The 57,289-nt window shown below is 65.9% G+C and carries 55 protein-coding genes, 4 tRNA genes and 2 pseudogenes (2 of these 61 only partly in view); 24 read left to right on the top strand and 37 right to left on the bottom strand.

Going from position 1 to position 57,289, the window contains the following annotated elements:
• The 9 genes from FND50_RS28000 to rplJ all read right to left on the bottom strand — a co-directional run.
• Positions 1–279: the 5' end (the start) of an MCE family protein gene (locus FND50_RS28000; RefSeq protein ID WP_144287871.1), read on the bottom strand. The gene continues 978 nt to the left of window position 1, outside the view; the window shows 279 of its 1,257 coding nt (coding positions 1–279); the start codon lies at positions 277–279; its stop codon lies beyond the left edge, outside the window.
• On the bottom strand, positions 279–1,274 hold the full coding sequence (locus tag FND50_RS28005; protein WP_144287872.1) for an MCE family protein: 996 nt from the start codon (positions 1,272–1,274) through the stop codon (positions 279–281). Before FND50_RS28005 ends, FND50_RS28000 begins: the two co-directional genes overlap by 1 nt.
• Positions 1,271–2,350, bottom strand: a complete 1,080-nt coding sequence (locus tag FND50_RS28010; protein ID WP_005258253.1) for an MCE family protein — start codon at positions 2,348–2,350, stop codon at positions 1,271–1,273. Before FND50_RS28010 ends, FND50_RS28005 begins: the two co-directional genes overlap by 4 nt.
• Positions 2,347–3,705: an MCE family protein gene (locus FND50_RS28015; RefSeq protein ID WP_037204233.1), complete on the bottom strand. Its 1,359-nt coding sequence runs from the start codon at positions 3,703–3,705 to the stop codon at positions 2,347–2,349. Before FND50_RS28015 ends, FND50_RS28010 begins: the two co-directional genes overlap by 4 nt.
• The gene (locus FND50_RS28020; protein WP_005258256.1) at positions 3,702–4,562 is read right to left on the bottom strand and encodes an ABC transporter permease; all 861 of its coding nucleotides are present in this window, start codon (positions 4,560–4,562) and stop codon (positions 3,702–3,704) included. Before FND50_RS28020 ends, FND50_RS28015 begins: the two co-directional genes overlap by 4 nt.
• A gap of 4 nt (positions 4,563–4,566) precedes the next feature.
• Complete coding sequence (locus FND50_RS28025; protein ID WP_005252107.1) at positions 4,567–5,361, bottom strand: ABC transporter permease; 795 nt, start codon at positions 5,359–5,361, stop codon at positions 4,567–4,569.
• 9 nt (positions 5,362–5,370) lie between these two features.
• Positions 5,371–6,465 (bottom strand): ABC transporter ATP-binding protein, encoded by a 1,095-nt coding sequence (locus FND50_RS28030; RefSeq protein ID WP_005258257.1) that lies wholly within the window; start codon positions 6,463–6,465, stop codon positions 5,371–5,373.
• A 303-nt stretch (positions 6,466–6,768) separates the two neighbouring features.
• Positions 6,769–7,155, bottom strand: coding sequence for a 50S ribosomal protein L7/L12 (rplL, locus tag FND50_RS28035; RefSeq protein ID WP_005252104.1), 387 nt, complete (start codon positions 7,153–7,155; stop codon positions 6,769–6,771).
• Between the two features lie 78 nt (positions 7,156–7,233).
• A complete protein-coding gene (gene rplJ, locus FND50_RS28040) occupies positions 7,234–7,794 on the bottom strand; it encodes a 50S ribosomal protein L10 (RefSeq protein ID WP_005252102.1) in 561 nt (186 codons plus the stop codon).
• Between the two features lie 461 nt (positions 7,795–8,255).
• On the opposite strand from rplJ, the gene FND50_RS28045 reads away from it, so the two are divergent.
• Positions 8,256–9,875 carry an MFS transporter gene (locus tag FND50_RS28045; protein ID WP_144287873.1) on the top strand — a complete coding sequence of 540 codons (1,620 nt, stop codon included), beginning with the start codon at positions 8,256–8,258 and terminating at the stop codon, positions 9,873–9,875.
• Positions 9,876–9,940: 65 nt separating this feature from the next.
• Here the strand turns inward: FND50_RS28045 and rplA are convergent, their stop codons facing one another.
• The 11 genes from rplA to FND50_RS28100 all read right to left on the bottom strand — a co-directional run bounded on the left by rplA (position 9,941) and on the right by FND50_RS28100 (position 14,889).
• Positions 9,941–10,657 (bottom strand): 50S ribosomal protein L1, encoded by a 717-nt coding sequence (gene rplA / locus FND50_RS28050; protein WP_005252097.1) that lies wholly within the window; start codon positions 10,655–10,657, stop codon positions 9,941–9,943.
• 157 nt (positions 10,658–10,814) lie between these two features.
• Positions 10,815–11,249, bottom strand: coding sequence for a 50S ribosomal protein L11 (rplK, locus tag FND50_RS28055; RefSeq protein ID WP_005252095.1), 435 nt, complete (start codon positions 11,247–11,249; stop codon positions 10,815–10,817).
• Positions 11,250–11,308: 59 nt separating this feature from the next.
• Entirely contained in the window at positions 11,309–12,175 is an 867-nt protein-coding gene (gene nusG, locus FND50_RS28060) for a transcription termination/antitermination protein NusG (protein ID WP_144287874.1), read from the bottom strand.
• A 58-nt stretch (positions 12,176–12,233) separates the two neighbouring features.
• Positions 12,234–12,686, bottom strand: a complete 453-nt coding sequence (gene secE / locus FND50_RS28065; protein WP_005258268.1) for a preprotein translocase subunit SecE — start codon at positions 12,684–12,686, stop codon at positions 12,234–12,236.
• 31 nt (positions 12,687–12,717) lie between these two features.
• A tRNA-Trp gene (locus FND50_RS28070) sits at positions 12,718–12,790 on the bottom strand.
• A gap of 184 nt (positions 12,791–12,974) precedes the next feature.
• Positions 12,975–13,400: a (3R)-hydroxyacyl-ACP dehydratase subunit HadB gene (gene hadB, locus FND50_RS28075; RefSeq protein ID WP_005252091.1), complete on the bottom strand. Its 426-nt coding sequence runs from the start codon at positions 13,398–13,400 to the stop codon at positions 12,975–12,977.
• On the bottom strand, positions 13,387–13,950 hold the full coding sequence (hadA, locus tag FND50_RS28080; RefSeq protein WP_005252090.1) for a (3R)-hydroxyacyl-ACP dehydratase subunit HadA: 564 nt from the start codon (positions 13,948–13,950) through the stop codon (positions 13,387–13,389). Before hadA ends, hadB begins: the two co-directional genes overlap by 14 nt.
• Positions 13,951–14,039: 89 nt before the next feature.
• Positions 14,040–14,207: a 50S ribosomal protein L33 gene (gene rpmG / locus FND50_RS28085; protein WP_005252089.1), complete on the bottom strand. Its 168-nt coding sequence runs from the start codon at positions 14,205–14,207 to the stop codon at positions 14,040–14,042.
• A 61-nt stretch (positions 14,208–14,268) separates the two neighbouring features.
• A tRNA-Met gene (locus tag FND50_RS28090) sits at positions 14,269–14,341 on the bottom strand.
• A gap of 45 nt (positions 14,342–14,386) precedes the next feature.
• Positions 14,387–14,459 (bottom strand) — tRNA-Thr (locus tag FND50_RS28095).
• A gap of 347 nt (positions 14,460–14,806) precedes the next feature.
• Positions 14,807–14,889, bottom strand: a tRNA-Tyr gene (locus FND50_RS28100).
• 198 nt (positions 14,890–15,087) lie between these two features.
• On the opposite strand from FND50_RS28100, the gene FND50_RS28105 reads away from it, so the two are divergent.
• Complete coding sequence (locus FND50_RS28105; protein ID WP_005252088.1) at positions 15,088–15,579, top strand: YajQ family cyclic di-GMP-binding protein; 492 nt, start codon at positions 15,088–15,090, stop codon at positions 15,577–15,579.
• Positions 15,580–15,647: 68 nt separating this feature from the next.
• On the opposite strand, the gene htpX is transcribed toward FND50_RS28105, so the two are convergent.
• Together htpX and FND50_RS28115 are read right to left on the bottom strand one after the other, a co-directional pair.
• Positions 15,648–16,463 carry a zinc metalloprotease HtpX gene (htpX, locus tag FND50_RS28110; RefSeq protein ID WP_237737232.1) on the bottom strand — a complete coding sequence of 272 codons (816 nt, stop codon included), beginning with the start codon at positions 16,461–16,463 and terminating at the stop codon, positions 15,648–15,650.
• Between the two features lie 189 nt (positions 16,464–16,652).
• Entirely contained in the window at positions 16,653–17,708 is a 1,056-nt protein-coding gene (locus tag FND50_RS28115; protein WP_016882791.1) for a polyprenyl synthetase family protein, read from the bottom strand.
• Positions 17,709–17,837: 129 nt separating this feature from the next.
• Between FND50_RS28115 and FND50_RS28120 the strand changes: the two genes are divergently transcribed.
• Entirely contained in the window at positions 17,838–19,100 is a 1,263-nt protein-coding gene (locus tag FND50_RS28120; protein WP_144287876.1) for a geranylgeranyl reductase family protein, read from the top strand.
• A 3-nt stretch (positions 19,101–19,103) separates the two neighbouring features.
• Here FND50_RS28120 and FND50_RS28125 read toward each other — a convergent pair whose 3' ends face one another.
• The 5 genes from FND50_RS28125 to menD form a co-directional block, all read right to left on the bottom strand.
• Positions 19,104–19,802 carry a demethylmenaquinone methyltransferase gene (locus FND50_RS28125; protein WP_065492033.1) on the bottom strand — a complete coding sequence of 233 codons (699 nt, stop codon included), beginning with the start codon at positions 19,800–19,802 and terminating at the stop codon, positions 19,104–19,106.
• A 62-nt stretch (positions 19,803–19,864) separates the two neighbouring features.
• Positions 19,865–21,241 carry an NAD-dependent succinate-semialdehyde dehydrogenase gene (locus FND50_RS28130; protein WP_144287877.1) on the bottom strand — a complete coding sequence of 459 codons (1,377 nt, stop codon included), beginning with the start codon at positions 21,239–21,241 and terminating at the stop codon, positions 19,865–19,867.
• Between the two features lie 56 nt (positions 21,242–21,297).
• Positions 21,298–22,443: a glycosyltransferase family 1 protein gene (locus FND50_RS28135; RefSeq protein ID WP_144287878.1), complete on the bottom strand. Its 1,146-nt coding sequence runs from the start codon at positions 22,441–22,443 to the stop codon at positions 21,298–21,300.
• 72 nt (positions 22,444–22,515) lie between these two features.
• Positions 22,516–22,956, bottom strand: coding sequence for a DUF3592 domain-containing protein (locus FND50_RS28140; protein ID WP_144287879.1), 441 nt, complete (start codon positions 22,954–22,956; stop codon positions 22,516–22,518).
• The gene (menD, locus tag FND50_RS28145; RefSeq protein ID WP_144287880.1) at positions 22,953–24,578 is read right to left on the bottom strand and encodes a 2-succinyl-5-enolpyruvyl-6-hydroxy-3-cyclohexene-1-carboxylic-acid synthase; all 1,626 of its coding nucleotides are present in this window, start codon (positions 24,576–24,578) and stop codon (positions 22,953–22,955) included. The genes FND50_RS28140 and menD overlap by 4 nt, the downstream gene beginning before the upstream one ends.
• Before the next feature lie 93 nt (positions 24,579–24,671).
• On the opposite strand from menD, the gene FND50_RS28150 reads away from it, so the two are divergent.
• Both FND50_RS28150 and FND50_RS28155 read left to right on the top strand, forming a co-directional pair.
• Positions 24,672–25,268: a flavin reductase family protein gene (locus FND50_RS28150; RefSeq protein ID WP_144287881.1), complete on the top strand. Its 597-nt coding sequence runs from the start codon at positions 24,672–24,674 to the stop codon at positions 25,266–25,268.
• Positions 25,269–25,330: 62 nt separating this feature from the next.
• A complete protein-coding gene (locus FND50_RS28155) occupies positions 25,331–26,158 on the top strand; it encodes a siderophore-interacting protein (protein WP_144287882.1) in 828 nt (275 codons plus the stop codon).
• Between the two features lie 54 nt (positions 26,159–26,212).
• Here the strand turns inward: FND50_RS28155 and FND50_RS28160 are convergent, their stop codons facing one another.
• From FND50_RS28160 to FND50_RS28170, 3 genes are read right to left on the bottom strand one after another with little or no spacing between them, the layout of a single operon-like run.
• Positions 26,213–26,659, bottom strand: coding sequence for a DUF6918 family protein (locus FND50_RS28160; RefSeq protein ID WP_005258295.1), 447 nt, complete (start codon positions 26,657–26,659; stop codon positions 26,213–26,215).
• A gap of 44 nt (positions 26,660–26,703) precedes the next feature.
• Positions 26,704–27,705: an o-succinylbenzoate synthase gene (locus tag FND50_RS28165; protein WP_144287883.1), complete on the bottom strand. Its 1,002-nt coding sequence runs from the start codon at positions 27,703–27,705 to the stop codon at positions 26,704–26,706.
• Between the two features lie 4 nt (positions 27,706–27,709).
• Positions 27,710–28,363 (bottom strand): PaaI family thioesterase, encoded by a 654-nt coding sequence (locus tag FND50_RS28170; protein ID WP_005258299.1) that lies wholly within the window; start codon positions 28,361–28,363, stop codon positions 27,710–27,712.
• Between the two features lie 73 nt (positions 28,364–28,436).
• Here FND50_RS28170 and FND50_RS28175 point away from each other — a divergent pair, with 73 nt between their 5' ends.
• On the top strand, positions 28,437–29,330 hold the full coding sequence (locus FND50_RS28175) for a 1,4-dihydroxy-2-naphthoyl-CoA synthase (RefSeq protein ID WP_005252069.1): 894 nt from the start codon (positions 28,437–28,439) through the stop codon (positions 29,328–29,330).
• A gap of 6 nt (positions 29,331–29,336) precedes the next feature.
• Here FND50_RS28175 and FND50_RS28180 read toward each other — a convergent pair whose 3' ends face one another.
• Positions 29,337–31,664: an arylsulfatase gene (locus tag FND50_RS28180; RefSeq protein ID WP_144287884.1), complete on the bottom strand. Its 2,328-nt coding sequence runs from the start codon at positions 31,662–31,664 to the stop codon at positions 29,337–29,339.
• Between the two features lie 153 nt (positions 31,665–31,817).
• On the opposite strand from FND50_RS28180, the gene FND50_RS28185 reads away from it, so the two are divergent.
• The 10 genes from FND50_RS28185 (at position 31,818) to FND50_RS28230 (ending at position 39,121) form a co-directional block, all read left to right on the top strand.
• Complete coding sequence (locus FND50_RS28185; protein ID WP_144287885.1) at positions 31,818–32,267, top strand: hypothetical protein; 450 nt, start codon at positions 31,818–31,820, stop codon at positions 32,265–32,267.
• A gap of 3 nt (positions 32,268–32,270) precedes the next feature.
• Positions 32,271–32,666, top strand: a complete 396-nt coding sequence (locus FND50_RS28190) for a VOC family protein (protein ID WP_005258305.1) — start codon at positions 32,271–32,273, stop codon at positions 32,664–32,666.
• 79 nt (positions 32,667–32,745) lie between these two features.
• Positions 32,746–33,954, top strand: a complete 1,209-nt coding sequence (locus tag FND50_RS28195) for an inorganic phosphate transporter (RefSeq protein WP_005564456.1) — start codon at positions 32,746–32,748, stop codon at positions 33,952–33,954.
• Positions 33,955–33,964: 10 nt separating this feature from the next.
• Entirely contained in the window at positions 33,965–34,231 is a 267-nt protein-coding gene (locus FND50_RS28200; RefSeq protein WP_144287886.1) for a hypothetical protein, read from the top strand.
• 45 nt (positions 34,232–34,276) lie between these two features.
• Entirely contained in the window at positions 34,277–34,630 is a 354-nt protein-coding gene (locus tag FND50_RS28205) for a DUF3349 domain-containing protein (RefSeq protein ID WP_005258309.1), read from the top strand.
• A 2-nt stretch (positions 34,631–34,632) separates the two neighbouring features.
• On the top strand, positions 34,633–34,932 hold the full coding sequence (locus FND50_RS28210) for a DUF3349 domain-containing protein (RefSeq protein WP_005252058.1): 300 nt from the start codon (positions 34,633–34,635) through the stop codon (positions 34,930–34,932).
• Entirely contained in the window at positions 34,929–36,074 is a 1,146-nt protein-coding gene (gene menE, locus FND50_RS28215; protein ID WP_144287887.1) for an o-succinylbenzoate--CoA ligase, read from the top strand. The genes FND50_RS28210 and menE overlap by 4 nt, the downstream gene beginning before the upstream one ends.
• 170 nt (positions 36,075–36,244) lie before the next feature.
• Positions 36,245–37,159: a hypothetical protein gene (locus FND50_RS28220; protein WP_144287888.1), complete on the top strand. Its 915-nt coding sequence runs from the start codon at positions 36,245–36,247 to the stop codon at positions 37,157–37,159.
• 148 nt (positions 37,160–37,307) lie between these two features.
• On the top strand, positions 37,308–38,294 hold the full coding sequence (locus FND50_RS28225) for an ATP-binding cassette domain-containing protein (RefSeq protein WP_144287889.1): 987 nt from the start codon (positions 37,308–37,310) through the stop codon (positions 38,292–38,294).
• Positions 38,291–39,121: an ABC transporter permease gene (locus tag FND50_RS28230; RefSeq protein ID WP_005252052.1), complete on the top strand. Its 831-nt coding sequence runs from the start codon at positions 38,291–38,293 to the stop codon at positions 39,119–39,121. Before FND50_RS28225 ends, FND50_RS28230 begins: the two co-directional genes overlap by 4 nt.
• 53 nt (positions 39,122–39,174) lie before the next feature.
• Here FND50_RS28230 and tatA read toward each other — a convergent pair whose 3' ends face one another.
• Genes tatA through FND50_RS28245 form a run of 3 tightly spaced genes read right to left on the bottom strand, consistent with a single transcriptional unit; the run spans position 39,175 to position 41,626 of the window.
• Positions 39,175–39,342: a Sec-independent protein translocase subunit TatA gene (gene tatA, locus FND50_RS28235; RefSeq protein WP_005252050.1), complete on the bottom strand. Its 168-nt coding sequence runs from the start codon at positions 39,340–39,342 to the stop codon at positions 39,175–39,177.
• A complete protein-coding gene (locus FND50_RS28240) occupies positions 39,342–40,016 on the bottom strand; it encodes a Rid family hydrolase (RefSeq protein WP_144287890.1) in 675 nt (224 codons plus the stop codon). The genes tatA and FND50_RS28240 overlap by 1 nt, the downstream gene beginning before the upstream one ends.
• A 29-nt stretch (positions 40,017–40,045) precedes the next feature.
• Positions 40,046–41,626: an FAD-dependent oxidoreductase gene (locus FND50_RS28245; protein ID WP_144287891.1), complete on the bottom strand. Its 1,581-nt coding sequence runs from the start codon at positions 41,624–41,626 to the stop codon at positions 40,046–40,048.
• A gap of 226 nt (positions 41,627–41,852) precedes the next feature.
• On the opposite strand from FND50_RS28245, the gene FND50_RS28250 reads away from it, so the two are divergent.
• Together FND50_RS28250 and FND50_RS28255 are read left to right on the top strand one after the other, a co-directional pair.
• Complete coding sequence (locus FND50_RS28250) at positions 41,853–43,367, top strand: APC family permease (RefSeq protein ID WP_144287892.1); 1,515 nt, start codon at positions 41,853–41,855, stop codon at positions 43,365–43,367.
• Entirely contained in the window at positions 43,367–44,110 is a 744-nt protein-coding gene (locus FND50_RS28255) for an IclR family transcriptional regulator (protein ID WP_144287893.1), read from the top strand. The genes FND50_RS28250 and FND50_RS28255 overlap by 1 nt, the downstream gene beginning before the upstream one ends.
• 9 nt (positions 44,111–44,119) lie before the next feature.
• Here FND50_RS28255 and FND50_RS37895 read toward each other — a convergent pair.
• Positions 44,120–46,926: pseudogene (locus FND50_RS37895) on the bottom strand (ATP-binding protein); the annotation flags it as partial.
• A 501-nt stretch (positions 46,927–47,427) separates the two neighbouring features.
• Positions 47,428–48,101, bottom strand: a pseudogene (locus FND50_RS28265) (acetyl-coenzyme A synthetase); the annotation flags it as partial.
• A 211-nt stretch (positions 48,102–48,312) separates the two neighbouring features.
• On the opposite strand from FND50_RS28265, the gene FND50_RS28270 reads away from it, so the two are divergent.
• Positions 48,313–49,341, top strand: a complete 1,029-nt coding sequence (locus tag FND50_RS28270; RefSeq protein WP_144289180.1) for an ABC transporter substrate-binding protein — start codon at positions 48,313–48,315, stop codon at positions 49,339–49,341.
• 1,330 nt (positions 49,342–50,671) lie between these two features.
• On the opposite strand, the gene FND50_RS28280 is transcribed toward FND50_RS28270, so the two are convergent.
• A complete protein-coding gene (locus FND50_RS28280) occupies positions 50,672–51,811 on the bottom strand; it encodes a DUF1214 domain-containing protein (RefSeq protein ID WP_186301165.1) in 1,140 nt (379 codons plus the stop codon).
• A 258-nt stretch (positions 51,812–52,069) separates the two neighbouring features.
• Here FND50_RS28280 and FND50_RS28285 point away from each other — a divergent pair, with 258 nt between their 5' ends.
• The 5 genes from FND50_RS28285 to FND50_RS28305 form a co-directional block, all read left to right on the top strand.
• Positions 52,070–53,485 (top strand): DUF1254 domain-containing protein, encoded by a 1,416-nt coding sequence (locus tag FND50_RS28285; protein ID WP_144287896.1) that lies wholly within the window; start codon positions 52,070–52,072, stop codon positions 53,483–53,485.
• Positions 53,482–53,841, top strand: a complete 360-nt coding sequence (locus tag FND50_RS28290; protein ID WP_144287897.1) for a YidH family protein — start codon at positions 53,482–53,484, stop codon at positions 53,839–53,841. The genes FND50_RS28285 and FND50_RS28290 overlap by 4 nt, the downstream gene beginning before the upstream one ends.
• On the top strand, positions 53,838–54,230 hold the full coding sequence (locus FND50_RS28295; protein WP_144287898.1) for a DUF202 domain-containing protein: 393 nt from the start codon (positions 53,838–53,840) through the stop codon (positions 54,228–54,230). Before FND50_RS28290 ends, FND50_RS28295 begins: the two co-directional genes overlap by 4 nt.
• 760 nt (positions 54,231–54,990) lie before the next feature.
• Entirely contained in the window at positions 54,991–56,160 is a 1,170-nt protein-coding gene (locus tag FND50_RS28300) for an ABC transporter ATP-binding protein (protein ID WP_144287899.1), read from the top strand.
• A protein-coding gene (locus FND50_RS28305; protein WP_144289181.1) for an iron ABC transporter permease crosses the window boundary here: on the top strand, positions 56,160–57,289 show its 5' portion. 571 nt of this gene lie beyond the right edge of the window; only the first 1,130 of its 1,701 coding nucleotides appear in the window; the start codon lies at positions 56,160–56,162; its stop codon lies beyond the right edge, outside the window. Before FND50_RS28300 ends, FND50_RS28305 begins: the two co-directional genes overlap by 1 nt.

The following is a 57,289-nucleotide window of genomic DNA, read 5'->3' on the forward strand; positions in this document are numbered from 1 at the left end:
GATGTCGACGCCACGATCGACGCGCATGTCGACCTTCACCTGGTCGCCCTGCGGTTCGACACCGTCGACGGATCCGACCTTCACACCGAGGATCCGCACATCGGAACCCTCGTAGATGCCCACCGACTTGTCGAAGTACGCGGTGATTTTCGTGGTGCCTGCGCGGGTGAACACCCACCACAGGGCGCCGGCGATCACCAGCGCGACGATGACGATTCCCGCGATGAGGGCGATCGTGCCGCGTCCTCCGCGCTCGGCTCCATTATCGACGTCTGCCATCAGTTACCCCCCAACGTGCGGACGGGATCGCGCGGACCGGGAATGTCGGGCAGACCCGGCGGCAGGAGGTTCACCACGACCTGGTCGAACCAGCGACCGTTACCGACCACGTTCGTGTACAGGCGGACGAACGGCTCGTACAGTTTCATCGCCTTGTCCAGGTTCTCGTTATTGGCCTCGAGGATCTCGACGACACCGTCGAGTTGTTCGAGCGCGGGACCGATGGCGGCCTCGTTGTCGCGCACGAGTCCGGTCAACTGCTGCGACAGCCGCTGAGTTCCGGTGAGCAGCTGGGAAATCGACTGCTGACGGCTGTTGAGCTCACCGAGCAGCAGACCGGCGTCGCTGATCAACCGGTTGAATTCGGCGTTGCGGTCGGCGAGGACCTTGGTGGTCTTGCCCGTAGCGTCGAACAACTTCTGCAACTCCTGATCGCGGCTGGCGATGGTCTGAGACAGCCTGCTGACACCGTCGAGGGAGGCACGGATCTCCGTGGGAGTTCCCTCGAACGCCTGCGACAGCGTGACCATGCTCTGCGCGAGCTGATCGGAGTCGATGTCACCCACCGTCTGTGCGGCGGCCGAGAACGCCTCGATCACGTCGTACGGAGACGTGGTGCGGTCCAACGGGATCACGTCGCTCGGATTCAACGTGTCCGAGCCGCGGGGGTCGAGGGCCAGGTACTTCTGGCCCAGGATCGTCTTGATCTGGATGGACGCCGACGTCTCGTTGCCGACCCACGCGTCCGACACCTTGAAGGCGACGTCCACATGGTCCCCGTCGAGTTCGACGGACGTGACCTTGCCGACCTTCACGCCGGCGATCCGGACCTCGTTGGAGGGCTTGAGCCCTGCCGCCTCGGAGAATTCGGCGTGATAGGTCGATCCGGCGCCGATGAACGGCAGCGAATCGAGGAAGAAAGCCGACAGGGTGGCCAACAGCACCACGAGGATGCCGAGGGCACCAGCCACTGCCGGGCTGCGACGTCTGCTCATCGTGTCTGCAACTCCTGTAGGCCGTCCTGCGTGCACCGTTTCGCCGAGTTCGTATAGAGCGGCTGGTTGACGGTGGGCAAGCCCGTGGGCAGGTTCAGTTGGGGCGCGGTACCTGGTCCTGCAACGATGTCGACTCCACAGAGGTAGAACTGGAACCAGGATCCGTAACTGGCTGCCCGGCCGAGCTTCTCGAGCTTCACCGGAAGCGTCTGGAGAACGCTGTTGACCGTGTCGGAGTTACGGTTCAACGTCGTCGCCAGCGTGTTCAGCGACGTGATGGATTCCTGGATGGACGGTCGGGTGGGTTCGAGCAGGTCGGCCGTCGCGTCGGTCAGTCCCGCGAGGGACGTCACCGCCGAACCGACGGTTCCGCGCTCGTTCGCCAGGCCCGTGACGAGTTGCTGGGTGTTGACGATCAGCGAATCGAGTTGATCGTCACGCTGATTCACCGTGGCCAGCACGTCGTTGAGGTTGTTGATCACCGCACCGATCACCCGATCCTTGTCGGCGACGGTGTTGGTGAGGCTTGCCGTGTTCTCGACCAGTTCCGTGATGGTTCCCGACTCGCCCTGGAACACCTGGATGATCTGGTACGACAACTTGTTCACGTCGTCGGCGCTGAGGGTCTGGAACAGCGGACGGAACCCGTCGAACAGCGTGGTGAGGTTGACGGCTGGCTTCGTCCGCTCCATCGGAATGGTGTCGCCGCCGCTCATCTTCATTCCCTGCTGTCCCTCGCCCTGTTCGAGCGCGATGTAGCGCTGCCCCACGAGGTTCCGGAAGCGGATGGTCGCGGTGGTGCTGGCGGGCAGCCAGTCCCGTTCCGACACCGTGAACTGAACCTCGGCCTCGCGGTCGTCGTGGATCGCGATCTTCTCGACCTGACCCACACGCACACCGGCGATGCGGACCTCGTCGCCCTCGTTGAGCGAGGTGACGTCCGAGAAGATCGCGTTGAACTTGGTGCCACCGCCGCCACCGAGGTTGGCGATGGTGGCGGCCAGAAGACCGGTCGCGAGGATGGTGACCACGGCGAACACGATCAGCTTGACCAATGGTGCGGCCAGGCCCCTCACTTGAAGCTCACCTCAGTCCCCCTCATGGTCGGCGCGCCGACGAGTGTCGTCCAGCTCGGCACGTCCTCCGGCGCCATGCCCCCGGCCTCGCCGTAGACGACGTCCAACGTGTCCTGCTCCATCTTCGAACCCGCGTAACTCGCGGGCGTGACCTCGGCTCCGTACCCCGGGACCTGATCGGGGACTCCGGCGGGCGCCGGGAGGAAGTCGATGGTCGACGGGCCGGGATTCCGCGAAGGCACCTGGTAGGCACCGTCGTTGTAGGATGACCCGCCCGGGTACTGCGGGAACTTCCCACCCGGAGCGGTGACGTTGTCGTAGCAAGCCGGTCCGCGGTTGTCGAGCAGCCGCGGCTCGTCCTGGTTGGGCACGTAGCGACCCTTCGGATTGACGAACTGCACGCTGGCACGCACACCCGGGTACGGATCGTCCGGTGCCAGCAGTTCACGGGCGACGGGAGCGGACTTGGCGAAGCCCGCGAACGTGCAACCGAAGCTCGGCGAGTAACGGCCGAGGATCTGCAGTGCCTCACGCGAATCGGCGGCGATACTGACGATCGATTCGGCGTTGGTCTGCAGGAGATCCGCGGTGCTGGACGCGGTTCCGGTCAGCGACGCGAGCAACGTGGAGATCTCGCCCTGCTTCTCCACCACGGTATTTCCGGTGGTACGGAGATTGTCGAGGGCGTTGACCAGGTCGGGCGCCGCCTCGGAGTACGTCTGCGAGAAATCTGCCAGACCGCGCAGATCCTCCTGGATGGCAGGAAGTTCCGTGTTCAGCCCGCCGAAGATCTCCTCGAGACGGTCGAGCGTCAGTCCGAGTTCGGCACCGCGCCCGCTCAGTCCCTGAGACAGCGCGCCGAGCGTGTTCGCCAGGTCCTGCGGCGGAATCGCCTGCAGCAGCGGCAGCAGACCGTCCAGAACCTCGCCGACCTCGACGGCGTTGCCGCTCTTGTCCTGACGCAGCGTGTCGCCGGCCTGGATCGGCGGAGCGGTGTCGCCCTCGGGAACGATCAGCGACACATAGCGCTCACCGAACAGCGTCTTGGGCAGCAACCGCGCCGTCGCGTTGGACGGAATCAGCTGCGCCTTGTCGGGCTGGATCGCAAGATCCAGGGTGACCTCGCCCTCATGGGAGGACGCCGAGCGCACCTCGCCGACGATGAGGCCACGAACCTTCACGTCCGCATTGGGTGGCAGGGCATTTCCGGCGGTGTCCGTGAGGAGGTCGATCTTGACGACCTTGGTGAATGTCTTGTTGAACATGCCGATCGTGAAGACCAGGAACAACGCGAGGACGAGGAAGAACACCAGCCCCAGCACCCGTCGGCCCACAACAGATGTCGTGTTGCTCATCCGGCCACCCTCACTGTGGTCGTCGTGCCCCAGATGGCGAGGCTCAGGAAGAAGTCGAGAACGGCGATGGTGACGATCGCGGTGCGGACCGCCCGACCCACGGCCACACCCACACCGGCGGGACCACCCGACGCGTGATAGCCGTAGTAGCAATGGATCAGGATCAGCACGAACGCGAAGATCAGCACTTTCGCGAACGAGTACAGGACGTCCTGCGGTGGCAGGAACAAGTTGAAGTAGTGGTCGTAGGACCCGGTCGACTGGCCGTTGAACACGGTACTGATGACGCGGGAGGCGAGATAGGCCGCGAGCAGACCGACGATGTACAGCGGGATGACGGCGACGAATCCCGCGATCATGCGGGTGGTGACGAGGAACGGCACACTCGGTACCGCCATGACCTCCAGCGCGTCGATCTCCTCCGAGATGCGCATGGCGCCGAGCTGCGCGGTGAAACCACAACCGACGGTGGCCGAGAGCGCGAGTGCCGCAACGATCGGCGCGATCTCACGGGTGTTGACGTACGCGGACAGGAAGCCGGTGAGGACCGAGCTGCCCAGCTGTTCGAGCGCGGCGAAACCCTGCAGTCCGACGACGACGCCGGTGAAGCCGGACATCATCGCGATGACGCCGATGGTGCCGCCGATGACGGCGAGCGCACCGCTGCCGAATGTGACCTCGGCGAGCAGCCGGAGCACTTCCTTGCGGTAGTGCACGAGAGTGTGGGGCGACCAGGCGATTGCCCTGGCGTAGAACGACATCTGCTCGCCGGCCCGGTCGAGCACGTTGAGCGGCGCACGACCGACTCGGCGTGCCGCCATCAGCGTCCGGTCACCGCGTCCCTTGGCGATTGTCATCGGGTCACGATCCCTTCGCCGGAACGATTTGGAGGTACACCATGGTCAGGATCAGGTTCGCGAAGAACAGCAGCAGGAACGTGATCACCACAGACTGGTTCACCGCGTCACCGACGCCCTTGGGTCCGCCCTTCGGGTGGAGGCCCTTGTACGCGGCGATGACACCGGCGATGACACCGAAGACGGCCGCCTTGAGCTCGCCGACCCAGATGTCGGGAAGCTGCGCGAAGGCCGAGAACGATGCCAGGTACGCACCGGGATTACCCCCTTGGAGAATGACGTTGAAGAAGTACCCGCCCGCGATACCGACCACGGACACGAGGCCGTTGAGCAGGATCGCGACGAGAACCATGGCAAGCACCCGAGGCACGACGAGTCGCTGAATCGGGTTGATACCGAGAACCTCCATGGCGTCGATCTCTTCGCGGATCGTCCGCGCACCGAGATCCGCCGTGACGGCCGAGCCCGCAGCCCCGGCCACCAGAAGTGCCGTCACCAGCGGGGAACCCTGCTGGATGACGGCGAGCACGCTGGCCGCTCCCGTGAACGACTCCGCACCGAGCTGCTTGATGAGCGATCCGGTCTGCAGAGACACCACTGCGCCAAACGGAATCGCGACCATTGCCGTCGGCAGGATCGTGACGCTGGCGATGAACCAGGCCTGTTCGATGAACTCGCGGAACTGGAACGGCCGCTTGAACGTGTTTCGTGCGACGTCGACGAAGAGCTCGACGATATTCCCGGCCTGCGTCAGCGCACCGTTGACCGGCCGCAAGACCGAGCTGCGGGTAACCCCCATCCGATATGCCTACCCTTGCCCGTGAGTGGTGTTTTCGTATCCTTCGCCCCGGTATGCGGGGATGACCTGTGTGTCTTCCTGGCTGTATGCGTAGTCGTAGCCCCCGCCGCCGTTTCCGCCGGAAGTCTCGTCGAGGCTTTCCTGGATGGCGATCTGGGCATTCTCCGGCAGGGTGTGCATGATGTGTCGGACGCGTTCCTGACGGCGGGCCACGGCCTGCCGGAACGGCATCCCCGGCGTCGCCTTCATCTGCGGGACGATGCCCTCGACGTCGTCGACACCACCGGCATGGTGGCCGGCATCGACCATCGCCTGCTCCTGCGCCATGGTGGCCTCGTCCTTCTCCTCCGACATCCCGATCGGACCGATCATGGTGCCGTTGAGGAACTGCTTGACCACCGGCTCCTCACTGGTGAGCAGCACCTCCCGCGGACCGAACATCACCAGATGTCGGCGGAACAGCATGCCGATGTTGTCCGGCACCGTCCGCGCGAGATTGATGTTGTGCGAGACGATCAGGATCGTCGCGTCGATCTCGGCGTTGATGTCGATCAACGTCTGCGAGATGTAGGTGGTGCGCACCGGATCCAGACCGGAGTCCGGCTCGTCGACGAGGATGATCTGCGGGTCCAGCACCAGGGCCCGGGCCAGACCCGCGCGCTTGCGCATGCCGCCGGAGATCTCGCCGGGCAGCTTGTCCTCGGCCCCGAGCAGGCCGACGAGCTCCATCTTCTCCATCACGATCTTGCGGATCTCGGACTCGGACTTCTTGGTGTGCTCGCGCAGCGGAAACGCCACGTTGTCGAACAGGTTCATCGACCCGAACAGCGCGCCGTCCTGGAACAGCACCCCGAACAGCTTCCGGATCTCGTAGAGCTCCTTGGACGAGCACTCGAGAATGTTGGTGCCGTCGATCACGATCGAACCCTGCTCCGGGCGGAGCAGACCGATCAGCGACTTCAGGAACACCGACTTACCCGTACCCGACGGCCCGAGCAACGCACTGACCTCACCAGCAGGGAGGGTCAATGTGACGTCCTGCCAGATCCTCTGCGAGCCGAACGACTTGGTCAGTCCCTCGACGGATACCTCGACTCCCACCATTACCTCCGCGACCGTTCGATGCACTCACCCCGTGTGGGTTGGGTCACTCTATCGCATCGACGTGTTACCTGTGACAAGGGATGCTACTCATGAGTAAGGAAGCATGCCAACAGCGGGTCCCACTATGCAAAACAACGCGTCTGAACTGGGATAACGGTAGCGAAATTTCTGGTCGCGCGTCCAACTTTTGGCCGGGAATCTCGACACTCCGAAGCTGTCTGCGGACGCAAGAAGAGGGCCACTCCCCACGGATGGGGAGTGGCCCTCTTCGTCTGCTCGGCGAGCAGCGCGGGAGAGACCGTCTTACTTGACGGTGATCTTCGCGCCGGCAGCCTCGAGCTTCTCCTTGGCGGCGTCGGCCGCGTCCTTGGCAACCTTCTCCAGGATGGCCTTCGGAGCACCCTCGACGAGGTCCTTGGCTTCCTTCAGGCCGAGGCCGGAAACGACCTCACGGACGACCTTGATGACCTGGATCTTCTTGTCGCCGGCCGACTCGAGGACGACGTCGAACTCGTCCTGCTCCTCAGCAGCCTCGGCGGCAGCCGGTGCTCCGCCTGCAGCGGCAACGGCGACCGGGGCAGCGGCGGTGACCTCGAAGGTCTCCTCGAATGCCTTCACGAACTCCGAGAGCTCGAGGAGGGTGAGCTCCTTGAACTGGTCCAACAACTCTTCGGTGCTGAGCTTCGCCATTGTGGCGGTCCTTCCTGTAAGTCCCATGTCGCTGATCCGCGACCGGGCGGGGTTATAGCAGTGATGCGCGGGTGCGGATCAGCTTTCGGCTGCAGCCTCGGCGGGAGCTTCGGCAGCTCCGCCTTCTGCGGCCTTCTTTTCCTGCAGAGCAGCAGCCAGTCGGGCCACCTGCGAAGCAGGAGCGTTGAACAGGCCTGCGGCCTTTGCCAAGTTGCCCTTCATCGCGCCGGCAAGCTTGGCCAACAGGATCTCGCGGGACTCGAGGTCCGCGATCTTGTTGACCTCGTCCACGGACAGCGCAGCGCCGTCCATGTAGCCGCCCTTGATGATGAGCGCCTTGTTGTCCTTAGCGAAGTTCTTCAGAGCCTTCGCAGCATCGACGGGCTCGCCCTTGATGAATGCAATGGCGGTCGGACCGACGAAAAGGTCATCAAGGCCCTCGACGCCCGCCTCAGCAGCGGCACGCTTGACCAGGGTGTTCTTGGCGACGGAGTAGGTGGCACCTTCTCCGAGAGCGCGTCGCAGTGTCGTGATGTTGCCCACCGTCAGACCACGGTATTCCGTGATCACAGCAGCGGTCGAACCCTTGAACTGCTCGGTGATCTCCGCAACCGCGGAAACCTTCTCAGGCTTTGCCATACTTCGCCTCCTCTCATGACAGTCGTTATCCCACTTCGGAACCGCTGCGTACCGCCGGAATCCCGGAGCACACAATCCACGACATGCAAAACGCCCCGGTGCAGGGCACACGGGGCGTGAAAGGAAACGATACGGTCAGGGCGCGAGCCCACAACCGATACGCATCCCCCTACCTCGTCCTCCTGCGTGGGCCGCCGGACATTCCCGGACTTTCAATCACACCCTTGCGGGAGCGATCACCAACGGTCTTGGGTAGAACATGATTTGGGGTGAAGTTCAGATACTGCATTGAACTCCGCAGGACAGATTACGGCATGGCCTGCACAACCGCCAAATCGTGGCCGCGACCCGCCTCGCGGAAGTGATCGGCGTCACTCCATCGCTGCGGTGTGGTTCAACAGACTGAAGCTGCGTCCAATTACCTGTTACGCATCGTTACATATATGGGCTAACTTTTGGTCATGACAATCCTCGAAGCCCGGACCGTCGTGGCCGGGTCCCGGACGCGCCGCTTCCTCGCGCTTGCCGTGATCTGCCTGGCCGAACTGCTGGTCGTGCTCGACAACACCATCGTCAACGTCGCCCTCCCGTCGATCGGTGTCGAACTCCGCACCAGTGTCAGCGGCCTGCAGTGGGTCGTCGACGCCTACACGCTGACGTTCGCAGGCCTGCTCCTGGCGTTCGGCAACCTCGGCGACCGCTACGGTCGTCGCCGCGTCATGGTCATCGGCCTGACCGGCGTCGCCGTCATGTCGGTCGCCGGCGCCAACGCCGAGACTCTGGGGCAGGTCATCGCGGCCCGCGCGGCGATGGGGGTCTTCGCGGCCGCCGTCTTCCCCGCGACCCTCGCCCTCGTCATCAACATCTTCACCGACGTGCGGGAACGGGCGCTGGCCATCGCCGCCTGGACCGCGATGGCCGGATTCGCGATCGCCATCGGGCCGATGGCAGGCGGGTGGCTGCTCGAGCATTTCAGCTGGCACTCCGTCTTCTGGATCAACGTGCCAATCGCCGTGGTCGCGGCAGCAGCGACACTGCTCCTGGTGCCGGAATCGCGCGCCTCCGTCATCGGACGGATGGACCTCGTCGGAATCGCCGCCTCGATCACCGGAATCACCGTGCTCGTGTGGGCCATCATCGAAGCCCCTCATCACGGGTGGACGTCGTTCGTCACGTTGGGCGCCGTCGCCCTCTCGATCGCGGTCCTGATCGGATTCGTTCTCTGGGAGTTGCGCACCGAGCACCCGATCCTCGACCTGCGACTGTTCCGCAACCGCAGGTTCTCCCTGCCCGCCCTGGCGATCGCCATCGGCTACTTCTCGATGTTCGGCTTCCTGTTCCTCATCACGCAGTACTTCCAGGGCGTCCGGGAGTACACGCCGTTCGAGTTCGGTGTCGCGTCGCTGCCGTTCGCGGCGTCGGTGGCGGTCGGCGCTCCCGTCGCCACACTTCTGGCGCAGCGAATCGGGACGACCCCGGTCATCGTGTTCGGCCTCCTCCTCACCGGGGTCGGCCTGTACCTCGGCGGTCAGGTGGCCGTCGACAGCAGCTACCTGACGGACGTCCTCCCGTCGATGGTGTCGATGGCGCTCGGTTTGGCCGTCGTGCAGGGGCCCGCGACCGAATCGATCATGGCGTCGCTGCCCCTCGACGAGGCGGGAGCAGGCTCGGCCGTGAACGACACGACCAGGGAAATCGGCGGAACGCTCGGTGTCGCCGTGCTCGGATCGATCGTCGCGTCGTATTACGCGACGACGATGAGTCCACTGCTCGACCGGATTCCGGCCGCGTTGATGAACGACGACGAGAAGGGGTTCGCACGCGCGACGGTCCTGAGTGTGCTCGAGATCCGGAAACGGGAGATCCCGCCGTTCCTCGAACAGCAGCGTGAGAATCTCATCCTCACCATGAAGACGACGGTCCTGCAGGGCTCGCACACTGCGTCGCTCGTCGCGGCGGGCGCCGTGGTGGTCTGCGCGCTCGTCGTCGCGATCTTCATGCCCTGGGCGCCGGCTCGCACGGACTCCGTGATGCTGGCGTGGCGAAAGAAGTCCGAATCGGGAACCGCCGACGAAGACTGAACCCGGAAAAGCAGTTCGGCCGGTACGGAAGATTTCCGTACCGGCCGAACTGTGTGAAGCGTGACTTACGCGTCGGCATCCTCGAGAAGGTTGCGGGTGCGGTTCGGGTCCACCGGGATGCCCGGGCCGGTGGTGGTCGAAACGGTGACCTTCTTGACGTAGCGGCCCTTCGCGGAGGACGGCTTCGCACGCAGGATCTCGTCCAGCGCGGCGCCGTAGTTCTCCACCAGCTTGGCGTCGTCGAACGATGCCTTGCCGATCACGAAGTGCAGGTTGGCCTGCTTGTCGACGCGGAAGTTGATCTTTCCGCCCTTGATGTCCGCGACAGCCTTCGTGACGTCAGCCGTCACGGTGCCGGTCTTCGGGTTCGGCATCAGGCCACGCGGTCCGAGGACGCGGGCGATGCGGCCGACCTTGGCCATCTGATCGGGAGTCGCGATGGCGGCGTCGAAATCGAGCCATCCACCCTGGATCCGCTCGATAAGGTCCTCGGCACCGACGGCGTCGGCTCCAGCTGCCTCGGCCTCGGCGGCCTTCTCTCCGACTGCGAACACGATGACGCGGGCGGTCTTACCGGTGCCGTGCGGCAGGTTGACCGTGCCGCGGACCATCTGGTCCGCCTTGCGGGGGTCGACGCCCAGACGGACTGCAACCTCGACGGTCGCGTCCATCTTGCTCGACGACGTCTCCTTCGCCAGCTTCGCAGCCTGCAGCGGGCTGTACAGCTTGTCGAAGTCGATCTTCTCAGCGGCGGCGAGATACGCCTTGCTGCGCTTTGCCATTTCTTCTGTCCTAACTTCTCACCGCAGTGTGTGTCTCGTCTGCGATGGTGAATGGTTCAGTAGTGGTCTGGGCCTGGCCGGCCCTCCCACGCTTTCTTCGACGGCGGTGCCGTCAGTCGATCGCCGACGGTGACGCCGCCGATCGATCAGGGCTGACTCAGCCGTCGACCGTGATACCCATCGAGCGTGCGGTGCCGGCGATGATCTTCGCGGCCTGCTCGATGTCGTTCGCGTTGAGGTCTTCCTGCTTGGTCTTCGCGATTTCGCGCACCTGATCCATGGTCACGGAAGCGACCTTGGTCTTGTGCGGCTCGCCGGAGCCCTTCTGCACGCCTGCAGCCTTGAGCAGCAGCTTGGCAGCCGGAGGGGTCTTCAGCTTGAAATCGAAGGTCCGGTCTTCGTAGACCGAGATCTCGACCGGCACCACGTTGCCGCGCTGGGACTCAGTCGCCGCGTTGTAGGCCTTGCAGAACTCCATGATGTTCACGCCGTGCTGACCAAGCGCGGGACCCACGGGCGGTGCAGGGTTAGCCTGACCGGCCTGGATCTGAAGCTTGATGAGCCCTGCGAGCTTCTTCTTCTTGGGGGGCATCTCGATTTCCTATTTCTTGCTGGGTGTGTTTCTTGCTACTGCAGTGCAAGTATGTGGCGCTAGATCTTCGCGACCTGCGTGAAGGACAACTCGACCGGGGTCTCGCGACCGAAGATCGAGACCAGGACCTTGAGCTTCTGCTGCTCGGCGTTGACCTCGCTGATGCTGGCGGGCAGCGTGGCGAACGGGCCGTCCATGACGGTGACCGACTCGCCGACCTCGAAGTCGACCTCGATGAGCGGCTTCGCGAAACTCTCTCCGCCGGTCTCCCCCGCCGAGACGGTTGCCGCGGCAGCCTGCTTCTTCTGCTCCTGCTGCGGGAGCAGGAACTTGATGACCTCGTTGAGGGTCAGTGGAGACGGACGCGACGTCGCACCGACGAATCCGGTGACGCCGGGCGTGTTGCGCACGGCTCCCCAGGACTCGTCGTTGAGATCCATGCGGACCAGGATGTAGCCGGGCAGAACCTTGCGGTTGACCTGCTTGCGCTGACCGTTCTTGATCTCGGTGACCTCTTCGGTGGGAACTTCCACCTGGAAGATGTAGTCGCCGACGTCGAGGTTCTGGACACGGGTCTCGAGGTTGGCCTTGACCTTGTTCTCGTAGCCCGCGTAGGAGTGAATGACGTACCAGTCACCGGGTGCGCGGCGCAGAGCGGCCTTGAGTTCCGCAACGGGATCCTCGGGCTCTTCGGCGGCCACAGCCTCGTCGGTGGTTGCAGCCTCGTCGGTGGTCACAGCCTCGTCGACGGGCGCCTCGTCCGCGACGATCTCGTCAGCCGGGGCGTCCTCGGCAACGTCGTCACCGTCGATTTCCGCGGCTTCGGTGCCCTCCTCGGCAGCCTCGACATCCACTTCGGCTGCCGCCTCGGCAGAAACACGCTCTTCGGCCAAAGCCTCATTCGTGTCGTTCTCGGGGGTGCTCACTGGGGCACTCGCTTCCTCTCGTCACTCACATACTTCGGATCCACCGGAGCGGATTCCGTCAACCGAACAACCACGTGACGCCCTTGATGACCACCAGATCCAACACGCCGATGAACGTCACCATGAACACCACGAAGACCAGGACGACACTGGTGTAGGTGATCATCTGCTTGCGATTGGGCCAGATGACCTTGCGAAGCTCGGCGATGACCTCGCGGAGGAACCGGCGCAGGCGCTTGAAGATGTTTTCCTTGCGCGGCGTGTCGGCGCGATCCTTCTTCGCCGGCTTGACCTTGGTCGTCGTGTCCGACTTCGAGAGTTCCGGTGACTTCACAGAACTCGCGGCGACCTCGGTACCTGCCGGTGAACGACGGCCCTGGCGCTTACCGCTGGGCTTTCCCGAGGGAGTGGCGGAACGCGTGGTGGTGGCGTCGGCCGCGGTGTCGTCGGCACCGTCCGGGCGCGTCGACCCTGAAGTGTCGCCGTCGCGCTTGGCGCGCTCCTCGCTCACGTCGTTCCTCTCAGTCGCTGGCATCCGGGGGCAGGGGCGACAGGACTTGAACCTGCAACCTGCGGTTTTGGAGACCGCTGCTCTGCCAGTTGAGCTACGCCCCTTTGGTCGGGAGACCTGGTCCGAAACTAGCCTCGAACCATTTCTTGACCGACCTCTCTGTGATCACATGACACGCGCGCCACCCTTGCCGGCCGTACAGCACCGTAGGGCAGCGCGCAGCGCTGAGTAATCCCAGAAATCTCAGTGTACTTCAAAGCCCCGGAACAAACCCAATCCACCCGGCTGTCAGGCCAGACGGACCGTTGCGGTGGCGCGACCGAAGATCTTCTTTCCCTCGGAACGCGCCACGATCGCGACTACTGCTGTCTTGCTTTCCTCGTCGAGCGACTTCACCTTACCGGTGTACTCGACCTGCGCGGCCTCGTCCTCACGGACGTAGACCGAGCTCGTGAAACGAACGTTGTATTCCTTGACCGCACCCGGATCGCCGAGCCACGACGTGACGAATCCGCCGCCGAGACCCATGGTGAGCATTCCGTGCGCGATCACGTTGTCCAGACCGGCGAGCTTGACGACCTCGTCGCTCCAGTGGATCGGGTTGGGATCGCCGGACACGCCCGCGTAGTTGACCAGGTCGCCACGCGTGAGCTTCACGATGCGCTCGGGGAGTTCTTCACCCACCGAGACGTCCTCGAACTTACGAAGCGCCATGCATGATCACGTCCTTGACTGCGTGAGCGATGTTCTCGTCGACCTCGCCGCCGGTACGCGCGACGAGCGTCGTCCAAGTGGTCTGGACCAGTTCGTCGTGCTGATCGGTGACGATGTTCTTGGTGACGATGATGTCGCTGCCGCCCATCTGGCGGAACGACTCCAGGTACACGTCACAGACCAGACGGTCGCCGACCTTGATCGGCTTGTGAAACTCGAGCCGCTGGTCGGTCTGGAGAATCTGGCTCGGATCGTAACCGGTGACGATCTCCTTGAAGAGGCGCCCCTGAGCGATGATGCCGACAAGCGAGATGAACGTCAGAGGAGCGAGGAGACCGTCGTAACCGAGGCCCTTCGCGGCTTCTTCGTCGTGGTGAGCGGGGTGCCAGTCCTGCACGGCACGCGCGTACTCGCGCACCTTCTCGCGTCCGACCTCGTAGAAGTCGTCGACGCGGTAGTGGTGCCCGACCATCGCCAGTGCGTGCGCGGCAGGATCGGCAGGAACAGCCGCGGGCACGTATGCCTCTGTCTCTGTCACAGTGTCAGTCACGCGAAAGAACCTCTTCTACCCTTGACGTCAGCGCGTGAGGGCAGCCTAGAGGACTCCCTTCGCGAACGCAGTCCTAGTTCCGGACCGTGTTACTTGGACTCGCGATGCGACTGGTGAGTTCCGCAGTTCGGGCAGAACTTCTTGATCTCCAGGCGATCGGGGTCGTTGCGCCGATTCTTCTTGGTGATGTAGTTGCGGTGCTTGCATACCTCGCAGGCCAAAGTGATCTTGGGCCGAACGTCAGTCGAGGAGGCCACGGGATGCCTTCTTTCGGGTGAATCTGATTACGAACAATCAGGGTGGATCATGCATATTGTGTAGCGGTGACCGGACTTGAACCGGCGACGCAACGATTATGAGTCGTTTGCTCTACCAACTGAGCTACACCGCCTCGGTGTCGAGTGTCGCGCACTAGGCGCTCCACTTCAATCCAGCGAGCCCCCTAACGGAATCGAACCGTTGACCTTTTCCTTACCATGGAAACGCTCTGCCGACTGAGCTAAGGGGGCGTGCTTCGCTCGCACATCGCTGCGCGCTGAAGCCTTGACGAGATTACACAGAGTTCGCGTCCAGAACCAAATTGCCTGGTCAGCGGCTTTCACAAGTCGGTGCACCCGACAGTTCCGCTGGTGGCCGTGCTCGAGACCTGCGATCGAGCTCGGGGAGCACGCCGAAGTCCGTCCAGCCGAGCGGCCGTACCTTCGGCCGGTCCCAGCATTCGCGTCCGAAGAGGTGCATGCGACGCGTCGGGCCATGTTGCCGACGATCCGGTCGGCATCGCCGCATGCGCGGGCGCCCCGTTTCGGCCACGAACGACAGAACCCCGGTGAGCTGTCGCTCACCGGGGTTCTGTGTGTGGCAGATGTAGGATTCGAACCTACGTAGGCATAAGCCGACGGATTTACAGTCCGCTCCCATTGGCCGCTCGGGCAATCTGCCGGGTTGCACGAGGAGCGCGAAATCTATGCGAAATCGCTCTCCGCTGCGGAAAGAAGAATACAACGAACGGCCCCCCGTTTTGCAAACCGGGTGGATACGGGCGGTTGCGAACCGATAGCGTCGAATCTGCTCGTCGGCATTCGGCGAGCCCCCGGCCGGGTCGCGGCGGGGAGAACTAGACGAAACCGGGAGTGTGAAGTGGCTGATTCGTCCTTCGATGTGGTGAGCAAGGTGGAGCGTCAAGAGGTGGACAACGCCCTGCATCAGGCCGGCAAGGAGCTGTCGACCCGGTTCGACTTCCGGAACACGGGAGCATCGATCGAATGGTCCGGCGAGGAAACCATCACCCTGACGGCCGACACCGAGGAGCGACTGCTCGCCGCCCTGGACGTCTTCAAGGAGAAACTGATCCGGCGTGACATCTCCCTGAAGGCGTTCGACGCGGGCGAGCCGGCGCAGTCCGGAAAGATCTACAAGCTGTCCGGCAGCCTCGTCCAGGGCATCACCACCGAGAACGCCAAGAAGATCACCAAGAAGATCCGCGACGAGGGCCCCAAGGGCGTCAAGGCGCAGATTCAGGGTGAGGAACTGCGGGTGAGCAGCAAGAAGCGCGACGACCTGCAGGCCGTGATCTCCCTGCTGAAGGGTGAGGACTTCGGGATCGCGCTGCAGTTCGTGAACTACCGGTAGGCGCTCCGCACCCGTGCGCCTTTCTGGTTGTAGGAGCGACCAGAAAGGCGCACGGGCGGCGAAGCCGCCTACATGCCTGCCATGCGCTCGAGCCGCTCGATCCGGTCGGCCATCGGCGGGTGGGTGGAGAACATCCGGCTCATCTTCTCGCCGGTGCGGAATGGGTTGGCGATCATCAGGTGCGACTGCGCGGCGAGCTGAGGCTCCGGCGGCAGCGGTGCTGCCTGAGTGCCCTGCTCCAGCTTCCGCAGCGCGGACGCCAGCGCCAGGGGGTCGCCCGTGAGCTCTGCGCCCGACTGGTCGGCCTGGTACTCCCGGGACCGGGACACCGCGAGTTTGACGACGGTCGCGGCGATGGGCCCGAGCAGTGATACGAGGAGCAGCGCGATCGGGTTGGCGCCCTGTCCCCCGCCGCGCCCGCCGAACATGTTGGCGAACATGGCGAAGTTCGCGAGCCCCGACACGACGGCGGCCATGGCGCCGGCAACGGAGGAAATCAGGATGTCGCGGTTGTAGACGTGCGACAGCTCGTGTCCGAGCACGGCCCGCAACTCTCGTTCGTTGAGGATCTCCAGAATGCCGCTCGTCACGCACACCGCGGCGTGGCGCGGACTGCGCCCGGTTGCGAAAGCGTTGGGCGCGGACGTGGGGCTGATGTAGAGCCGCGGCATCGGCTGGTGCGCGGTCGTGGCCAGTTCCCGGACGATGCGGTAGATGACCGGGGCCTGCACCTCGGTGATCGGCTGGGCGTGCATGGCCTTGAGAGCCATCTTGTCGCTGTTGAAGTACACGTACGCGTTCATTCCGACCGCGAACACGATCGCCAGCAGCAGGATGGTGGGGTTGCGGAACAGCGCGCCGATGAACACGATCAGCGCCGACATGCCGACCAACAGAACCAGAGTCTTCGCCCCGTTTGCGTAGCGCACGTCACGCCTTCCTTGTCGTTGACACCCGATCACGTCGCCCGAGTTTCGGGATCTTGATCATTCAACGAAACACGGTGGCGGGACGGTTCCCGCACAGACGACGAGAAATCGGGTGAAGACGAGTTCAGATACTGACGATACGGCTCAGCCGACGCGCTCGATCGTGTAATCGACGAGCTTCACGAGGGCGTCGTTTGCGGGGCCCTGCGGCAGCTCGGCGAGCTGCGCGCGCGCCTGGACCGCGAACTCCTCCAGCTTCGCCTTGGCGGCGGCCATGCCGGGTGACCGTTCGAGGAGCGCGAGCGCCTCCGCGACGTCGTCGTCGTTGGTGACGGGGCCGTCGAGGAGCACCCGGAGGCGATCGGCATCGGGTCCCTCGTCGCGCAGCGCGTACAGGACGGGCAGCGTGTGGACGCCCTCACGCAGGTCGGTTCCGGGTGTCTTGCCGGACTGCGCGGACACCGAGGAGATGTCGATGATGTCGTCGGAGATCTGGAAGGCGGTGCCCACGGCGTCACCGAGGCGTTCGAGCCGCTTCACGTGGTCGGCGTCCGCTCCGGAGAAGGTGCCGCCGAAGCGTCCGCACGCCGCGATGAGCGAGCCCGTCTTCTCCCACACGACCTTGAGGTAGTGCTCGACCGGATCCTGTTCGCCGCGAAGCCCGATCGTCTCGCGCATCTGGCCGGTGACGAGTTCGGCGAACGTCTCGGCGATGATGCGCACCGCCTCCGGTCCCAGCGTCGAGACGAGACGGGACGCGTGCGCGAACAGATAGTCGCCGGCGAGGATCGCAACGCTGTTGCCCCACCGCGAGTTCGCGCTGGGTGCACCGCGGCGCATCGACGCCTCGTCCATCACGTCGTCGTGGTACAGCGTGGCGAGGTGGACCAGCTCGACGACGGTGGCCGCCGTGACCACCGACGGGTCGGAGGCCTTCGGCCCGAGCTGGGCGGTGAGCACCGTGAACAGCGGACGGAAACGCTTGCCTCCCGCCTTCGCGAGATGCAACGCCGCCTCCGTGAGGAAGTCCTCCCCGTCGGAGAGCTCACTGACCAGCAGTTCCTCGACTTGCTTCAGTCCTTCGCGGACCGTGGCAGCGAGCTGCGGGTCGCCGAGATCGATCCCGGCGACCGTAGTGCCCACTACAGCGTCGGCAGCGGTGTGTGCTGCGCCCTCGGTGCTCACGTTCTCAGTACCCATCCTGTCGTCAGTGACGGCTCGGTTCCCGCGCCGTCGGTGGCGGCTCGGCTACCACGGTAGTGAACCTAGCGGTTCCGCTGCCCGTCGGCCTCGCCGCGGTCGCATAGCGAAGCCTGACAGGATGTAGGTGTGGTCGCAGCAGAACAGTCGCCCGCGGGATCCCCGCTTCCCACCGCCACCGATGTCCTGGTCATCGGTGCTGGTCCGGCCGGTTCCTCGGCTGCCGCGTGGGCGGCCCGCGCGGGTCGTGACGTGGTGCTCGCCGACGCGGCGGTGTTTCCCCGCGACAAGACGTGTGGCGACGGACTCACTCCGCGTGCCGTCGCCGAGCTCGACCATCTCGGTCTCGGCGACTGGGTGCGGTCGAAAGGAACCAACCGCGGGCTGAGGCTCAGCGGGTTCGGTCAGGAGCTCGAACTGGAGTGGCCGGGCAGGTCGTTCCCGGCGGTCGGCAGCGCCGTCGCCCGCACTGAGCTAGACGACAGGATCCGTGCGACCGCCGTCGACGCCGGGGCCGTCATGGTTCAGGGTGCCAAGGCAATCGGCGTCGAACGGGACGGTGACCGGGTGACGGCGGTGACGCTGAAGACGTCCGGCGGAACCCACACCATCGGCTGCCGGACGCTGATCGTCGCCGACGGCGTCCGATCCACGCTGGGCAAGCAGCTCGGCCGTGAATGGCACCGGGACACTGCCTACGGTGTTGCCGCCCGCGCCTACATCGCCACCGACCGCAGCGCCGACCCGTGGATCACCTCGCACCTCGAGCTGCGGGACGGAGCGGGGACGCTGCAGTCGGGCTACGGCTGGGTATTCCCCCTCGGCACCGGTGAGGTGAACATCGGCGTCGGCACACTGGCCACCGCCAAACGTCCGGCCCCGGGTGCGCTGCGACCGCTGCTCGACCTGTACACGGCGCAGCGGCGCGACGAATGGAACTGGGACGGCGAGCTGCGCGCGGTGGCGTCGGCGTTGCTGCCGATGGGCGGTGCGGTGTCGCACATCGCGGGCCGGAACTGGGCGATCATCGGCGACGCGGCGGCGTGCGTGAATCCGCTGAACGGCGAGGGCATCGATTACGGGCTCGAAGGCGGTCGCCTGGTCGCGGAAATCCTCGACGCCGACGACCTGACGGAGCTGTGGCCCGCGATCCTCCGGGAGCGGTACGGCCGGGCGTTCTCCGTGGCTCGGCGACTCGCCGGGCTGCTGACCGTCCCCCGGGTTCTGCCCGCGTCCGGTCCGGTGGCCATGCGGTCCCGTGCGCTGATGACCATCGCGGTCCGGGTCATGGGCAACCTCGTCACCGAGGAGGACAGCGACCTCACCGCCCGCGCGTGGCGGGCGTCCGGTCTGCTGTCGACGAAGGTCGACTCGCGACCGCTGTTCGGCTGACGTTCAGCGGGTGGCGCGGTGCAGGGCAACCACGCCGCCGGTGAGGTTGCGCCACTGCACGTTCCGCCACCCGGCGGCCTCGATGCGCTGCGCGAGTTCCTGCTGGGTCGGCCAGGCGCGGATGGACTCCGCGAGGTACACGTAGGCGTCGGGGTTGCTGCTGACGGCGCGCGCGACCCGCGGCAGCGCCCTCATCAGGTACTCCATGTAGACCGTGCGGAACGGCCCGAACACCGGGGTCGAGAACTCGCTCACGACGAGGCGCCCGCCGGGTTTGGTGACGCGGGCGATCTCGCGGAGTCCGGCGTCGAAGTCGGAGACGTTGCGCAGCCCGAAGGAGATGGTCGCGGCGTCGAACACGGCGTCGGAGTAGGGCAGGTGCATCGCGTCGCCCGCGACCATCGGGACGTGGCGTCCACTGCCGGCCTGCAGCATCCCCTTGGAGAAGTCGGTGGCCACACACCAGGCACCCGACCGTCCGAGCTCGACGGTAGAGACCCCGGTCCCCGCCGCGAGGTCCAGAACGCGCTCCCCCGGCTTCAGTGCCAGGGCCGAGCGCGTCGCCTTGCGCCAACTGCGGTCCTGACCGAACGACAGGATCGTGTTGGTGAGGTCGTAGCGCTTCGCGACGCCGTCGAACATCGACGCGACCTCGTGCGGATCCTTTTCGAGCGACGCCCGCGAACCGTGTGTAGTTGCCACGCCCGAAACGCTACCAACCGCGCCCGGCGCCGATGTCGGCGCCGGGCGCGGTGGCGAGGCGGTCACTTCTTGGAGACCCGCACCAGCTTCTTGTTGACGAATTCGTCCATTCCCCACGGACCGAGTTCCCGCCCGACGCCGGAGCGCTTGACGCCGCCGAACGGCAACCCGGGAAGCGTGGTGCCGTGCTCGTTGACGAAGGCCATGCCGACGTCGAGCCGGTCGGCGACCTCCCGTGCCCCGTCGAGGTCGGTGCTCCACACCGAACCGCTGAGACCGTAGGAGGAGGAGTTGGCGAGTTCCACGGCTTCGTCGGCGGTGGCGACCTTGTAGACGACGCCGACCGGTCCGAACAGTTCCTCGCTGTACGCCCGCATCTCGGGGGTCACGTCGACGAGCAGGGTCGGTTCGACGTACGAGCCGGGGCCGTCGATCTTCTTCCCGCCGGCGAGGAGCGTCGCGCCCTTGGCGACGGCGTCCTCGATCTGCTCGATCAGCGAATCCGCGGCACTCTGCGAGGACAGCGGCCCGAGGACGGTCTTCGCGTCGAGCGGATCGCCGGTCGGGGTGGCCTTGAAGGACTCGGCGAGCTTCGCGACGAACTCGTCGTAGTTCGGCTCGGTCACGATGAAACGTTTGGGAGAGTTGCAGGCCTGGCCCGCGTTGGACAGGCGGGCACGGGTCGCGGTCTTGACCGTGGCGTCCATATCGTCGGTGTCGAGGACGACGAACACGTCGGACCCGCCGAGTTCGAGCACCACTTTCTTGAGGTTGCGGCCCGCCGTCTCGGCGACGCTGGTCCCGGCCCGCTCGCTGCCGGTGAGCGAGACACCCTGGACACGCGGATCCGCGATCATGTCGGCGATCTGCTCGTTGGTGGCGAACACGTTGATGTACGCGTCCTCCGGGAGACCGGCCTGCCGGAAGATCTCCTCCATCAGCAGTGCCGACTGCGGACAGTTCGGGGCGTGCTTGAGCAGCACGGTGTTGCCGAGCATGAGGTTCGGCGCCGCGAAGCGGGCGACCTGGTAGTACGGGTAGTTCCACGGCATCACGCCGACGAGCGCACCGATCGGCCTGCGGTAGACCACGGATTCGTCCGCACCCGGCACGTCGAGCCGTTCCGCCTCGAGCAGCGCGGGGCCGTTGTCCGCGTAGTAGCGGTAGATCGCCGACGAGAGCTGGACTTCGCCCTTGGCCTCCCGGACGGGTTTGCCCATCTCGAGGGCGATCATCCGCGCCAGTTCGTCTTCGCGCTCCGCGTAGAGATCGGCGGTTCGGCCCAGAATCCGGGCGCGTTCCTCGGCGGCGGTCGTCCGCCAGTCGAGATATCCGTTGTGGGCGCGGGAGAGCGCCGACTCCACTCCTGCATCGTCCAAGGTCGTGAATTCCCGGACGGTTTCACCGGTCGCGGGATTGACAGTCTTGTACTTCGCCATACTCCGGGCAACCACGAGACGGCCTCTCGAATTCCCCACCGGTTTCGATCCGCTGGTCAGGCCGCCCGGGACTCGCGAAAGTCCTGCCCGACCACAACCGCCGCGTAGTGACCCAGCAACTCGTCGCAGATCGCAGGCCACGTGCGGTGCAGCACCGACTGCCGGGCGGCCTCACCGAAGCGGGCGCGCATGCGGCGGTCGCGCAGTGCGTCGACGGCGCTCGGCAGCAGTTCGCCGAACCGGTCGACCGGAAGCAGGTAGCCGTTGCGGCAGTGCGCGACCAGATCCCGCGGTCCCCCGGCATCCGGTCCGATCACCGGCACCCCGCTGGACAGCGCCTCCTGCACCGCCTGGCAGAACGTCTCGTGCTCGCCGGGGTGGACGAAGACGTCCAGGCTCGCGTAGGCCTCCGCGAGCTCCACACCGCCGAGCTGTCCGGTGAACACCGCGTCGGGCATCAACCGGTGCAGGCGGGCCCGCTCCGGACCGTCGCCGACGATCACCAGCCGCACCCGCTGGTCGCCGGCGAGTGCGGCGAGCCGCTCGACGTGTTTCTCGGGCGCGAGCCTGCCAACGAATCCGACGACCAGCCGATCCGAGCCGCCCAGCCAGGAGTCCCGCAGACCGGTGCTGCGACGCGACGGTGCGAATCGAGTGGTCTCCACGCCGCGCGCCCAGCGATAGACCCTCGGAATCCGCTGCTCGGCGAGCGCCTCGACCGCCGACGTGGACGGCGCGAGAGTGCGCGTGCAGCCCCGGTGGATGCGACGCGTCCAGGCCCACGCCGCGCGACTGGTGATGCCGAGGCCGTAGCTCTCGGCGAATCCCGCCACGTCCGTCTGGTACACCGCGACCGTGGGGACGTCGAGCCGGTGCGCCGCACCCAGCCCGCCCGCACCGAGGAGGAACGGTGACGCCAGATGCACGACGTCGGGGTCGAACGCCCGCAGCGCGGAGGTGAGTCCGGGCTGCGGCAGACCCACCGGGAGCGAACTGACCTTCGGCACCATCACCGCAGGCACCCGGTAGACGGGTACGCCGCCGTGTTCGGTCGGCGCGGACGTCTGCGATCCGACCGTGTCCGGGGCGACGACCATCGCCTGGTGTCCGGTGCGCTGCAAATGGTCGAGAACCCGCAGCACCGAGTTGGTCACACCGTTCATGTTGGGCAGGAACGATTCCGCGACGATGGCTACTCTCACGCGCTCAGCGTGGCAGTGCTCGTGGTCACAGCAGCGAGATCGACGTGACCGTCGCGCGAAGTTCCGGGAAACTCAGGATGACACTGCCGGCTGGGCCTCCGCCGAACTCTCCCGCCGCCGCAGGTACCAGATCACCGGTCCCGCGATCAGCCAGGTCACGACGATCAGCGAACCGGCGGGGACGACGGCGACGCTGGCGTCGCGCCCGGACACCCGCACCAGGTCGGGGTCGCTGCGCGCGTACTCGACGTCGATGCGCTGCCCCACCGTGAGCTTCGTCGGGTACAGCACGCCCAGTTCGGGATTGTGCGTCACCCCGTCAGGGGTGACGAAGCTGATGGCCGACCGCAGCGAGCCCGCCGACAGCACCTCCGCCGTGGCCACGCCCCGGTCGGATTGGATGGTGTGGTCGTTGCGCCAGGCGGCCAGCACGAGGAGCACGGCCAGGACCGAGATGCCGATCGCCGCCACCAGCACCCCCCACCGGACGCGCCGCGACACCCGCGCATTCACAGTTGGGCCCGCACCGCGGCGTGCAGTTCGCGCAGCCCGGAACGTTCGGTGGTCACCTCGAGCACCCGGATTCCGCGGTCGCCGGGCGCGTCGGGCGCGCTCAGCCGCGTCGACAGCTCACCCAGACCCACCAGGTGATGCTCCACCCGGTAGGCGGCACAGAGTGCGGCGAGATCCATCCCGTGCGGAGTACCGAAGACCCGCTCGAACACCCCCGCGTACTGGGGGTCGCCCTGTTCGAGCAATTCGAAGATGCCGCCACCGTCGTCGTTGGCCACCACGATCGTCAGGTCGCGGGGCCGCGGTTCCCCGCTGCCGATGAGCAGCCCGGACGCGTCGTGCAGGAACGTGAGGTCGCCGAGCAGGGCGACCGTGCGCCCCTCCGCGTAGGCGAGCGCCGCTCCGACGGCCGCGGACACGGTGCCGTCGATGCCGGCGACGCCCCGATTGGACAGCACCCGGATCTTCGGCGCCGGATAGCTCACGAGCGCCGCATCGCGGACGGGGTTGGACGCCCCGAGCAGCAACTGGTCACCGTCGGACAGCGCGTCCATCACGGCGGCGGCGACGTGCAGTCCCGTCGCCTTCGGGTGGGCGGCCAGTTGGGCGCGGACCGCCTTGTCGGTGTGTTCGGACAGCGTGCGGCACCGGTTGATCCAGGCCCGGTCGGGTTCACCGGTCACCACCGCGCGGGTTCCGGTGGCCAGCACGTTGCCGGACACGTCGGGCCAGCGGGGGCCGGTGGTGAGCGCGTAGACGGCCACCGCCGGATCGGCGAGGACCTTCGACACGGACCGGTGGAGGGTGGGGCGTCCGGTGATGACGGCCTGCCGCGGTTTGAGCTGCGGCAACGCCATCGGATGCACCGGGATGCCGTGCAGCGGCGCGGTCGGCTCGGCGACCGTCGGCAGTCCGGCGAGTTCCGGCCGCAGCGCGGACCCGTGCCCGGAGATCACGATGGTGTCGGGGGTGAGGTCGAGGTCCATCGGCACGTCGAGCGTCGCGTGCTGGGTGGTGGTCCACGCCGCCCCACCCGGTCGTCCCTGCGGGACCGGGCCCTGCGCGTGGACGTCGGGGACGAGCGGTTCCCGGAGCGGGATGTCGAAGTGCACGGGACCGGCGTTCCCCGACCGGGTGCCGCGGGCCGCAGCGAGGACCCGGCACACAGCCGAACGCCACTGGCTGTTCTGCCCGGCATCGTCCTCGGCCAGGCCCAGGCTGATGGTCGCGCGCACCTGGCTGCCGAACAGACCGAGCTGCTCGATGGTCTGGTTGGCGCCCGTGCCGAGCATCTCGTACGGGCGGTTGGCGCTGAGCACCACGAGCGGCACCCGGGCGTAGTTCGCCTCGAGGACCGCGGGTCCGAGATTGGCGACGGCGGTGCCGGACGTCATGACGATCGGGACGGGACGCTTGCCGGCCACGGCCAGGCCGAGCGCGAGGAATCCCGCGGTGCGTTCGTCGATGCGCATGTGCAGACGGAGCCGGCCCTCGAGGTCGGCGGCCTGCAGGGCGAACGCCAGCGGCGCGTTGCGCGAACCCGGGCAGAGCACGACCTCGCGTACGCCCCCGCGGACCAGTTCGTCGACGACCGCGGTGGCTTGTGCAGTGGACGGGTTCACGACATCAAGAGTGTCAGATCCTCCGGCACCCCCGTCCGGCGACCTCGCCGGGTGAGTTCACGGCCACATCGCGGGCGCTGACACCATGAACGCATGCGCACAGTCTTCGATCCCGCCGAACTTCCCCCACACCGCATGTATCAGGTGCTGACCGCCTCGATCGTGCCCCGGCCGATCGCGTGGGTGTCCACCGTCTCGGCGGACGGGGTGGCCAACCTGGCCCCGTACAGCTTCTTCTCGGTGTCCAGCACCCACCCGCCGGTGGTGCAGTTCACGTCGGTGACCCGCAAGGACAGCCTCCGCAACATCGAGGCGACGGGAGAGTTCGTGATCAACGTGGCGACCGAGCCGCTGATTTCGACGGTCAACGCCAGTTCCGCCACGTTCGACAGCGAGGTCGACGAGTTCGCCGCGCTGGGCATCGACACCGAACTCAGTGAGCGGGTCCGTCCTGTGCGGGTCGCGGGTTCGCCGGTCGCCATCGAGTGCACCCTGCACCAGGTGATACCTGTCGGTGATTCGTTCGTGGTGATGGGCGACGTCGTGACGGTTGCGGTGCGGCCCGAGGCGCTCGCCGACGACGGACTTCCGGACTTCGCGGAACTCGCCCCGCTCAGCCGGCTCGGCCGCAACGAGTGGGGTCTGCCGCCGAAGGTCGTGAGGCTCGACCGACCGCATCGCCCCGCCTAAACGGATCGATTGGTTAGGCTTACCTGACAAATCGCACCGCTACCGGGGGAGTAACCGACGCCATGGCTAAACGCAGCAAGTTCGTCAAACCTCAGAGTCGCCGGATCGCGTCCGCACGCGTCGTCGCGGGCAAGCAGATAAGCCCGAACTTCGTCCGCGTCACCATCGCGGGCGAGGAACTCGACTCCGTCAGCCCGATGGGGTTCGACCAGTGGTTCCGGATGTTCATCCCCCAGCGGGGACAGAGCATGCTGCGGCTTCCGACCAGCGCGAGCAACCTCTGGTACGCGCAGTACAAGCTGATGCCCAAGGACACCCGGCCGGTCGTGCGCAACTACACGATCCGCGAGATCCGGGTGGCGGGATCGGGAACGTTCGGCGACAGCACCGAGATCGACATCGACTTCGCCTCGCACGGCGACCTCGGTCCCGCATCGGCGTGGGCCAATTCGGCCGCGGCCGGTGACGAGGTGGCGATCCTCGACGAGGGCCTGATCTACAACCCGACGCCGGACGCCGAGTGGCAGCTGCTGGTCGGTGACGAGAGCGCGCTTCCCGCCATCGTCGGGATCCTGCGATCGGCTCCGCGGGACCTGCGGGCCGAAGTCTTCGTCGAGATCCCCGATGTCGAAGACGCTCAGGAAGTTTCGGTGGGTGACGGCGTGAACGTGCACTGGCTGGTGCGCGAGGACGCCGATGCCCGTCCGGGAGTGCTCGCGCTCGACACCGTGAAACAGGCGGAGCTGCCGACCGGGCCGTCCTACACGTTCGTGGCCGGCGAGAGCGAGCTGACGACGGCGATGCGACGCCACCTCGTGAACGAGCGCCGCATCCCGAAGTCCGACATCTCGTTCACCGGTTACTGGCGCCACGGCCACGCTGCCAACTGACCACAGGTGAGTGGCCCAGCACGCCGGGGCGCGCCGGGCCACTCACCGGGGTTCTCAGTTGGCGTGCTTCTGAACGAGGGCGCCCAGACGCGGAAGTGCCTCGATCACATTCTTCTTCGCCGACGGACGCAGCGACGAGTACACCTTCTTGACAGCACCGCGGTCGCTGCCCTCGATGCGCTCGTCGGTCACACCGAGGAGCGAGTCCGCGACCTCGTCGCCACGCGCGACCAGGTACTCGGAGAATCCGGCCTCACCGCTGGCGGTGAATGCCTGCCAGTACGGCTCGAGCTTGGTGACGAATGCCGGCAGCAGGCCCTCGATGGCGTCCGGCACGATCGACGGTCCCACCTTCTTGACCGCGCCGTATCCACCCTTGAGTGCCAGTCCCGAGGCCCCCGACTTGTCCGAAACCTCCGCGTCGATGAGAGCCTGGACGTCTGCGATGACCGCAGGAACGCGCGACTCGTCGAGCAGGGTTTCGTTCAGAGCTGCAACCACTTTCAATGCCTCCGTATTGACTGAGCGATCAGGTCCGGCAGACACTATACGAAAAACCGGACTCCGCGTTGTTCGAGCAGGCCATGGCACCGGCGGGCCCGCTCGATCCACCAGCGTGAACGCTCCGCGGACGCGGCGAGAGCCGTGACGCGTTCGACGTCGGGTGCCACCGCGTCGACGGTGAGTTCGCCGCCGACGGGTTCGCGGGGGCGGGCCACGTCCGCCTCGAAGAGTCCCCCGGTACCCAGACCGCAGGCGAACCGCAATTCGGGGAGCGCGGCGGCAGCGGCGACACCGGCGGCGATACCGACAGCGGTGTCCAGGGCGCTCGACACGACCACCGGCACACCGTACGAAGACAACTCGTCCACGAGCGACAGCAGCCGCCGCATTCCCCCGAGCGGGGCGACCTTCACGACGGCCACGTCGGCACCGCCGGCCCGCACGACCTTCAGCGGATCCTCGGCGCGCCGGATGCTCTCGTCGGCGGCCACCCGGACGTCGGGCATCCGCCTGCGGACCTCCACCAGCTCGGGCACGCTCGCGCACGGCTGCTCGGCGTATTCGAGCGGACCGTCGACGGTCAGGGCCCGCAGCGCGGTCTCGGCCTCGTCGACCGACCACCCCCCGTTCGCGTCGACGCGCACGTTCGCAACGAGTGCGCGGACCGCCCGCACCCGCGCGACGTCGTCGTCAAGCGTCTGACCACGTTCGGCCACTTTCACTTTCGCGGTCCGGGCACCGGGGTAACGCTCGAGCACGGCGGGCACCCGGGCGGCGTCGACGGCGGGGACGGTGGCGTTGATCGGCACTCGCGTTCGTACCGCGGGCGGCGGCCCGAGCCAGGCGTCCTCGATCGCCGACTGCAACCAGTGCGCCGCCTCGTCGTCCGCGTACTCGGGGAACGGCGCGAACTCGCCCCACCCCGCGGGACCGCGCAGCAGTAACGCTTCTCGCGTCGTGATGCCGCGGAACCGCACGCGCATGGGCAGACTCACCACGACGGCATCGGCCAGGACCTCCTCCAGGGAGGGCAGGGACGTCACGACGTCAGGGCTGCCCGGGCAGCAACTGGAGCATGAGAGCCTCGCAGTCGGCGAGCAACGTGTCGTCCTGCATCAACCGTGCGGTGATGAACGTCTTGCGACCCTCCACGCGGTCGACGCTGCCCTCGACGGTCAGCCGCGTGTCGAGCGGAGTGATCGCGCGGTAGTTCACGTGCAGGTAGGCGGTGCGGCTGATGGGCCGCCCGTACGCGTGGACGATCATGCCCATCAGGTCGTCGAACAGCAGCGGCAGCGTGCCGCCGTGCGCGGCACCGTTGCCCCCGAGGTGATAGCGCCGGAACATGCCCGCACTGCGCACCCCCTCGGGTCCGAACTTCTCGATGTTCCACGGCGGCATGAGGAGACTCCCCCGGCCCGGCAACTCGATCGTGCGGCCCGCCGGCGACCGCCCCTCGGGAACGACGTGCGGTCCGAGCAGTTCGGCCAGCTTCTCCACCTGGTCCGCGGCCTGCGCGAGCACGTCGTCCGGGGCGTCGACCGACACCGCGAGGTCCTGCAAGGTGCGCATTCCCTCGACGAACCGCGGCCAGTCCGGACCGGGCGTCACCGGCTCGTACTTGGGGAACCCGCCGTGGTGCTCGTACTCGTCGTCGCCCTTGCCGTCGAGACGGGTGACGTCGGCAGCCTGTTCGCTCATACCTGCACGGTAAACCCGGGCAAACTCGTGCGCGCGCGGACACCCGCCAACCGCACCCGATAACCTCGGAGCCGTGACTTTCAACCCGCAGCACTGGCGACCGGTTCCCGGTTTCGAGAACCTGACCGACATCACCTACCACCGGCATGTCACCCAGGGAATCGTCCGGGTGGCGTTCGACCGTCCCGAAGTGCGCAACGCCTTCCGCCCGCACACCGTCGACGAGTTGTACCAGGCGCTCGACCACGCCCGGATGACGTCCGACGTGGGCGCCGTGTTGCTCACCGGCAACGGTCCGAGCCCCAAGGACGAGGGGTGGGCGTTCTGCTCCGGCGGCGACCAGCGCATCCGCGGACGCAGCGGATACCAGTATGCGGAAGGCGAAACCGCGGACACCGTCGACAAGGCCCGCGCCGGACGTCTCCACATCCTCGAGGTCCAGCGGCTGATCCGGTTCATGCCGAAGGTCGTCATCTGCCTCGTCAACGGCTGGGCCGCGGGCGGCGGTCACAGCCTGCACGTGGTCTGCGACCTGACCCTCGCCAGCCGCGAACACGCCCGTTTCAAGCAGACCGACGCCGACGTCGGCAGCTTCGACGGCGGGTACGGCAGCGCCTACCTCGCCAAGATGGTCGGCCAGAAGTTCGCCCGCGAGATCTTCTTCCTCGGTGAGACGTACACCGCGGAGGAGATGCACCAGATGGGCGCCGTCAACAAGGTCGTCGACCACGCCGAACTCGAGGACGTCGCGATCGACTGGGCCACCAAGATCAACGGCAAGTCCCCGCAGGCCCAGCGCATGCTCAAGTACGCGTTCAACCTGCAGGACGACGGCCTCGTCGGTCAGCAACTGTTCGCCGGCGAGGCAACCCGCATGGCGTACATGACCGACGAAGCCGTCGAGGGCCGCGACTCCTTCCTCGAAAAGCGCGAACCGGACTGGAAGCCGTACCCCTGGTACTTCTGAGATCCCCTACGTGTACTCGACCGCCATGCGGTCGATGGTGCCGTTGAACGGGAACGGCGCCCGGTCGTAGTAGTCCAGCGACACCGGGGAACCGAGGCAGGTGCCGACGTCGAGACAGTCGTTGGCGGTAAACAGCAACGGCACGCTCACCGGCACCTGCCCCTCCCCGACGACACTGCCGTCGACGCAGAGCTTCACGTTCAGCGGGCCACCGGGCCGCGTCTCGACGAACTCCGTGACCACCTGCACCGTGCGGGTGCCCGGCGCGATCGGCACGGTCGCGCGAATCTTGGTGCGCATCAGGATGAACAGGTTGTACTCGTAACAGAGGAAGCCGTCGTCGACGAAGCACGTGAGTCCGCCGGCGTTGCTCCCCAGCGCGTAGAGCACTCCGCTCGGGTTCTCCGGTGCCGTGAGTTCGAGGGTGACCCGGTTGTTCTTGTTGCCCAGCGCGGGAGCACAGAACTCGGGCATCCGGATCGTGTCGCCGGAGAACTCCCAGCTCGTGTACGGCGTCGTGATCCGCTGCTCGGGATGCAATGCGACGACCCACAGCCCGCCACCGACGGGAAGCACATTGTTCTTCGCGGCCTCGATCACGAACAGTTCCCGCAGTTGCGCCAGCTTCTTCGGATGCTGCGCCGCGAGATCCCGATTCTGGGTCCAGTCCTCGTCCAGGTTGTAAAGCTCCCAGACGTCGTCGTCGGGGCTCCAGTCGCGGATGCCACCCGGGAGGCCCGCCGCCCACGGTGCGCGTGGCCCGAACGCGGACGCCATCCAGCCGTCGTGGTAGATCGCCCGGCTGCCCATGATCTCGAAGTACTGGGTGGGCTTTCCCCCGGCCGCCCCGGGTTCGACGAGTGTCTGCGCGAAGCTGGCGCCGTCCACCGGATCCTGCGGAACACCGTTCACCGTCCGCGGTGGGGTGATCCCGATGATGTCGTACAGAGTCGGCACCACGTCGTTGCAGTGCAGGAATTGCGTGCGGGGTGCCGGGTCCGGTGTCACCTTCGCCGGCCACCGGGCCACCATCGGGTTGCGGGTGCCACCGAGGTGGGAGGCCAGCAGCTTCATCCCCTTGTACGGTGCGCTGCCCGCCCACGCCCAGCCCGCGTGGTACATGTTGTCGGTCTTCGGCGACCCCAGGACGTCCAGACCACCCAGTTGCTCGAGGGCCGCGATGTGCTGCGCCGGCGTGGTCGGAATGCCGTTCTGCGCCAGCAGTTCACTGATCGTGCCGTTCTGACCCTCGCCGGACGAGCCGTTGTCGCCCCAGATGTACAGGACCAGGGTGTCGTCCCGGTAGCCGAGACGGTCCAGTTCGTCGAACAGCCTGCCCACCTGGACGTCACAGTGCTCGGCGTACCCGGCCGCCACCTCCATCAGCCGGCGCTGGAACGGTTTCTCGTCGTCGGGAATGTCGTCCCACGCGGCCATCGTCGGGTCGCGGTCCGTCAGCTCCGCTTCGGGGGGAATCCAGCCCTTCTCCTTCGCCCTCGTGAAGACCCGCTCTCGGTAGGCATCCCAGCCGTCGTCGAACTTCCCGGCGTACTTGTCGGCCCACGGCTTCATGATGTGGTGCGGTCCGTGCAGACAGCCGCTGGCCCAGTACATGAAGAACGGCTTGTCGGCCTCGAACGCCTTGTGCCTGCGCAGCCAGCCGATGGCGTCGTCCGCGAGATCCTCACTGAGGTGGTAGCCCTGCTCCGGCGTCTTCGGAGGCAGCACCACCGTCGTGTTGCGCACCAGGTTCGGCTCGTACTGGGACGCCTCGCCGGCGAGGAAACCGTAGAAGTACTCGAACCCGAGACCCGTCGGCCAGTTGTCGAACGGACCGGCGGCGGTGGTCTCCTCGGCAGGGGTGTTGTGCCATTTCCCGAATGCGGCAGTGCTGTATCCGTAGTGGCGCAGCACCTCGGGCCCCGTCGCACTCGACCGCGGGATGTGGCCGGAGTAGCCGTCCCAGTCGTTGGCCAGCTCGGCGATCTGCCCGTTCCCGACGCGATGATGGTTGCGTCCGGTCAGCAGCGACGCGCGGGTCGGCGAACACATTGCGGTCGTATGGAATCGGTTGTACCCGATGCCGTCCTGCAACATCGCGTCGAGCGTCGGGGTGTTCACCTCACCGCCGAGGCCACTCGGCAGACCGGGCCCGGCGTCGTCGATGAGGACGATCAGAATGTTCGGGGCGTCGTCGGAAAGCCGCCGCTTCTTCGGAAGTGGGCTGTACACCGACTCCTGCATGGTCCGGCCGGCGATGCTCCCCGACGGCGTCGGCGGGAACGGTAACGATTCGCCACCCGGTATCGGCTCGCCTGTCACGCTCGAAGTCATGGTCCCGTCCCCTCGTCGTCGGAAGCTGTCGATCCAGTCCAGCACCGGGCGGTCGCGGGCGAGTACACCCGCGGAGGGTGAAATACGCGGACGGATTCGTCGCGTAGGCAGGAGAGGGCACGCGACGTCTCCGATTCGGGCACACTGACCCCCATGAGCATCGACCGCGAGCTCCCCGCACCGGAACACCGTCGTCCGCCCGGAGTCGGTGACGACACCGTCGCCGCGCTCGGGAAGTTGTCGGAGGCCCTCGAAACGGTCGAGCGTGCCCGCGGGCACCTCTACTCGTTCCATCAGCTGATCGGGCACGCCGACCTTCAGCTCGGCGAGGCCGTCGACGCGCTGCGGGACGCGGGTCACCCTGACGTCGCGGACCGCGTGGAGACCGAACTCGTGGGTCGCAACGTCGTCGAGGGCCGGTGGACGTTCCAGCTCGTCGAAGAGTTCGACGATCACTACTGGACGCCGCTGCGCGAGCACGAGCGGGGCGCACGTCACGAACTCGCCGACGGACGACGGCACCTGTTCGAGGCGGAGATGAAGGAAGATCGACGCACACACGGCCGGACGGGACACGAAGCCCGGCCCGGCGAAGGAGGGTGACGGGTGGAGATCCTCAGCAGCAGGACGATTCTGCGGCCGCGCGACTACACGACGACACTGGGCTTCTACCGTGACATCCTCGGGCTCGCCACCGCCCGCGAATACCCCGGGGGCACGGTGTTCTTCGCCGGTCAGGGTCTGATCGAGGTTGCCGCGCACGGCGGAACCGGTGAGTCGTCCTCCTTCGACGGCGCCCTGTGGCTGCAGGTTCGCGACCTCACCGCGGTCCAGACCGAGCTTGTTCTCGCCGGGGTGAAGATCGACCGCGAGGCCCGGCAGGAACCGTGGGGGCTGTTCGAGATGTGGATCGCGGACCCCGACGGAATCCCGATCGTTCTGGTGCAGATTCCGGAGGATCACCCCATCCGCCGCGACTCCCGTCCGAAGGGTGAGAACTGACGGGAAGCCATACGCAGGAGTGATCCTGGACACCGGACGTCAGCTGTACATTTTCGGTTGAAATCCGCACAATCTGGGTGTGACCGCAGAGCTCGTAGTTCTCCTGGTGGTGGTCGTCACCGCCCTCGCTTTCGATTTCACGAACGGCTTTCACGACACCGGCAATGCAATGGCCACCTCGATCGCGACGGGAGCTCTGCGACCCAAGGCGGCTGTCGCGCTCTCCGCATCGTTGAATCTGGTCGGCGCGTTCCTGTCCGTGGAGGTTGCGGCGACAGTTGCCAAGGGCGTGGTGAATCTGGGAGAAGTGGGCGGCGAGGATCTGCTGCTCATCGTGTTCGCCGGCCTGGTCGGCGGCATCATCTGGAATCTGGCGACGTGGCTGCTGGGCCTGCCGTCGAGTTCGTCCCACGCGCTGTTCGGCGGACTGATCGGTGCGGCCATCGCATCCATCGGCATGAGCGGTGTCGAGTGGGGCGGCGTGCTCAGCAAGGTCGTCGTGCCCGCCGTCCTCGCCCCCGTGGTCGCAGCACTGGTCGCCACCGCGGGCACCAAGCTGGTCTACCGGATCACCTCCGGCGTGCCGGAGGACACCAAGGAACACGGGTTCCGCATCGGTCAGATCGGTTCCGCGTCCCTGGTGTCGCTGGCCCACGGAACCAACGACGCCCAGAAGACGATGGGCGTGATCTTCCTCGCACTCGTCGCGCACGGGTCCCTGTCCGCCGAGGACGAGATGCCGTTCTGGGTGAAGCTCAGCTGTGCGATCGCCATCGCGCTCGGCACCTACCTCGGCGGCTGGCGCATCATCCGCACGCTCGGTAAGGGACTCGTCGAGATCGCCGCTCCCCAGGGCATGGCCGCGGAGTCTTCGTCCGCCGCCATCATCCTGACGTCCAGCCACCTCGGACTGCCGCTGTCCACCACGCACGTCGCGACCGGCTCCATCCTCGGCACCGGCCTCGGCCGCACGGGCGCCGAGGTCCGCTGGGGCATCGCCGGACGCATGGCCGTCGCGTGGCTGGTCACCCTGCCGTCCGCGGCGATCGTGGGAGCCGTGTGCTGGGTCATCGCCCACATGATCGGCGGTCTGCCCGGTGTTCTCGTCGTGTTCGCCGCCCTGATCGTGCTCGCCGGGTTCATGTATCTGCGCTCCCGGCTGCAGCCGGTGACGTCCGGCAACGTCAACGCCGAATGGGAGTCGGGCGAGACCGACGTTCCCGCCGAACCCATCGAACCGGGCGTGGCCGAGACCGCGGACTCCGCCGGTCCCGCCACGAACCGCTGAGGGGCCCGCCATGACACTGCTGACCACCACCATCCACTCGCTCTGGCAGGTCATCTTCGTCGGACTGCTGTTCGGCGCGGGCCTCCCCGCAATCTTCGCGCTCGGACTCCGGTCGCTCGGCGGCACGGACACCGGTGAGGGAGTCTCGCAGCCGACCTTCGCAGGCCGGATCGGCGCCTGGGCCTGCTTCGCCGTGGTGCTGATCGCGATCATCACTGGGATACTTCTCTTGATGCAGGGCTTTTTGGCCAGCAGCTTCGGTATCCACATCTTCTGAGCGGCGACCGCGAGTCCCGTTCCATCGACGAAAGAGGCCGAACGCGTGCCCAAGAATTCACTTCGCTCCGTGCTCGACTGGCTACGCGCCGGGTACCCCGAGGGAATCCCGGCGAAGGACCATTTCGCGTTGCTGGCCGTGCTGCGTCGCCGTCTCACCGACGAGGAGATCGAACAGGTCGTCGCGCTGTCCATCGAGACGGCCCACGAGACACCCGAACGCCACGTCGACTACGACAACATCCGCCGTCTCATCAGCGAGATCACCCACGAGGAACCGTCCGAGGAGGACGTTGCCCGGGTGACGGCGAACCTCGAGGCCGGAGGGTGGCCGGTCGGACCCGATGCCGAATGCGGCGACGGCTCCGGCGACACGGAAGAAACCCGCGACGCAGGCTAGCCATGAGCCTTCCACCGTTTCTCTCCTCCATCATCGGCTGGCTGCGAGCCGGCTACCCGAACGGCGTGCCCGAGCAGGACTACATTCCGTTGTTCGCGCTGCTCACCCGCCGTCTGTCGGAAGACGAGGTGGACGCCGTCGCCGACGCCCTCGTCGAGGAGGGCGACCTGCCCATCGAGAAGACCGACATCCAGGTGCTCATCACCAAGGTCACCGACGAGTTGCCGCTGGAGTCGGACGTAGACCGGGTGCGCAGCAACCTCGCCGCAGGCGGCTGGCCGCTGGCCGGGCCTGCCCAGTGAGCGAACTGCAGGTCCTGCCCGTCCCGTCGGGCGTCGGGGTTCTCGGCATCCTGCCGCAACTGTCGGCGATCCTCGACGGAACCGCCCCGGCCGCCCTCCCCGTCCCCGCCGCGGACGAGCGGGAGACCCGCCGACTGACGGACGCGTTGCGCCCCGGGGAGCCGATCGACGACGATGTCGCCCTCGTGGTCGCGACGTCCGGCACGACGGGAGTGCCGAAGGGGGCCATGCTGTCCGCGGCCGCCCTCCGCGCCAGCGGTGACGCGACGCACGCGCGGCTCGGCGGTCCGGGCTCCTGGCTGCTGGCCCTTCCCGCCCACCACATCGCGGGTATGCAGGTATTGCTGCGCAGTGTCCTCGCCGGCACCGAGCCGGTGGTGATCGACGTGACCGACGGCTTCGACCCCGGTGCGCTGCCTGCCGCTGTCGCGTCGATGAGCGGTCCCCGCCGCTACACCTCGCTCGTTCCGACCCAGCTGGTCAAGGCCCTCGACCATCCCGACGCCGTGGCCTCGCTCGCCGCACTCGACACCGTCCTCCTCGGCGGAGCCGCGACCCCCGCCCCCGTCCTGCGTCGCGCCGTCGACGCCGGCATCACCGTCGTCCGTACGTACGGAATGAGCGAGACGTGCGGTGGATGCGTGTACGACGGCGTTCCCCTCGACGGCACCCGGGTGCGGATCGACGGTGACGGCCGCGTCCTCCTCGGCGGGCCCATGCTCGCAGCCGGTTACCGCGGACTCCCGGACCATCCGGCGTTCGCCGAACCCGGCTGGTTCCGCACCGACGACGCCGGCGCCGTCACCGACGGCGTCCTCGGCATCTCCGGGAGACTCGACGAGGCCATCTCCACCGGCGGTCTCACCGTCGTCCCGCAAGTGGTCGAGGCGGCTCTCGTCGCGCACCCCGCCGTCCGGGAATGCGCGGTGATCGGCCTCCCCGACGAGCGACTGGGGCGCCGCGTCACCGCCGTCGTCGTCGCCGAGCGCGGCACCGAACCGACACTCGCCGAACTCCGCTCCTTCGTCGAACGCACCCTCGACCCCACCGCCGCCCCACGCGAACTGCACCTCGTCGACACCCTCCCCCTCAGAGGTCCGGGGAAGATCGACCGGCGCGCACTGGAATCGCGATTCGGCTAGCGAGTCCTCCCGTCTGCGAAGACATTGGCCAGATGCGCCCGCAATTTCCGCGCGTCTGGCCAAAATCCACGCGGATGCTGTTGTCCACAAGTCGAGCTCTATCCACAGGCTCCGCCGAAATCCCAGGTGAGCGAACCGATCACCACTGCGGGGTGGGGCACGATGTCGCCATGAGCGACGACGTGATCTTCCGACGCAGAGCCTTGGCCGACGGTTTCACCGACTCCGAGATCCGGCATGCACGCGATTCCGGGCGTCTCGTGCGAATCGCGGCGGGTGCGTACGTTTCCGACGAGCACTTCGCCGCACTCGATGCGCCTGCGCTGCATCGGGCCCGCATTGCGGCGGCCCTGCAGTCGCGCCCACCCGGCGTCGTGGTGAGCCACACCTCTGCGGCACTGCTGCACGGCATGGACCTCGGCGACCTTCCATTGGAACGGGTGCATCTGACGAGGAACCACGCCTCCGGTGGTGGCCGAACCACGGGAGTCCACGTCCACGCCACACCGTTGGACGCGTCCGACGTCGTCACCCTGGGCGGGCTGGCGGTCACCTCCCCCGCCCGGACTGTGGTCGACACCGCACGCATCTCGACGTTCGACCAAGCCGTCGTCATCGGCGATTCGGCGCTGCATCGTCGACTCGTCTCGCTCGACGAGATTCTGGACGAGGTCGGCCGGGCGGGACCTCGCAAGGGCATCGCGACGGCGCGGCGGGCAGCGAGTTTCCTCGACGGTCGCAGCGAGAGCCCTGGGGAATCGCTGAGCCGCATCCGGATCCGCCAGCACGACCTGCCGTCTCCCGAACTCCAGCACGTCCTCCACGACGGCACCGGTGTCTTCCTCGGCAGAGTCGATTTCTTCTGGAGAGAATTCGGCGTGGTCGGGGAGTTCGACGGTATGGGGAAATACGGCGTCGACGGTGGCCAGGCGGCAGTGGCGGTCCACCGCGAGAAGCTCCGGGAGGACGCGATCCGCGACGCCGGGTACGAGGTCGTCCGGTGGACATGGCGCGACCTGTTCGACTTCGCTGCCGTCAAGGCGCGCTTCGACAGGGCTTGCGCGCGTGCCGGGCACCGGCGCTGACAGACGTTTGCTGAGACATTCGCCGGATTCCGGCGCAATTGCCCCTGATTCCGACCGATGTCTGTGAATCCGCCCGACGACAGCGCCCGCAAGACCGTGCAAGAGGCGTGCAAGCCCGATGCAAGTGGTGGACTGCATCGTCTACGGCATGAACCTCACTGCAACTCCCCCAGCCATCGAGGCCGATGGGCTCGTGAAGCTCTTCGGCCGTCAGCGCGCCGTCGACGGCGTGAGCCTGTCCGTCCCGACCGGGTCGGTGTACGGAGTGCTCGGCCCGAACGGCGCCGGTAACACCACGACGGTGCGGATGCTTGCGACGCTGTTGCGTCCGGACGGCGGCGAGGCCCGCATCTTCGGCCACGACGTGGTGCGCGAACCGAATGCGGTGCGCTCGCTGGTCGGTGTCACGGGCCAGTACGCGTCCGTCGACGAGGACCTGTCGGCGGTCGAGAATTTGGTGCTCTTCGCCCGGTTGCTCGGCCTGAGCCGAGGTGATGCCCGCCGCAAGTGCACGGAACTGCTCGAGGAGTTCGACCTCACCGAGGCTGCGACGAAGCCGCTCAAGAATTTCTCGGGCGGCATGCGTCGACGTCTGGACTTGGCGGCCAGCCTGATCGCCCATCCTCCGCTGTTGTTCCTCGACGAGCCGACGACGGGTCTGGACCCTCGGACGCGCGCCCAGATGTGGGACACCATCCGCAGGCTGGTCGCGGACGGGTCGACGGTGCTGCTCACCACGCAGTACCTCGACGAGGCGGATCAGCTGGCCGATCGGATCGCCGTCATCGACCGCGGAAAGGTGATCGCGGACGGCACGGCCGACGAGTTGAAGGCGTCCGTGGGTATCTCCTCGCTGCAGGTGACGCTGGTCGATCGCGGACAGACCGACGACGCGCGTTCGGTGATCGCCCACACCCTCGGTGTGGAGGTCGCGATCACGCCGGAGATCGGCCGCCTCACCGCGCCGATGACCGATCCGTCGCTCACCGTCGAACTCCTGATCCGACTGCGAGACCACGGGATCGCCGTCGACGAGATCACCGTCCAGAAGCCGAGTCTCGACGAGGTCTTCCTCACCATCACCGGCCACGGGGCAGACGCCACCGAGGCCGACACCGAACGGAGCGTCGCATGACCACCACCCTCGAATCCCGCGCTCACGCGGGCCCCCAACCGATTCCGGAAGCCCGGAACCGGATCAGCCTCGAGCAGTCCGTCGCGAACACGCTGACCATGGCGTACCGGGGACTGCTCAAGATCAAGCACAATCCGGAGCAACTGTTCGACGTCGTCGTCCAGCCGATCATCTTCACGTTGATGTTCACGTACATCTTCGGTGGCGCCATCTCCGGCGACGTGGCGTCGTATCTGCCGATCATCATCCCGGGCATCCTGGTCCAGACGGTGATCACCACGTCGATCGTGACGGGCACCCAGTTGCGGGAAGACATGGACAAGGGCGTCTTCGACCGCTTCAAGTCCCTGCCGATCGCCCGCATCGCGCCGCTGTCCGGTGCGCTCCTCGCCGACGTCGTGCGGTACGGCATCGCCACGACCATCACGTTCGCCGTCGGTATCGCGATGGGGTACCGGCCCGGCGGCGGTGTCGTCGGAGTGGTGTCTGCCGGCGCGCTCGTCATCGTCTGCGCCTTCTCGATCAGCTGGATCTTCGCCCTGATGGGTGTTCTGATGAGCAAAGCGTCGTCGGTGCAGGGCATTTCGATGCTCATCCTGTTCCCGCTGACGTTCATGTCCAACGCGTTCGTGCCCGCCGACACGATGCCGGGCTGGATGCAGGCGTTCGTGAACGTCAACCCTGTGTCGCACGTCGTGACCGCGGTGCGTGAACTCGTCAACGACGGCCACTTCGGTGTCCACGTCGTGTGGTCGCTGCTCGGCGCCGCCGTGATCGTCGCGATCATGGCACCGCTGACGGTCCGGACGTACATGCGTAAGGCCTGACACCCGAAGAACGAAGCGAGCCGGTGGACGCGGGGTCCACCGGCTCGCTTCGCCTATTTCTCCAGTTCGGGGGCGTCCGCCTGTAACTCCCCCACCTCGGTCTTGAGGATCCGCATGGAACGTCCCAGGCCGCGGGCGGCGTCCGGTAGTTTCTTTGACCCGAACAGCACCACGAGCACGACCGCGATGATCGCCCAGTGGCTCGGGCTCAGCGCCCCCACTACTGGGGCTCCTCACCGTCGGGGTACACGGCGTCCACCTCGACCTCGACGAGCCAGCCGGCCGCGGGCAGACTCGCGACCTCGAGCGCGAACCGGCTGGGACGCGCGGAGTTCCGTTCCATCGGCGCGGCCGGCTCCGCGGTGCCGAGCGGGACCAGTTCGGTGTCACCGGTCTCGAGGTTGGTGTTCGCGAAGAACTGCCGGTAGGCGCGGTTCCAGCCGGCGTAGTCGGCGCGGTCGGTGCCGGGGGCGTTGTCGAGGAACACCCGCATGGTCACGACGTCCGCGAGCGTCAGTCCCTGTGCCTCGAGATTGTCGCGAATCCGCTTCAGCGCGTTGATGCCCTGCGCTTCGGTGAGCGTGACTCCGGCCGGGAGTGCGCCGCCCGTGAACACGTCGGTGTCGATGTACGACTCGGGGGTGCCCTCGGGTGCGGCCTGGTTGGAAGCGCCGGGACCGACGCCACTCGACTTGTAGACGGCGGTGCCGCCACCGATGGCCACACCCTGCGCGATCATCGGATTCGCCTCGCCGGCTTCGAGAACGGACTTCGAGACGAACGTGCTGCCGGGCGCTTCCGCTGCCGCCTCCTCGGAGGAGCACGACGTCGCCCCGGCGATCAGAGCGGATGCGGCGAGCGCGGCGGTCACGGCCTTGGTACGAAAAGACTTCACAGTTCACGACTCCTTGTTCGAGGGGAAGGTCAGGCTTCCTGGGCCACGCGCTCGTGGATGTGGGTGACGACGTCGCGGGCGGACGTCAGGGCGCCGTGCTGCCAGGCGATGGCGTTGGACAGGTGGTCGCCGGCGAAATAGATCTTGTCGACGGGTTCGAGCAGCTTCTCGTACTCGGGTGTGGCCGCCCCGCCGTGCGATCCGCCGCTGCCCGCCCAGTTGGCCCAGGCACTCTCGGAGTACTTGGTGCGCCGCCAGCTGCCCGAGAACGACGACGAGATGTCGCGGGTGTACTTCTCGCCGTGGATCTCCGAGCCCTCCGCGATCGCCTTGGCGAGCCGCTGGCGGTGGGTGAGCGACTCGAACGCCTCCTGCCGCTTGCCGCTGCTGTAGTAGGCGACGACCACACCGCGATCGGAGTTGTAGTGGTCGTACGGGAACATGATCTGCGAGATGTCCTTGTCGGTGTTCGACGCGCCGCCGTAGATGCGGTCCTCCGTCTCCCACCACCGGCGCGAGTACTCGATGCCGAGCTTGCCGGACGACGACGGCTTGGCCGCCTTCAGCGCGGTGAGCACGTCGCCGGGCAGATTGTTCTGCAGTCGTCCGACGAGGTGCGGCGGGATCGTGCAGATTGCGTAGTCGGCGGTGATCGACTTCTTCGAGCCGCCGGCGGTGTATTCGACGGTGACGCCCTCGGACACGTTCTTCATCGACGTCACCTCGGCGCCGAAGACGATGTTGTCGGTACCGATCCTGTCCTGGAACGCGTAGTAGATCCGGTCCATGCCGCCGACCGGGGTGAACATCATCATCGCCTGGTCGTAGCCGAAGTCGAAGCTGAAGTTGCGGCCGATGCCGCTGCGGATCACTTCCTGCATCGCGAACGGCTTCTTCTCGGTGCCGAAGTTCAGGCCGGCTCCGGGCTCGGAATCGTAACCACGACGCGAGGATCCGAGGTAGCGGCCGTCGTCGGACAGGTCACCGAAGTCGCTGAGGAACTCCGACAGCGCATCCTTGTCCTCCCGGCTCAGCACCTGGTCCAGGGCGCCCTGATCGGTGGCCTTCTTCAGCAGTTCCGACATGTAGCCGAACGTGTCGGCCTTCGCGGCCCGGTAGGTGACGGACTGGCCCGACAGCGACGTGTCGCTCTGGTAGTTCACGAACGTGTTGGCGTTCTGGTTTCCGAATCCCTGGATCTCGACGCCGAGTTCGCGGCAGTAGTCGAGCGTGATGTGGCTCTGCGGGATGCGGGTGGCGCCGACGTTGTAGAAGTGGCCCTCCGAGAACGTGCACTTCTGCGTCTCGCCGCTCAGGTCGGTCTCCTCGGTGCCGCCCCGTGCGGTCCAGACGCGGCCACCGGGCCGGGTGCGGGCCTCGAGGACCGTCACCTTGTACCCGGCCTTCTGCAGTTCGAACGCCGAACACAGACCGGCGGGGCCGCCGCCGAGCACGACCACGGAATGGCTGCCCTTCACCTTGCCGATCAGGTCGCCGGCCGCGAGCGGCTGGAAGGTGCGGGCGGGCGCAGCGGTCGACGGTGCGAGCCCGAGCGTCGACATCGCGCCGTACGCGAGGCCTGCGCCTCCGGTGGCCCCGAGGCCCTTCATGAAAGATCTACGTGTGAATGCCAATTCGCGCTCCCATTCTTGCGCCCGGCGACCCGGGTAACTTGTCCGGATTCATCCTGGGAGGGACGCGAGTCAAGAAGTTGTCGGCGGCGAAACAGTCTGAGGCCGGCGAGCGAGAACGGGCGCGGGCCGTTCTCACTCCCGAGTCGGAGTTCGACCCGAAACCGAAACTTTTCGGCAACACGACCCGGCTAGTTTCACGCGCATGTCAGCCCTTTCCGACGCCATCGCGCGTTCGTTCGCCACCGGCGAGCCCGAACGTCAGGCCCTGTCGCCGTTGCGTGCGCTGGGCCGGCGGCAGTTGTCGGGCTTCGAGGTTCTCGCCCAGTCGGTGGCCACGACGGCTCCTGCGGTGTCGATGGTGGTCCTGCCCGTCACCATGTTCACCCACCAGATGCTGCTGAGCGGTCTGATCACGATCGTCGTCGCGACGGTGGTGGTCTCCCTGATCGCGGTGTGCGTCTCGCAGTTCACGCGACGTATGGCGGCCGCGGGCGGCCTCTACAGTTTCGTGTTCCAGGGCCTCGGCACGCGTGCCGCGCTGACGGCGGGTGTCGCCATGCTGACCAAGTACGTGGGCAGTGCGGTGATGACGCTGTACCACGGTGGCCAGGCCGTGATCGCGACGCTCGGCTTCTTCGGGCTGGAACTGCGCGAACCCGCCGGGCGTCTCCTCGTCTACGCCGGGATCGCGATCGTGATCCTCGCCTGTCTGGTCCGCGGGGTGCGGTTCGCGGCCCTCGCCATCCTCGCCGTCGAATCGTGCTCGTTGCTGTTCATCGTCGGTCTGATGATCGTGACCGGCGCGGGCGGCCAGCACGCCGCGGTGCCGCCGTCCGATTCCGCGGACGGGCCGCTGCTCATGACGCTGGCCGCGGTGTTCGCCCTGGCCGGCTTCGAGAGCGCCACGTTCTTCGGCCCGGAGGCCAAGCGTCCGCTCGCCACCGTCACCCGCACCGTGATGCTCACGCCGATGATCTGCGGCGCTTTGTTCATCTTCTCGGCGTGGGCCGCCTGGTCCGGTCGCACGGACACCCTGGTCAACGCGTATCTGCACGGCACCTCCACCGGGGTCGACCCGGCCGTGGTGATCGCCCTGAACCTCGGGTTGGGCACGTCGTGGCTGGCGTCGGCGATGGCGTCGTCGAATGCCGCGTCGCGCCTGCTGTATTCGATGGGGATCGAACGAGTCGTGCCGCGTCTGTTCGCCCGGGTGCACCGCAGCTTCCGCACCCCGTACGCGGCGCTGGCGGTCATCGTGTGCGCCGTGTGCGTCGGTGCCGCGACATTCGGCATCGTCGGCAAGTCGACCGGATTCGGTCATGTGCAGTTGATTGCCAGGACTGCGGTGGTCGCGGCGTACGTGTTGGTGGCCGTGGCGTCGGTGCGGTTCCTCAGCCGGATCGGGGAGCACACCCCTCTGGTCCTGGTGGCGGGAGTCGCGGGCAGCGCCGCCGGCGGAATCGTCCTGGCCTACATGCTGTTCGTGAACGTGGCCCACGGCTTCGCTATGGTCCCCACCGTGGTGCTGACCCTGTTGCTGTCGGGTTCGGCGTGGCAGCTGTACCTGCGATGGCGCTACCCGGCGAGCCTGCGGTCGATGGGTGTGTTCGACACCGCGGAAACAGACGATGTGCTGCCGGGAGCCGGGGTCTTCGCCACGGACGCCGCCGGGAACCTCGCGTTGACGGCGGCTGGACGTACCCCCGGGTCCCGGTGATGGGCGCCCGAGCGGGGGAGATCGCGGGCCACGAACCACGCGCCGTGCAGAAGGCACTCGCCCTGCTCGAGGCCGTCGCTCAGCTCGGGTCCGGGGCGACCGCGCGAGACATCGCCGCACACGCGGGGATCCCCCAGGCCACGGCGTACCGGCTGCTCAATCTCCTGACCGCCGATGGCTATCTGGTGCGGATCGCCGACCTGTCCGGGTTCGCGCTGGGCCGGCGGACCAGGCAGCTGGCGGGGGCGGATGCGGCGCCGGACCCGGTCGACCACCACGCCGTGCTCGAAGAACTGCGCGAACAGGTGCGTTTCGGGATCCATCTGGCGTCGTTCGCGGGCGGCCGGGTGCGACTCGTCGACCGGGACCCCGACCACGAACTCAGCGGCGAGAACACGATCGCCGCGCACCTGCACGCGTCCGCCATCGGCAAGATCCTCCTCGCGTCCCGTCCGGACCTGGTGCCGCCGAGCCTGCGCCGGGTCACGTCGCGGACCGTCACCGACATCGCCGCGCTGCGGGGTGAACTCGACGCCGTCCGTCACACCGGTTCGGCCCGAGAGGTCGACGAGGTGCGGGTGGGCCGCAGCGCCGTCGCCGTCCCGGTGCACGATGCGCAGAACGCGGTGGTCGGATGCCTTGCGGCGATCGGCAAGACCGGACGCCTGGCCGTCGACGATCCGGAACTCACCGACCTCCTGCGATCGTGTGCGGCCCGGGTGAGCGGCCGGGTCCCCGCCTGAGGCCGGCACTCAGCTCGAACTGGCTAGCATGTCCAGGATTTCGGCGCGCACCGCGCGACGCGACCAGTTGCCGAACCGCTTCTGCGCCGACTCCCAGCGGTCCTCGCCCACGTGCTCGAGCGCGAACGCGACGTGCCGGGGGTGTCGCAGCGACGCGATGTCCTGCCGCGCCCGGGCCCGGGCCGACAACGCCAGCAACGCGAGGCCACGATCGGAATCACCGTGCGCGAGCTCGAAGCATCCCACCCCGGCCGCCACGGCCCCGGTGACCGGCAGATCCTGGTAGGCGCCCTGTCCCAGCCTCGACAGCGCTGCCGCCGCGAGCTTCGGCACGAACTCCACCATCATCTCGGACCGGCCGTGCAGCACGTGGGCGCACACCACCGACGCCGCCAGCATCATTCCGAACGGATCGGCGTACGGCTCGGACAGCATCCGGGGATACACCATGTCCAGCGCCTCACGGTAGCGGGCGAGCCCGCGTTCGACGTCGCCGTCCGCGAGATCGATTTCCGCGAGACTGCCGGTGGCGGCGGCCCGCCATTCGTCCGGCCGGTGGTCGTCGGTCCCCGTGCCCGCACCGCGATGCTCGAGAACCGTGTCGGCCAGCACTTTCCGGCCGGCCTCCACATCACCGTCGGCGATCAGCGCGGAGGCCTGGAAGCCCCATAACTGATCCGCCTCCTCCTGCGCACCCAGCTTCCGCATGCCCTCGACGGCGTCCTGATAGTGCCGCACCGCGTGCCGGTAGCGCCCGGACTGACTGTGCAGCGAACCGAGGAACTGCGACGCCATCGCCGTGCCCCACACATCACCGATCGCCCCGCACAGTTCGGACACCGTCGCGGCATCCCTCATCGCGCCGCGGAAGTCGCCGAGGTTCTCCCGCATGCTGGCCCGCGCGGACAACGCGGCCGCGCAGGTCTCCGGATCGTCCGACCGCACCCCGTCCGCGACGACCCTGGCCAGGCGCCGTCCCGAACCCAGCGACAGGATGAGCCGCACCGCGAACGAGGTGACCGACGGAAGATCGGGGCGGTCCCGGAGCAGGTGACGCAGCCGGATCCGGGCCCGGGCGAGCGTGCGCGTCTGGCCACCGAACACCAGGTGCATCGCCGCGAGCAGGAACGTGTACGCCACCAGTTCCGAACCGACGTCCGTCAGGTCCGCGTCCGCCGTCGACCCGAGAATCCGCGGCGTCCAGTTCATCACCTCCGAGTGCGCGCCCCGAATGGCCCACAGGCCGCCCAGCACCGGGAACACGGTCGCCACCGTCTCCGCGTCGTCGCGCTCGACCGCCCACCGCAGGACCGCGAGCAGGTTGTCGTGGTCGGCGTCGATGTCGTCCGCGAGCGCAACCTGGTCGGATCGGCACCGGCGGAGCGCCTCCGACGCGAACCGGCCGGCCCAGACCCCTTGGCGAGCAAACACTTCCGATTCCTCACCGGCCGACGCGAGCTGCTCCTCGCCGTACTCGCGCACCGTCTCGAGCATGTAGTAGCGCAGTGTGTCCGACGTCTCCGACACGGACAGTAACGATTGATTCACGAGGCCCTCGACGGCATCCACGACGTCGTCGACGCCGTCCCACTCCGCGATCGTCCGGGCGGCGTCGAGGTGAACCCCGCCGGGAACCGGCAGAGTCTGCGCAGCGCGATCTGCTGTTGCTCGCCCAGAAGCTGCCAGCTCCAGTCGATGACGGCGTGCAGGGTGCGGTGCCGCTCGGGCGACGTCGGGTCGTGTGACCGCAGCAGCGCGAACCGATGCTCGAGTCGTCGGCCGATGTCCTCGACGCTCATGCTGCGTACCCGCGCGGCGGCCAGTTCGATCGCGAGCGGGAGACCGTCGAGGGTGCGGCAGACGCTGCGCACCGTCTCCGGATCGAGACGCGCCGTGGGCCGCACCGCGCGGGCCCGCACCGTGAACAGTTGCACGGCGGGCGCGTCGTCTTCGTCGATCGCGAGCGGCGGCAGCGGGTACACGGCCTCGGACGCGAGCATGAGGGGTGCTCGGCTGGTCGTGAGGACGGTCAGCTGGTCGCCGGCCGCCACCAGGTCGGCCACGATCTCGGAGCACGCGCCGATGACGTGCTCACAGTTGTCGAGGATCAGGAGCATCGGCCCTGCCGACAACGCTTCCCGGAGCCGTTCCCGCGCCGAATGGACGCGGCTGACGGTGAGCCGGCCAGGCGCGATGTCGACCTCGCTGAGCCCGAGCGTGCTGCTGATCGCCGCCACGACGTCCTCGCTGCTGCGCAGCGACGCGAGTTCCACCAGAGCCACGGACGTCCCGGTGGCGGCCCGCGCACCCAGTTCGTGCGCGAGTCGCGTCTTGCCGGCGCCGCCGGGCCCGAGGATGGTCACCACTCGCGAGGACGTGAGCGACCGCTCGATCTCCGCAATGTCCGAGTCGCGTCCCAGGAGGGCGTTGGGTGCCGCGCGGAGCCCGATCGCCGTCCGATCCGGCGACACGAGGAGCGGAGCCGCCACGGCACCGGGACGTCCGCCCCGCAGGATCTCGGTGTGCAGAGCGACGAGCGCCGGCGACGGATCGGCACCCAACCGGGACACCATCCGTTTGCGGAAGGTCGCGAACACGTCCAGCGCCTCGTTGTCCCGCCCGAGCCCGGCGAGCGCCCGCATCAGGTGCGCGTGCCCCTGCTCGTCCAGCGGTTCGGCTGCGACGTGGGCCAGCGCCTTCGGGAGGGCGGCGTCCCAGTCTTCGACCACCACCAGCGCCGCCAGTTCCGCGACCTTTAGCTGCCCCCGGATCACTGCGGCATCGGCGGCGAGTTCTGTTGCGGCGGGACCCCCGGGACTCCTTTCAGACAATGGTCAAATGGTCGTTCTCCGACGGCACTCAGCTGACCGAGCATGCCCTGCTGCACTACACCTTTACTAACGGGGACTTCACAAACTTCCGAGTGACCTGCAACGGCATCCCATAATCCGCGCCACACGAAACGCAAACGTGGCAACAACTTGTCCGCCAGCGCCACCACAAGTACTCGCTGATACGTTCGGTATAAGCGCCACCACCGCGATGCAGCACGCGGAACGGGCCGGTGGGGACTGTTATTGGGTGTTAGCTGCAGCAGGCTTCCGTTTTGAGCATGGCCAAAACGGACCCTGGTGGACGCAGAACGGCGCTCAGCCCGTTTTGCCTCCTCGGTCGGGCTCGGTAACAGTTCACGCAGCGATGTCTGTGGCCGTCAGCTACTGCTCACTCTGGCAAAGGAGATAGACGCAGCACCGTGGTTGAAACGTACGGCATCGCCGGAAGCGTTAGGTTGTCCGCGTCGGAACCTAACGCTGTGATCAGGCTTGTCGTTGTCGTTCTCGGATGGCGTCGAAGACGGCGGGGTCGACGAGGGTGGAGGTGTCGCCGAGTTCGCGTCCTTCGGCGATGTCCTGGAGTAGGCGTCGCATGATCTTCCCGGAGCGGGGTCTTGGGCAGTTCGGCGACGATGGTGATCTGGCGGGGTTTGGCAATTGGGGGAGATTTCGGTCGCGACCTGTTCGCGTAGTTCCTCTTTCCCGGTGTTGGGGGTGCCTTCCCGCAGGATGACGAACGCGACGATGCCTTGGCTGGTGGTGGCGTCGGCGGCGCCGATGACGGCGGATTCGGCGACTGCGGGGTGCTCGGCGAGGGTGGATTCGACCTCGGAGGTGGAGATGCGGTGGCCGGAGACGTTCATGACGTCGTCGACGCGGCCGAGGATCCACAGGGCGCCGTCCTCGTCGTAGCGGGCGCCGTCGCCGGCGAAGTACCAGCCCTGTTCGGCGAACCGGGACCAGTAGGTTTCGCGGAAGCGGTCGTCGTCTTTCCAGATTCCGCGCAGCATGGCCGGCCAGGGTTGGTCGAGAACGAGGTAGCCCTGCTCACCGGTGGCCACCGGTTGTGCGTTGTCGTCGACGATCTGTGCGCCGAAACCGACTGCGGTTGAGCGTGGATATCCAGTGCTCTCACGTATTCCTGACAACGTGGCTATTGCGGTCTTCGCCTTGCATCGGACGGCAAATCGGGCGACTTGAGGGGGCCGGAGCCCTGGCTGTGGCCCTGGAAAGTAATTGACATCACATTCCCGCATGCCCTACTCTCAAACTGAGATCAGTTCAGTTATGCCCCTCTCGTCGAGTCGGGCCACGCGTAGGGCGTGAATTCGGGGGCCCCGAAAGGAAAACGAGTTTGTGAAAACCATCATGAGGTCTTTTGGGATGTTGACGGTAATCACTGCCGTCGCGTTCGCAGGAGTTGCATGCGGCCAGACCGACTCCTCTACAGGTCCCGTTCAAGGCAGTTGGGACGATGTCGTGGCTGCGGCAAAGAAGGAAGGGGCGGTTCAGCTCTATTCAAGTCAGCACCCGGCAAACCTCGAGGCGCTCAAAGAGGCCTGGAGTAAGGCGTATCCAGAAATCGATCTTGAGTTCGTCCGAGGGACAGACAAGGATATGATTCCCCGAGTCGAAGTAGAGAACCGAACCGGCCAGGCCGTTGCAGACGTGAATACGCTGACAGACGCCGCATGGATCAACAATGCCGCTGTATCCGGACAATTCTCGACGGACTTGGTAGGACCTGCGTTCGACAACCCCGATTATCGACCGCAAACCAACATCAAGAATAACCGATTCTTTCTCACTACTGCGGCAACATTTGGAATGGGATGGAATACGGACGCATATCCAGACGGATTCAAGACTCCTACCGACCTATTGAAGCCGGAACTCGAAGGCCGAATCGGAATCGTCAATCCCGTTGGAATTGCATCGTACATCGACCTTTACGACTTCTACGCTAAAACCTATGGTTCGGACTATCTCGAAAAACTAGCCGCCCTACATCCACGTATTTACCCAAGCGCGTTGGGGATCTCACAGGCCCTCAATTCCGGTGAAATTGTGGCTACACCGACGGTTCAGCCGCTGGTACGGGAGGTGGCGGTGGGCGCGCCGGTAGACTGGGTCTTGCCGCAGGTTCCATGGGGTACACCTTTCTACAGTCACGTCCTCTCCGTTGCGCCGCACCCGAACGCAGCACAGGTGCTCGCTAACTTCCTCGCAACTCCCGAAGGGCAAACCGCGTTAGCCACTGGTAATGCCACCGCTCTCCCGAGTATCCCCGGAGCAGTCGCCTACGCCGGCGATATCCACACCCCAGATGCCACGAAGCTGACACCGGAGGCGGTGGAGAAGGGATCAGTCCAGTGGGAGAAGCTGTTCCAGCAGTAGCGGAGATCACCACGGGAATGTTGCTACTGCGCAGCCCTTCTCGATTGACTCTGGAAGTTGTTCCTTCTCGCTAACGCGGCGCCGGGGGACGAAGGAGTGCACCGCGTCCGGCTCGCGGCACCGAAGAGGTCCAAGACTGGCAAATGTCACGTTGGTCACGGCCCTAGCTGTCGCAGGAGCTGGTGAGTAATTCGTCCCCCGGGGATGTCATCCAGGGTAAGGATTGGTCAGTGCTGGTTCACCGACCACGCTGAGACACCGCTGATGATTCAAGTCTAATTGCGGCCGACGATGAGTCGCATAATTCGGTCCAAATGGCGTCTTATAGCAGAGAATCGAATGTAGTTGATTTTTCCCGCCACCCTTCGCTACGGTGAAGAAACTCGCCAGCCCGAAGGGCTTTCTCTGTCACTATTGGATGTGTGAGCTTCCATGAACTCTCAGGAATATCGAAAACTCCGACAGAGGCGCCGCACCCTTCGGGCCCGCGTTAACCGCGAACGTTGCCATCCAGACATCGAAGCTGAGCGCCTCATCGAGTTCGCCACTGTGTGGGCCCCCTACGGGGGCGCCACCGAAGAGGAAATCCTTGTCAATTTCGGGATGACAAGACGTCGATTCATCGAGAGGTTGTGGCAGGTCATCCCTGAGTCGAACTGTATCCAAGACGAGATACGCAGGTTGGCGAGCGCATACCCTGACTGCGGGATCTCCTTGTAAGTCACCCGTTCCGGTCGGCCACTCTGGTGGAAGAGCTTGTTGCCGGACTCCGGTCTGCGGAGTCGAAGCGTTGGTTCTCGGATCGCTGCGTCGGCACGAGGGACGCCTGACGCCTGGCGCCTGGTGCCCTGGTGCCAGACGGAAGATGGCAGAACGTGCCAGACAAAAGTTGGTAGGACGACACCCTTCGCCCGCAGCGGCGCTGTTCCATCTCGGACGACCGTGACCCGATCAACCACGACCTGCTACATCGAGCGGCGCGGGGTGCCCGCGGCCGAGCAACGTCAATCGCGTCGAGCACGGTCAAGCGCAGCTCGGACTTTGGCTGGCCTACGCCCCATTCTGGTGGCATAATTGTTCGGCTGCACCGCGAACACTTTGAGTGCATTTCATGTGGTGGTTGTCGACCCGCCCGGCCGCGCAATCCGTTTGGTCGCGTCAGCGTCACGAGTGCGTTGATCAACCCTCACTGTCGGCGCCCCGGATCGCCCGGAGCGCCCGGAGCGCCGGCCCGGCCGCAACTGTTGTGTACTGGTCGCGGATCGCTGGATACCGCCCCGTAGCCCACATTCTGCACATCGAGTAGGCCCAATCGGCCTGGTAGGCGACGTTATAAGCGGGTGACGGCGGGCGGGACCCAGCGACCTTCCCTTGGTGAGTAGAGTCGCAGCATCAGCCGAAACGGGCCGGGGGGCGCCGGTAACCAATTGTCGGGTCCCTCGTCGGGTTCGCTACTTTGAATACGGATCACAGTCGACCCACCGCCGTGCTTGATCGAGGTCGTGCGATCCCCAATTGCATACCGGCCTAAAGCATTATCCACCAGGAGGCCGTGCTTGTGGTACATCGTGACCGACCAGAACGCGTCTGCCGGCGGTAGATTGTCGCGGTCGAAAACTAGTTGGTAGCGGTTCGACCTTCCATCGAGTTCCTCGCCTTCGGAGTCCAACTCGCACACCGGATAGATGGCTTCGGTTGAGGGATTGACGAATATTTGCGCGTGAGCGACCGTGGCACGGAGCAGATAGTCCGAGCCGAATTCTGAGCCATTGTCGTTGATGGCCCACCCATTCGCGACCCTTCCGAGGGATCGCACATGGTGTTCGATCATGTTGAACCCGTCTCGCAGTCCGGCACTCACTGCCGCCGTTTCATCCTCGGTCAGTGACACGGGCGTGCCATGCATCCCGAGCAGTTCTACGGCATGCCGTATATCCCCGGGCAAATCGTCGAGGTTCATATCTTTGAGCACATTCTCGAGCGACTTGATGAATCCTGTGGGGTCGAAGATTTCAGCATTGCGGTCAAGAACTACGAGATCCGGTGAGTCCGCTTCTGTCGTGCATGAGTCACATGCAGGCCCGCGGAGAATGATTTGGTTCTGGAGTTCGCGCACCAGATCGGTATCATCCGAGACGGTCGGCTCGACCAATATTCGCCCGACTATCATCACGTAGCGACTGTCGCAGGTCACCGTCGTGTAGCCGGGTGCTGACCTTTCGCCACCACCAGCTCGCCGGATGTGAACAGCCGGTGCGTGGGCACCCTCGGTTCGCTGACCAAACACAGCCGCTGTCCTGGTGTCCGACTCACAAATCTGGAAGCTGTAGTATCGCGGACCGAAGTCCGGAGTTTCCAGGTAAAAGTCGCCCGCGTCGAGATCGAGCCACGCCAGCGAGTAGAGAGTGTCTACATTCGGCGCGACTCCCACCGTCAGGCGATGGTCGGACAGCTGCGCCTGGTGACCCATGGAGTTCAGAGCCGCGCCAGCCGACGTCGGAAGACGCGGTGCGTCAGGAGATAGCGGCAGTGTGAACCGAAAGCGCATTCTCTGTGCGAATATCAACGGATACCCCCAGATTTGGAGCTCTTGCGCAGCGCTCCTCAGGGACCGCTCGTCCGCCGTGCCCCGGCTCGAAGTCACTCTCTCCCCTTCCCTGCCGGACAGTCGGATACGGTCGAAGGCAAACAAATTGAACTGAACTCAGGTTAACTGTATCATGGACGCATGATGGATCTTGCAGACCAGGACCGCCTAGTGGCGCTCCGCAGCTATGACGTGTCGGCGGTCACGCAACTTCACGGATCCGACTCGATGGATGTGCTACCGAACGTTCCCGAGGCTCGCGAATGTTACGTGCGTGCGGCGATGCAACAGGCGGTCCTGTACGGCCTTCCCGGCGTCTATCAATACGCGGTCATGTCCGCGCAGTGCGCGCCGGCGTCGCCGGGCGACAGGTGGGCCGTAAATCAGTTTGACCATGCCCGACTCATGGCTGACGCGAACTATCAGCAGTTCCGTGTCCCCAATGTCGATACGTTGTACTCGAACGCGTGGCTCGACCTCACCGCGGGCCCGGTCGAGCTGGAGCTACCACAGTTCGGGGATCGCTACTACACGTTCAACTTCCTCGATGCTCATAGCAACGCAAGTAACATCAGTTCCAGAACCTACCCGAATGGTCCAGCGAGGTTTCTCATCGTTCTGCCCGATTGGGACGGAACGGTCCCATCGGACGTGCGCGTGTTTCGAGTTTCTACCCCAATCATGTGGGTGTTGCTGCGAATTCAGGTCTTTGGCGATTCCGATCTGGAGAAGGTGCGAGCGCTACAGGACCACGTGCAGATCAGACCACTGGGGTCAAACGACTTCCGGCATGATTGGCCCGTAGTGACCTCAGCGGAGGTCGAGGAGTCCTGGGAAAAGTTTCTCGCGGCGTTCGATACGGTGCTGCGCGTCAACGGAGTGCCTTCACATGAGAGCGCGTATGTGAGGCAGTTCGGTGCTCTGCAAGTAGGAGTAGAGGTCCCATTCGCACCCGACCGGCTCGACGAGTTCAGTACGCGGGGCGCCAGTAGGGGCTTTTCTGATGCGATGGAGATTCTCGACAAATCGCGGCCCTTGCTGGGCAAGAAGACGGACAGTGGCTGGACACGGGTTCGAGACAAGGGCGCGCACGGGACGAACTATCTTGCGCGCGCAATCATGAATTTTGTTGGACTCGGCGCAAATGTGGTCGAAGAGAACACGTCGTACAACACCTATGTCGACGCGGAGCAGGTCCCGCTCGATGGAGCCAACGCTAACTACCGGATTCGCTTCGACCCGACGCCCCCGAGCAGGGCGTTCTGGAGTGTGACCCTCTACGTGGCGCGGACGGGGGCGCTGTACGATGCCCCCGAAGGTCGTCATTCCGTGGCGAGTTCCACTGCGGAACTTCGATACGATCAAGGCTCGCTGACGGTCGACATCAGCACTGTCCGCTCACCAACGATGGTCAACTGGTTGCCCTGTCCGGCAGGAGAATTCTTTCTGGTGATCCGGATGTATGTCCCGGAAGAGGCTGCGCTGACCGGTGAATGGACGCCACCGCCGATTCATCGAGTCGAAGATCCGGTTGCACCGGATGGCACCCTTCCATGATTCGAAGATTTCCTTCGGCGGTCTACAGAAAAGGCACAGAACCCGACGCACGGTTCAGTTTGGCAAACGAACGAACATTTCTCGCTTGGATTCGAACGTCGCTTGCGTTCGTTGCGGCAGGGGTTGCGATCGAGGCACTGAACGACGGTGATCATCGAGCATTCCGGTTTGCCGCCGCCATAGTTCTGGTGAGTACCGGCATCGTCGCCACGGTCCAGGCATGGGTTGGCTGGTTTTCCACCGAGCAAAGCTTGAGGGAGGGCAGACCGTTGCCGTCGACGCGAGTGGCGCTGCCGATGGGTGTCGCGGCCCTCATTTCGGGCCTCCTTGTCGCACTGGCCATGCTCTTGCCATGATCGCGATGTCGCCAGGCCAACACATATCGCGAGACCACCTGCAAAATCTGTTCGCTGATGGCGGACTACAGCCCGAGCGAACCGCCCTCGCCTGGAGACGCACATCAGGCTCATTCCTCGTCTTCGCGCTGGCAGATCTTCGGCTCGCCAAGGAAATGGCGAACACGTGGCTCGACATTCTGGGGGGGTTCCTCGCGGTTCTGGCGATCGCAATCCTCCTTCTTACGAGCGCACGAAGCCTGCCCCGCAGCGACCGCTGGAGAGGGTTGAGGAACGGGAGAATCATCCTGGTCTCGAGCGGAACGCTTGCGTTTCTCGTTGCGCTTGCGGCGCTAACACTCGGAACCACCGGATTTGTAATGGTTTTCAGTATGAGCATCCGGCACTGAGCTTGAGCGCGATGCGGGGGATCGTTCGGAAAACGCGGCGACATGACTTCGATTTCGATCAGATCCTGCATGACCAGAACCGATTCACAGGTTCCGACCACGCCTTCTTCAGCGCGGAATACATCGAGTAGCTAGGACAGGTCAGCCAGGAGGACCTGGCGGTGCAGCTCGACATGCGGCGTCGGCCCTGCTCCCGCTCCCTGTCGAACATCGCCATCGCGCCGGCCGACGGATTCGACGACATCTGGCTGAGGTGACCCCTATTCAGGCGATCCGCCAGAGAGCGAACTGAGTCGGTTTTACTCCACAAGTGATTGACACCACGCTACGGCGCCACTACGGTTAAACTGATATCAGTTCAGGTTATGGAGCGCTATGTTGCATGTGTGTGATTGCGTAGAGGTGAGGCGTTCCCTCTGGAAGGGTTCGCCCCTTTGCTCGATGGGGTACTGCGCGAGCATCCGCTCACGCGATTTCGCCCTTCACGTTCGAGGCGAGCGATCACTCCCTCTTGGATCCCCGCATCCGGAGCGACGATCCCGAAGTCGCTCGACTGGCGTCATTGCAACGGAAGGAAGGAAGCCGCTCTTCGGGGTAGCCCCTTCACAACTGGTTTAGCCGTATCAGGCAGTCGAGGAACCGGGACGCGTGGCCGCGACCGGGTGGGGCGCACCGATGATCCGCTGTCCGCGTTCCAGAGCTCTCACTCTGAAAGTCGAATGCCCTTTCCGAACAGCCATTCCTACCAAGCAGGTGCCAGGTGACATCGCATTTTCGGGTTTCGAATCTGACCAAGATCTTCGGGTCCAATACCATTGTCGACGAGCTCAACCTCGACATCGAGGACGGTGAATTCCTCGTCCTCCTCGGGCCCAGTGGGTGCGGCAAGACCACTACCCTCCGGTGTATAGCGGGACTAGAGACCCCCGAGAGCGGGTCGATCACCTTCAAGGACCGCACCGTCTTCGACGCCTCTAGTCGCGTCCACGTGCCGGCGTACAAACGCAATATCGGCATGGTTTTCCAGTCGTACGCGTTGTGGCCCAACATGACTGTGCGCGAGAATATTCGCTATCCGCTGAAGGTGCGGCGGATGAAGGAAGCCATCGCGAGCGGGCAGGTCGAAGCCGCCGCCGAGATGGTGGACTGCGGGGCGCTACTGGATCGGTATCCGTCCCAGCTCAGCGGCGGGCAACAGCAGCGCGTAGCCGTTGCCCGCGGCCTGGTCGCGCAACCGGATCTCGTGCTGTTCGACGAACCCCTCAGCAACCTCGACGCCCGGCTGCGCGATCAGGTGCGGTCCCAGATTCACCAGCTCCACCAGCGGCTGGGATTCACGGCGGTTTTCGTCACGCACGACCAGGCGGAGGCGTTCGCCCTCGGCGACCGCCTCGCAATCATGAAGGCCGGCAAGATCGAGCAGTACGACACACCCGAACGGGTGTACGAGACACCGGCCTCCGACTACGTCGCCGCCTTCATCGGAATGTCGAACCGACTCGAACTGGTGCGTGGCCACGACGGCTGGATGACGCGCTCGGGAGCACCCGTGGATCTCGACACAGCCATCGTCGACGGCCGCCACCTCCGCGGTGACGCTGCGGTTGCGCGGCTTCGGCCCGACGATCTGACACTGCACCGTTCTGTCGACGAGATCGGACGGGGACGGGTGGCATTCACCGGGGAGCTCGTGACATCGGAGTACGGCGGGCGCTATTTCGACGTGACCGTCACCGCGGGAGGCGAGCCGCTGTACCTGCGCGCCGAGGCGTTTCACCACGGATCGTGGCTGCGCACTGCGGCCGCCGGTGCGCCCCTTGCCGTGAGTTTCTCCCCGAGCGCGCTTCGGGTGTTCCCCTCCCCCGGCGGAAAGGTCGATGACCTGCCTGTTCCCGAACTCGTCCACACCACTGCCGGAGCGGAAGCATGATGACCGCCGCGACCCTGACACGCACTGCGCGTCCCCTCACACTGAGTTCGGCGTGGCGGACACGGCTCGGCTACGGCGCGCTCATGGCGGTTCTCGCCTATCTGGTCGTACTTCCACTCATCCGGCTCCAGTCGTTGGCCTTCGAGGATGGTGGGCGCGGATTTCGGGCTCAGTACGGCCGGTACGACATCGTGCAAACCATCCGCACCACCGTGTCCCTCGCCGTGGTATCGCTGGTCATCGCGATGGTGCTCGGCACAATCCTCGCGTTCGCCGCGACCCGGCTGCCTCACCGCCTGAGCTTCCTGCGCATCATCCCCATCCTCCCCGTCGTGATGCCTGCGGTCGCCAACGTGGTCGGCTGGGCGTTCCTGCTCTCGCCAGGACCCGGATACCTCAACGCCCTCCTCCGCATGCTCCCGTGGTGGAACGATCTCGAATCCGGTCCGGTCGACATCTACAGCACATCCTGGATCATCATCCTCACCGGTTTCGGCCTCACCTCGTTCGTCTACCTCTTCGTCAGCGCCGGCATGCAGAACATCAGCTCCGAACATCTCGAAGCGGCGCAGATCAGCGGGTCCTCGACCCTGGGAGTGTTCTTCCGCGTAGTCCTTCCGCTGCTCCGACCATCTCTGGTCTACGGCGGCGGAATCGCCCTGCTCCTCGGACTGGGCCAGTTCACCGGACCACTCCTGCTCGGCCAGAACGCCGGCGTGAAGGTACTGACGACCGAGATGTACCGCAGGGTGTCGGAGTCGCCTTCGGACTTCGCGGCCGCAGCAGCAGCCGGATCACCTCTCGTGCTGTTCGGTGTGGTTGTGGTGCTCGCGCAGAAGATGCTTCTCGGCAATCAGAAGCGCTTCGTCACCCATGGCGGAAAAGCGTTCGCCCCGAATACCGGCCGCTCGGCCTGGGCCGCCGTCTCGATCTCCGTGTACGCGATCGTCGCGCTTGTGATACCCCTGATCGGGTTGGTTCTCGTGGCCCTGTCGCCGTACTGGTCGGAAACTCTCACGTGGAACCTGTTCACCCTGGACAACTTCCGGGCGCTCTTCGAGACGGCGAGCATCGTCGATGCTGTCTGGACCAGCATTGGCACCTCACTGGTGGCGGTCGCGATCTGTGT

The sequence above is a fragment of the Rhodococcus sp. WB9 genome (assembly GCF_007558985.1).
Taxonomy (GTDB): domain Bacteria; phylum Actinomycetota; class Actinomycetes; order Mycobacteriales; family Mycobacteriaceae; genus Rhodococcus_F; species Rhodococcus_F opacus.

Excerpts from the sequence above, each read along its gene's own strand:
- FND50_RS28005 (WP_144287872.1), bottom strand. The coding sequence starts at position 1,274 with ATGAGCAGACGTCGCAGCCCGGCAGTGGCTGGTGCCCTCGGCATCCTC.
- FND50_RS28015 (WP_037204233.1), bottom strand. The coding sequence starts at position 3,705 with ATGAGCAACACGACATCTGTTGTGGGCCGACGGGTGCTGGGGCTGGTG.
- FND50_RS28020 (WP_005258256.1), bottom strand. The coding sequence starts at position 4,562 with ATGACAATCGCCAAGGGACGCGGTGACCGGACGCTGATGGCGGCACGC.
- FND50_RS28025 (WP_005252107.1), bottom strand. The coding sequence starts at position 5,361 with ATGGGGGTTACCCGCAGCTCGGTCTTGCGGCCGGTCAACGGTGCGCTG.
- FND50_RS28030 (WP_005258257.1), bottom strand. The coding sequence starts at position 6,465 with ATGGTGGGAGTCGAGGTATCCGTCGAGGGACTGACCAAGTCGTTCGGC.
- rplL (WP_005252104.1), bottom strand. The coding sequence starts at position 7,155 with ATGGCGAAGCTCAGCACCGAAGAGTTGTTGGACCAGTTCAAGGAGCTC.
- rplJ (WP_005252102.1), bottom strand. The coding sequence starts at position 7,794 with ATGGCAAAGCCTGAGAAGGTTTCCGCGGTTGCGGAGATCACCGAGCAG.
- FND50_RS28045 (WP_144287873.1), top strand. The coding sequence starts at position 8,256 with ATGACAATCCTCGAAGCCCGGACCGTCGTGGCCGGGTCCCGGACGCGC.
- rplA (WP_005252097.1), bottom strand. The coding sequence starts at position 10,657 with ATGGCAAAGCGCAGCAAGGCGTATCTCGCCGCCGCTGAGAAGATCGAC.
- rplK (WP_005252095.1), bottom strand. The coding sequence starts at position 11,249 with ATGCCCCCCAAGAAGAAGAAGCTCGCAGGGCTCATCAAGCTTCAGATC.
- hadB (WP_005252091.1), bottom strand. The coding sequence starts at position 13,400 with ATGGCGCTTCGTAAGTTCGAGGACGTCTCGGTGGGTGAAGAACTCCCC.
- htpX (WP_237737232.1), bottom strand. The coding sequence starts at position 16,463 with ATGTCGGCGCTGATCGTGTTCATCGGCGCGCTGTTCCGCAACCCCACC.
- FND50_RS28115 (WP_016882791.1), bottom strand. The coding sequence starts at position 17,708 with ATGGGTACTGAGAACGTGAGCACCGAGGGCGCAGCACACACCGCTGCC.
- FND50_RS28130 (WP_144287877.1), bottom strand. The coding sequence starts at position 21,241 with ATGGCGAAGTACAAGACTGTCAATCCCGCGACCGGTGAAACCGTCCGG.
- FND50_RS28150 (WP_144287881.1), top strand. The coding sequence starts at position 24,672 with ATGCGCACAGTCTTCGATCCCGCCGAACTTCCCCCACACCGCATGTAT.
- FND50_RS28155 (WP_144287882.1), top strand. The coding sequence starts at position 25,331 with ATGGCTAAACGCAGCAAGTTCGTCAAACCTCAGAGTCGCCGGATCGCG.
- FND50_RS28170 (WP_005258299.1), bottom strand. The coding sequence starts at position 28,363 with ATGAGCGAACAGGCTGCCGACGTCACCCGTCTCGACGGCAAGGGCGAC.
- FND50_RS28180 (WP_144287884.1), bottom strand. The coding sequence starts at position 31,664 with ATGACTTCGAGCGTGACAGGCGAGCCGATACCGGGTGGCGAATCGTTA.
- FND50_RS28185 (WP_144287885.1), top strand. The coding sequence starts at position 31,818 with ATGAGCATCGACCGCGAGCTCCCCGCACCGGAACACCGTCGTCCGCCC.
- FND50_RS28200 (WP_144287886.1), top strand. The coding sequence starts at position 33,965 with ATGACACTGCTGACCACCACCATCCACTCGCTCTGGCAGGTCATCTTC.
- FND50_RS28210 (WP_005252058.1), top strand. The coding sequence starts at position 34,633 with ATGAGCCTTCCACCGTTTCTCTCCTCCATCATCGGCTGGCTGCGAGCC.
- FND50_RS28220 (WP_144287888.1), top strand. The coding sequence starts at position 36,245 with ATGAGCGACGACGTGATCTTCCGACGCAGAGCCTTGGCCGACGGTTTC.
- FND50_RS28225 (WP_144287889.1), top strand. The coding sequence starts at position 37,308 with ATGAACCTCACTGCAACTCCCCCAGCCATCGAGGCCGATGGGCTCGTG.
- FND50_RS28230 (WP_005252052.1), top strand. The coding sequence starts at position 38,291 with ATGACCACCACCCTCGAATCCCGCGCTCACGCGGGCCCCCAACCGATT.
- FND50_RS28245 (WP_144287891.1), bottom strand. The coding sequence starts at position 41,626 with ATGAAGGGCCTCGGGGCCACCGGAGGCGCAGGCCTCGCGTACGGCGCG.
- FND50_RS28250 (WP_144287892.1), top strand. The coding sequence starts at position 41,853 with ATGTCAGCCCTTTCCGACGCCATCGCGCGTTCGTTCGCCACCGGCGAG.
- FND50_RS28255 (WP_144287893.1), top strand. The coding sequence starts at position 43,367 with ATGGGCGCCCGAGCGGGGGAGATCGCGGGCCACGAACCACGCGCCGTG.
- FND50_RS28270 (WP_144289180.1), top strand. The coding sequence starts at position 48,313 with ATGAGGTCTTTTGGGATGTTGACGGTAATCACTGCCGTCGCGTTCGCA.
- FND50_RS28280 (WP_186301165.1), bottom strand. The coding sequence starts at position 51,811 with ATGGGTCACCAGGCGCAGCTGTCCGACCATCGCCTGACGGTGGGAGTC.
- FND50_RS28285 (WP_144287896.1), top strand. The coding sequence starts at position 52,070 with ATGATGGATCTTGCAGACCAGGACCGCCTAGTGGCGCTCCGCAGCTAT.
- FND50_RS28290 (WP_144287897.1), top strand. The coding sequence starts at position 53,482 with ATGATTCGAAGATTTCCTTCGGCGGTCTACAGAAAAGGCACAGAACCC.
- FND50_RS28295 (WP_144287898.1), top strand. The coding sequence starts at position 53,838 with ATGATCGCGATGTCGCCAGGCCAACACATATCGCGAGACCACCTGCAA.